This is a genomic window from Kitasatospora sp. NPDC004614, assembly GCF_042873675.1.
Taxonomy (GTDB): domain Bacteria; phylum Actinomycetota; class Actinomycetes; order Streptomycetales; family Streptomycetaceae; genus Kitasatospora.
In genome coordinates, this window is sequence record NZ_JBIALR010000001.1 from 841,245 (window position 1) to 898,346 (window position 57,102).

Below are 57,102 nucleotides of genomic sequence, written 5' to 3' on the forward strand. Positions count from 1 at the left end.
CACTCGCCGAAGCGCTGCGCCTGTGGCGCGGGGAGCCCCTGGCCGGGCTCTCCGGCGGATGGGCGGCGCAGGTCCGGGCGAGCTGGCACCAGCGGCGGCTGGACGCGGCGGTGCGGTGGGCGCAGGCGGAGCTCCGGTGCGGTCGTCCCGCCGCGGTCGTCTCCGCGGTGCCCGACCTCGCCGCCGAATATCCGCTGGCCGAGCCCCCTGGAGCACGTACTGATCCAGGCCCTGCACGCGACCGGCCGGGGCGCGGAGGCCCTGCACCGCTACGGCCTCGTCCGGCGGCGCCTGGCCGAGGAACTGGGCGCCGACCCCGGCAAGGAACTCCGAACCCTCTACCGAACCGTCCTGATCGGAGACCCGACGCCCCTCCCACGGCGGACCGAAACCTCGCCTCGGGGCGACGTCGGCCTGGTCGCCACGGCCGAGGCGCCGACGCCGGCGATCCCCCGACGCGCCCTGCTGGCCGTTCTTGCCGGGGCCACCGTTTCCGCGCTGGCCCTCCGGCGCACCGGCTGCGACCGGAACGCGATCGCCGCCCCGCCACCGTCATCGGTCGAACGCGCACGTCAACTCTTCGCCAGCGCCGAGGAGTTCGACCAGCAGGACCGGACACCGGACGCGCGGGCCACCGTCCTGGACGCTGCCCGGCTGTGGGGCGAACTCATCGCACTCGACCCGGACCGCAACGCGCCGCCGCTCGCCCCCGCCGCGCTGCAGGCCCTGACCAGGGCGGGCGTGGACTTCACCGTCCCCCGCCCCACCCTCCTCGACTGGCTCGCCGATCCCACCCGCACGCCCTACCCGGCGATCTCCCAGGTGATCCTGCTCCGCGGATGGCGGTTCGCCGCACCGGTCTCCCTCGACGCCGTCGTCCGCGCCTACGAGCACACCCCCGGGACCACCTCGCCCCGCGCCGTCACCGAGGTGCACACCGACACCCTGAAGGCGGCCGTCCTGGACCACGCCAGAACGCGCCACGGCACGCAGGCCACCGACTTCGGTCAACTCCTCAAGGCGTGAACGCTGTTAAGGCGCCATCAGGAGTGCCGCCGAGCGGGCGACGCGGCGGGCGGCCGGCGCGGGGGCCAGGGCGGCGGTGGCGGCGAACTGGGCGAGGACGGAACCGTGGGTGAGGGCGGTGGCGGTGGCGGCGTGCCAGAGCAGGGGGGCGGCCACGGCGACGGTGGTCAGGGCCGGGGCGCAGTACCAGAGCACGAAGGGAAGTGCCCCGTACCAGTCCGCGGACAGCGACATCAGGTCGTAGCGGAGCGGTCCGCGGTAGGCGCCCAGCAGCGCCGCGCCGACGGCGGTCGGGGCGCCTGCGGTGAAGAGCAGCAGGACGGCCGACAGGACGACGGGCGGGGCCTGGATCACGGCGGCGGTGACGGTTGCGGCGGCCGCGCCCAGGACGGCGAGCAGGACGGTCGGCACCACCAGGTGGGAGAGCGCGATCCGGGCGGGGGTGAACGGGAGCAGGCCGGTGCGGGCCGGCCGGTCGGTCTCCTCCCGGGCGGGCTCCACCAGCGTCGCGGCCGCCAGGTAGGGGCCGAGGCTGAGCAGGCAGCCCAGCCAGGCGGCGGTCACGGGGGAGGGGTGGGAGGGCGCGGCCCACAGCCGGGTCGCGTTCAGCAGGAGCACGGTGCCGGCGGCCCACGCGGCCGCGGCGGCCAGGCGCCAGGGGCGGCGCAGCAGGGCGGTGGCGTCCCGCCAGGGCAGGATCAGCAGCCGGGTCCGGGGCATCGGCAGCCGCAGGCGGCCCGGACCGGTCCGCCGGGCGCGGGCGGCGGCCTGGGCGACCAGCGCGATCTGGCGGAAGTCGAGCAGCAGCAGACCTGTGCGGGCCCGGCCGAGGGCGTGCGAGCGGAGCGCGAGGTCGGTGGTCGGCAGGGTGGCGAGGGAGCGGTCGGCGGCGGCCAGGGCGAGGGCGGTGGCCGCTGCCAGGGTGACGACCGCGAGCAGGTGCGTCGGTCGGAAGCCGCCGAGTGCCCAGCCCGCCCAGCCCCACGGGCCGGAGGCTGCCAGCAGGCCGGTGGTCAGCTGGTGGCGTCCGGCGGCGAGCGCGCCGAGCTGCGCCAGGCCGGCCAGGGCGAGGGCCACTGAGCCGGCCCGCACCGTCCGGGCCCACGCCGGTGAGCCCTCGGCCAGGACGCCGACGGCCGCGGCGCACCAGGCCAGCAGCAGGCCGACGCCCATGGCGAGGCCGATCCCGAGCGGGTTCGGCCGCCCGCCCGACGCGGCGACCGCGCCGCCCAGCGCACCCAGGACAGCGCCGGCCGCCCCGGCGGCGGCCAGTGCGGCCGACAGCTGCGGGCGCAGCAGCCAGCGGCGGTCCACCGGCAGGGGAAGCAGCCAGCCGAGTTCCGGGGCCGGCAGCACGATCGGGCCGAGCCACAGCGAGAGCCGCAGCAGCCCGGCCGTGCCGAGTGTGCTGAGGCCGACCAGCAGTGCCGGGAGCCGTTCGTCGCCGGGTGCGAGCAACGATCCGGCCAGGCCGGAGAGGGTGTTGACCGAGCCGGTCAGGACGGCGAGCAGCAGTAAAGCGGTGATCAGCGCGGTCCAGACCCGCTGGGTGCGGCCACCAAGGGCGCGACGCCGGGCCCGGGTGCGGCGCAGCTCCTCGACGGCGGCCCGGGCCGCGCTGCCGGAGGCCGGTGCCGGATGCGGGGCCCGGCGGGTGGTCAGCGCCACGGGGTGGCTCCCCTTTGGAGGACTTCGGCGGTCGGGCCGTGGTCGACGACGCGTCCGCCGTCCAGCACCATCACCTGGTCGGCGACCCGGTCGAGCAGCTCCTGGTCGTGGACGGCCAGGACGATCGCCGTGCCGTCGGCCCGGCTCTGCCGCAGCGTGTCGGCCAGCCGGTCCCGGGCGCCGGTGTCCAGCCGCTGCTCCGGCTCGTCCAGCAGCAGCAGACGGGCCGGACGGACCAGGACGGCGGCCAGCAGCAGCAGTTGCCGCTGGCCGGCGGAGAGGGTGTCGGGGAAGGCGTCGGCCCGGTGGTGCAGGCCCAGGACGTCCAGTACCCGTGCGCAGCGGGCGGCGGTGTCGCCGACCTCGTGCGCGGTGGCGACCATCCGGACGTGCTCGGCGACCGTGAGGTCGGGGAAGCAGGCGGCGTCGTCCAGGAAGACGCCGACCTGCTGCCGGAAGCCGCGTTCGTGCTCCCGCACCGGGCGGCCGTCCAGCAGGACGGAGCCGCGGTCGAGGCGGCACCGCCCGGCGAGCGCCTTGAGCAGGGTGGACTTCCCGGACCCGTTGACGCCGACCAGCCCGAGGCAGCCGCCCGGCGGCACGGCCAGCGACGCTACCGCGAGCAACTGGCGGCCGCCCGCGCTGACGTGGAGGTCCTCGGCGGTCAGGAGCGGAGGCGCCGCAGCGGTTCCTGGCTGGTCCGGCGGCCTTCGACGGCGGTCCCTCCCCATGCGTGTCCCCCCGGGCGCGTTGGTGGTGGTCAGACCCGCTCAGCGTAGGCCGCGCGGTTTCGGCCTCAGCGGGAACCCCCTTGAGCGGGAGCGGGGTTCAGCGTCTCGAGGACCGAGACGACCAGGGCCCGCAGGAAGTCCGGGTCGAACGGTCCGTAGGTGCGCAGGCCGTCGTCCGTGCGGGGCGACATCAGGTGGCCGAGGCGCGGGTGGATGCTCAGCCGCGAGCGCAGGCCGTGCCGGAGCGCCGCGCGGTGCAGCAGGTGGGCCTGCCGGGGCGGGGTGGTCCAGTCCTCGGCGCCGACGTGGACGGCGATCCGGCCGGTGAGCGTGGCCAGGCGCCGGTACGGGGCGGGCTGGGCGAACCAGTCGCGCCAGAACGAGGCGGGCGCCGAGTCGTCGCCGCCCGTCAGCGCGGCGTCCTCCCAGGCGTCGTACTCCAACGCCAGCTCGGCGCGCAGCAGTTCGAGCTCGGCGTGCGGCCCGAAGCGGTCGACCAGGTCGAACGGTTCCCACCAGCCGCTGCGCCCGGCGGTGTCGGCGAGGGCGGCGGCGAGGTCGACGGTGCCGTCGGCGGCGGTGAAGCCGCCGGCCAGCCACTCCAGCCGCCGGTCGAGGCCCATCCAGCGCTGGGACACCGGGCGGGCCTCGGCGATCGGCGCGACCAGCGCCAAGTAGCTGTCGCCGCCCAGGCGTTCGGCGGCGGCCAGTGCGACCTCGGTGCCCATGGAGACGCCCAGCAGCAGTACTCGCTCGTTGTCCACCGCGGGGTGGGCGCGCAGCTGCTCGACCGCCCGGACGGCGTCGTCGACCAGCCCGGTGAAGGTGAACCGGGCCGAGCCGGCGCCCCCGTTGCGGTCCTCCGTCAGGAACCGGGTGTCGTACGAGACGGCCCCGATCCCGGCCGCGACCAGCGCCGTCCCCAGGTCGGCGAACAACCGGACCGGGCCGTTCCCGGAGGCCTCGGCGGGAAGGTACCCCTCCTGGTCCCAAGCCCCGAACGGGTGCAGCATCACCACTGCCGGCGCCGGCCGTTCGGCGGGCAGCCGAAGTATCGCGGTGCGGTTCTGTCCGAGCGGGATTCGATGGGTGGAAGTGTCGATCACGCCCGGCACTGTCCCAGACCCGCGCCGGGTCGCATAACCCCCGCACGGCACCTCACATCTCGGCGGGCCGTCCGGTCGTAGAGGAGGAAACCGCCGATACGTTCCGAGAAGAGGACGAGATGACCACCAGCAGCGAAGCCGAGATCAGGGCACTCCTGGAGCGCCGTCACACCGCTCATCAGGCGAAGGACCTCGACCTGCTGATGTCCTTCTACACGCCGGGCATCGTCTACTACGACGCCGTCGCCCCGCTGCGGTTCATCGGCACCGAGGAGGTGCGCCGCAACTTCGCGCGGTGGTTCGACGGGTACGAAGGTCCGATCAGCCTGCAGACGCACGATCTGATCGTCAGGGTGGACGGGGACCTCGCGTTCGCGTTCATGCTCCACCTCGACTCGGGGCAGCGGAAGGACACCGGCCTCCAGGCGGCGGTCTGGGTGCGGGAGACGGTCTGTCTGCTGCGGACGGAGGGCGGTTGGAAGATCATCCACGAGCACGTCTCCATCCCGTTCGACCTGACGACGTTCCGGCCGTGGCTGCCCGCCGAGAAGGACGACCGGCCGGTGTGACGCTCCGTTACCGTCGCGTCGGCGAGCCGGGCTCCGGGGGCGGTCGTACATTGAGCGGATGATCGTCGACAACGGGACGGGGCCGGCGCGGCCGGTGCGGTACGGGTGGGGGCCGTCCGGGCACTGGCTGGCCGCGCGGGGGCGGTGGGAGGAGCTGCTGAAACGTTTCCGGCTGGCCAGGGCGCTCGGTGACGCGCTGGCGGGGCCGCTCGGGCACCTGGTGGCGTACGGGGCGCCCGCGGCTCTCGCGGCGCGGCTGTTCGACCCCGACGGCGGGCCGGGTGCGGCGGCGACGGTCGGTGACCACGACGCCGGGCCGCTGTGGGAGGTGCTGGCGACCCGCCACCCCTGGCCGGTGCTGGCCGCGCTGCCGCTGCCGCCCGCGATCCGTCACCTGGCCGCGCACACCCGGGCCCTGCTCGGCGAGGAGACGGGGGCGACGTACCGGCTGCGCCCGTGGGAGGACTGCGGGTGGGAGCGCGACACCCGGGTCCGCGAGTACCTGCCCGGCGGTGGCGCGCGGCGCGCCCTGCACCTGGCGCCGCCCACCCGGGAAGGGCTCGGCGTCCTCGAACTCCCGTCCCCCGGCGCCCGGTTGACCGGACTCCCGGCGACCGCGCTACTCGCCGGACTGTCCGGCTGGACCACCGCCGTGTGCGTGCGCGGCCGCGCCACCGACGCCGCCGCGCAGCTCGCCGCCGGGCCGGACGTCACCGGCGGCCAGCTGCCGTTCGCCGCGCTGTACCCGGCGCTGGTCCATCTCGCGTCCGCCCGCCCCGACCTCGGCGCGGCCCAAGGACGGCTCGCCGTCCGGGAGTTGCTCACCGCCATGAGCGGCCCGGGCGCGGCCGGCGTCGACGCGCTGGTCGCCCGGCTGCACTGCCTGGCCTGGACCGAACCGGGCGACGACCTCCGGCACCTGCACCTCGCCCTGGAGGACCCCGCCACCGGCCTCGCCTGGGCCCTCTCCGGCACCACCCCCGACCCGGCCTGACGCGCCCCCGCATACGCAGACGCCCCCGCCGGCCTCGCCTGGGCCCTCTCCGGCACCACCCCCGACCCCGCCTGAGGACGCGGCATACGACAGACGCCCCCACCGGCGTCCCGGGAAGACCCGGAACCCCGGCGGGGGCGACGTGCGATGCAGCAGGAAGGTCAGGCGGCCGGCTCAGTCACCGGGGCCTGCGCCTGGGCGGGCAGGTCGGCGGTCTCGGGCGTGCCCGCGCTCTCGTCGTAGGGGAGCGCGCCGGTGAAGACGGCGTTCATCCGCTCGCGGTCGAGCTCGCCGGTCCAGTGTCCGATCAGGACGGTCGCGGCGGCGTTGCCCGCGAAGTTGGTGAGGGCGCGGGCCTCGGACATGAAGCGGTCGATGCCGACGATCAGGCCGACGCCGTCGACCAGCGCGGGCTTGTGCGACTGGAGACCGCCGGCCAGGGTGGCCAGGCCGGCGCCGGTGACGCCCGCCGCGCCCTTGGAGGCGATGATCATGAACAGCAGCAGGGAGAGCTGCTCGCCGATCGACATCGGCTTGTCCATCGCCTCGGAGATGAAGATCGAGGCCATGGTCAGGTAGATCGCGGTGCCGTCCAGGTTGAAGCTGTAGCCGGTCGGCACGGTGATGCCGACGACCGGGCGGCTCACGCCGAGGTGCTCCATCTTGGAGATCAGCCGGGGCAGCGCGCTCTCGGAGGACGAGGTGGACAGGATGAGCAGGAACTCCCGGCCCAGGTAGCGCAGCAGGCTGAAGATGTTCACGCCGGCGGCCAGCCGGAGCAGCAGGCCGAGGACCACGACCACGAACAGCACGCAGGTCACGTAGAAGCCGATCATGATCACGGCGAGGCTCTTCAGTGCGGCCGTGCCGGTCGCGCCGACCACCGCCGCCATCGCGCCGAACGCGCCGATCGGGGCGACCCACATGATCATCGACATCACGCGGAACACCAGCTTCTGCAGGTGCTCGACGCCGCGCAGGATCGGCGCGCCCGCCTTGCCCATGCCCTGCAGCGCGAAGCCGACCAGCAGCGCGACCAGCAGGGTCTGCAGGACCTGGCCCTGGGTCAGCGAGGACACCAGGGTGGTGGGGATGATCCCGAGCAGGAAGTCGGTGGTGGACGAGGCGCCCACCGCGGCCTGCGCGTGGCCGGACTTCGCCAGCGCCGCCGTCAGGTGCAGCCCGCTGCCCGGCTCCAGCAGGTTGCCGACCAGCAGGCCGATGCCGAGCGCCACGGTGGACGTCAGCAGGAAGTAGCCGAGCGCCAGGCCGCCGACCCTGCCGACCTTCGCCGCCTTGGTGACCGATCCCACACCCAGCACGATGGTGCAGAAGATGACCGGGGAGATCATCATCTTGATCAGGTTGACGAAGCCGGTGCCGATCGGCTTCAGCTCCACCGCGAACTTCGGCGCCGCCAGACCCACCACGATCGCCGCGACCACCGCCGCGATCACCGCCAGGTACAGGTAGTGCGTCCGGTCGGATTTTCTGGTCGGCTTCCCGTTCGTGGTGGGGGTCATCCGCTCGGCTCCTTCGCCGTAGGCTCGTTCTCGTCGCGCCACCGGGGGGAGCGAACGCGACCGGCCCGTTGGGTGGCGGGCCGCGCCTGACTATTCGCTCCGTCGTGAGGGACGTCACGATTACGGTCATAGAGTTCACGGGTAACCCCCGCGGATGTCGTGACGGGCCCGTGACCGGGCACACTGGTCGGCATGCACCCGTCCAGCCCGACCGTCCGTGCCGCACGCGCCGCCCGCCCCCGCCGGCGCCGCAGCCTGGCCGGACGGCTGTTCGCGGTCCAGGTGGTCATCGTCGGGGCCGTGGTCGCCGGCGGCGCCGTGCTCGCCTACCTGTTCACCGCCGGACGCGCCGAGGACACCGCCCGCCACGAGGCCACCGCCGTCGCCCAGTCCGTCGCCGACGCCCCCACCGTCCGCGCCGCCGCCGTCGGCCCCGACCCCAGCGCCGTCCTCCAGCCGTACGCCCAGCAGGTCCGCGCCGACACCTACGTGGACTTCGTCACGGTCATGGACCCGCAGGGCATCCGCTGGACCCACCCCGACCCGGCGCAGATCGGCCGCCCCTTCCTCGGCCACATCGACCAGGCCCAGCAGGGCCGCCTCCAGCAGGAGACCTACACCGGCACCCTCGGCCCGTCCGTCCGGGTGGTCGCCCCCGTCTTCGACGACCAGCACCACGTGGTCGCCCTGGTCAGCGCCGGCATCACCGTCGACAACATCTCCGCCCGGCTGCGCACCCCCCTGCTCGCCCTCGGTGGCGTCGCCGGCGCCGCCCTCGCGCTCGGCGCCACAGCAAGCTATCTGGTCGCCGTCCGGCTGCGCCGCCACACCCACGGCATGGACGCCGAGGAACTCGCCCACCTGTACGACTACCACCAGGCGACGCTGCACTCGGTGCGCGAAGGCCTGGTGCTGCTCGACCGCGACCACCACGTCCTGCTGTGCAACGACGCCGCCCGCGAACTGCTCCAACTCGGCGACGAAGTAGGTGAGTTGACGATGCGTCAGCTCGGCCTCCCGGGTTCGCTGACGCGGGCCCTGGAGTCCGCCGAACCGGTGCGCGACGAGGTGCACCTGACCGCCGAACGCGTCCTGCTGGTCAACATCTCGCCGATCGGCCCCGGACTCGGCAGTGTGGTCACCCTCCGCGACCACACTGAACTCCAAGGACTCACCGGCGAGTTGGACACCGTCAAGGGCATCGCCGCGGCGCTCGACGCACAGGCCCACGAAGCCGCCAACCGGCTGCACGCCGTGGTCTCGCTGATCGAACTCGGCCGCCACCGCGAGGCCGTGGAGTTCGCCACCGCCGAACTCGCCCTCGCCCAACGGCTCACCGACCAGGTGGTCGGCGCCGTCGGCGAACCCGTGCTCGCCGCACTGCTGTTGGGAAAGGCCGCGCAGGCCGCCGAACGCGGCGTCGAACTCCACCTCACCGCGGACAGCCGGATCGACGACGGCGTACTGCCCGACCGGCTCACCCCGCGCGACCTGGTCACGCTGCTCGGCAACCTGATCGACAACGCGGTCGACGCCGCCATCGAGAACGCCGCCCACGCCGCCCCCGAAGTCCGCGTCACCGCCCGCACCGAGGACGGCCACCTGCTGCTCCGGGTCGCCGACACCGGCACCGGCGTCGACCCCGCCGCCGCCGACGAGGTCTTCCGGCGCGGCTGGACCACCAAGCAGCACGGCCGCGGACTCGGCCTCGCCCTGGTCGCCCAGACCGCCCGCCGCAACGGCGGCGACGTCGAGCTCGGCACGGCCGCCACGCACGGCACGGCCGCCACGCACGGCGAGGCTGCCACGCTCGGCGAGGCTGCCACGCTCGGCGAGGCTGCCACGCTCGGCGAGGCTGCCACGCACGGCGACGCTGCCACGCACGGCGACGGCGCGGACGCCCGACTCGGCGAGCCGTGCGGCGGCGCGGTGCTCACCGTCCGGCTCCCGCTCCAGCGTTCGGCGGTGGACGCGTGAGCGGCGGCGGACGTGCGACCGGGGATCCCGCGCACCGGCCGATCCGGGTGCTGGTGGTCGAGGACGACCTGGTCGCCGCCGACGCGCACGCCCGGTACGTCGCCCGCACCCCCGGCTTCACCGTCACCGCCACCGCGCACTCCCGCGCCGAAGCCGTCCGCGCCCTCGACCGCGCCCGGGAGGCCGACGCGCCCGTCGACCTGATCCTGCTCGACCTCTACCTCCCCGACGGCCACGGCCTCCACCTGTGCGCCGCGCTGCGCGCCGCCGGGCACACCGCCGACATCATCGCCGTCACCTCCGCCCGCGACCTCGCCACCGTCCGGCAGGCCGTCACCGCCGGCGTCGTCCAGTACCTGCTGAAACCGTTCGGCGCCGCCGCCCTCGGCGACCGCCTTGGCCAGTACGCCCGCTACCGGGCGAGCCTCGGCCGCGACGGCGAGGCGCTCGGGCAGGACGAGGTCGACCGGGCGCTCGCCCTGCTGCGCGGCACCGACCGCACCAGCCTCCCCAAGGGCCTGACCGCCGCCACCCTGGAGACCGTCGCGGCCGCGCTGCGCACCGCCCCCGACGGCCTGTCCGCCGGCGCCGCCGCGGAGGCCACCGGCGTCTCCCGGATCACCGCCCGCCGCTACCTCGAGCACCTGGTCACCACCGGCCACGCCACCCGCGAGCCGCGCTACGGGCAGGTCGGCCGACCCGAACTCGGCTACCGCTGGAAGAGCGAATAGCCGTACGTGTGCGCCGAGTTCAGGCGCGCTCGGCGAGGACCAGGAAGCGGTCCGGTTCGTCGGTGTAGGACAGCGGGTGCCAGCCGGCGGCGGTGAGCAGCGGGAAGAGGTTCTCGCGGGCCCGCAGGTCGTCCGGGGTGACGGCGCGGCCGTGGCGGGCGGCGAGGGCGGCGCGGCCGACGGGGTGGTAGAGGGCGAGTCGGCCGCCCGGGCGGGTGACCCGGGCGAGTTCGCGCAGGCCGGTCGCCGGGCCGGGCAGGTGGGAGATCAGGCCGGCGCCGAAGACCAGGTCGGCCACGGCGTCGGGGAGCGGGAGCCGGGTGCAGTCGGCCTGCAGCAGCGCGGCGTCGGCGCGGTGCGCGGCGGCCTGCGCCAGCATCTCCGGCGTGAGGTCGACGCCGAGGACGGTGCCCGACGGTCCGACGGCGGCGCGCAGCAGCGGCAGCGCGCGTCCGGTGCCGCAGCCCGCGTCGATGACGAACTGGCCGTCCGCCAGGCCGGTTTCGGCGATCGTGGCGGCGTAGCGCGGACTGTCGTCCGGGAACTTGCTGTCCCAGCGGGCGGCGCGCTCGGCGAAGAAGGCGCGGGTGTCGGCGAGTTCGCGGGCGTGGGACCGGCGCTGGGGCTGGTCGCGGGCGTCCGGCTGCGGAGTCTCCATGGCGGCAGGGTACTTGGGTGGTGGCCGTGACTTCGGCGTGGTCGTGCTCGTTGACATGGCAGGTGCGGAAAGTGGTGCGTGCTCACTCGAACGGGTGATCAGTCGGCCCTGGGCGCTGTTCGACGGAGGCTCAGAGGTAAAGTTAGGCTTACCTAACCATCCAAGGGAGCTCCGCTGTGACCCTCACCGTCGGCACCCCCGCCGCGCCCGCCGGCGACGCGATCCTGCGCCGCCAGCGCATCCGCGAGTCGGCCGCCCGCACCTACGCCCGGTCCTTCCCGATCGTCCCGGTGCGCGCGAACGGCATGACCGTGGAGGGCGCCGACGGCCGCCGCTACCTGGACTGCCTCTCCGGCGCGGGCACCCTCGCCCTCGGTCACAACCACCCCGTGGTGCTCGAAGCGATCCGCCGCACGCTGGACAGCGGCGCCCCGCTCCACCTGCTCGACCTCGCCACCGCCGAGAAGGACGACTTCACCACCGCGCTGTTCGAGAGCCTCCCCGAGAAGTTCGCCGCCAAGGCCCGGATCCACTTCTGCGGCCCCGCCGGCACCGACGCCGTCGAGGCCGCCCTCAAGCTGATGCAGACCGCCACCGGCCGCCGCGGCGCGCTCGCCTTCACCGGCGCCTACCACGGCATGACCGCCGGCGCCCTCGCCGTCACCGGCAACACCGCCGTCAAATCCCCACTGCCCAGCGCCGGTGAGGTCACCCGGCTGCCCTACCCGTACGCCTACCGCTGCCCGTTCGGCATCGGCGGCGAGCGCGGCGCCCAGCTGGCCTCGGCCTACACCGAACGGCTGCTCGACGACCCGTCGGGCGGCGTGCTCCCGGCCGCCGCGATGATCCTCGAACCCGTCCAGGGCGAGGGCGGCGTCGTCCCCGCCCCCGACGGCTGGCTGCGCGAGATGCGCCGGATCACCGCCGAACGCGGCATCCCGCTGATCGTCGACGAGGTGCAGACGGGCGTCGGCCGCACCGGACGGATGTGGGCGGTCGAGCACAGCGGCATCGAGCCGGACGCGATGGTGCTGTCGAAGGCGATCGGCGGCAGCCTCCCGCTCGCGGTCGTCGTCTACCGCGAGGAGTACGACAGTTGGCGGCCCGGCGCGCACACCGGCACCTTCCGCGGCAACACCCTCGCGATGGCGGCCGGCGCCGCGACACTCCGGTACGTCGCCGCGAACGGGCTGGTCGCCCGCGCCGAGACGGTCGGCGCCCGGATCGCCGCCCGTCTCGACGGCGCCCGTGACCGCCTCCCGGTGATCGGCGACGTGCGCGGCCGCGGCCTGATGCTCGGCGTCGAACTCATCGACCCCGCAGGGGAGTCGGACAGCTGTGGCGCCCGCCCCGCGAACCCCGGCCTCGCCGTCCGGGTGCGCGAAGCCTGCCTCGCCCGCGGCCTGATCGTCGAACTCGGCGGCCGCCACGACGCCGTCCTGCGGCTGCTCCCGCCGCTCACCATCACCGACGAGCAGGCCGACGCCGTCCTCGAACGGCTCTGCGACGCCATCGAGTTCGCGATGCGGGAGCCTGCGGGGGCCGTGCATGGGTAGGTGATTGATCGTCAAGGTGTTACTGGTCGAACGGTTGAAAGTGGAAGAGAAGAAGTGAGTGGGTTAACCGAACTCTCCGGCGGTGTGGCCGGGCCCGAGGCGCTGCGGCCGCTGCTCGCACAGGTGTTGGCGGCACTCACCGCGGGGGCGGTGCGGCGAGGCGGGCCGGTGGTGGCGGGCGAGCCGATGGCGGTCGGGGAGGTGGTGCGGGAGGCCCTGGCCCGGGCCCACGGACCAGGCGCGCTCGGGCAGTTGGTGGAACTGCTGGCACACGGCGCGGCCGACCCGGCGGACCCGGCGTGCGCAGCGCACCTGCACTGCCCGCCGCTGGCCGTCGCGGTGGCCGCCGACCTCGCGGTGAGCGCCCTCAACCCGTCCCAGGACTCCTGGGACCAGGCGCCCGCCGCCACCACGCTGGAGAGCGAACTCCTCGCCGAACTCGCCCAGTTGGTCGCCTTCCGGCCCGACCGCGCGGCCGGCGTGCTGACCACCGGCGGCACCGAGTCCAACCTGATGGGCCTGATGCTGGCCCGCGACCAACGACTCGGCCCCGACGTCGAGTTGAACGGCATCCCGCGCGGCGTCCGGCCCCGGATCCTGGCCTCCGAAGTCGCCCACTTCTCCGTCCAGCGCGCCGCCGCACTGCTCGGACTCGGCGAACGCGCCGTCCGCGCCATCCCCGTCGACCGCCAACTCCGCATGGAACCCGACGCGTTGGCCGACGCGTTTGCCGAAGCCGGCTGGGAGGGCGCCACCCCGATCGCCGTGGTCGCCACCGCCGGCACCACCGACACCGGAGCCATCGACCCCCTGCACGACATCGCCGACCTCGCCGCCCGGCACGGCACCTGGCTGCACGTGGACGCCGCGTACGGCGGCGGCGCACTGTTCTCCGACCGGCTCGCCCCGCTGCTCGACGGCATCGACCGCGCCGACTCGGTCTCCCTCGACTGGCACAAACTCGGCTGGCAACCCGCCGCCGCCGGCGTCTTCCTGGTCCGCGACGCCCGCACCTACGCCTCGTTGGCCCGCCGCGCCGTCTACCTCAACCCCGCCGACGACGAGGACGCCGGTTACCCCAGCCTGCTGGGCCAGTCGCTGCGCACCACCCGCCGGCCCGACGCCTTCAAGCTTGCCGTCACGCTACGGACGCTGGGCCGCGACGGGCTCGGCGCACTGGTCGACCGCTGCCACGACCTGGCCCTGCGGGCAGCCGAACTCGTCCGCGCCAACCCCGAGTTGGAGCTGCACTGCGACCCGATCCTGACCACCGTGGTGTTCCGGTACGCGGCCGCGGACAGCGACCACGTCAACGCGGAACTGCGCCGCCACCTGCTGCGCACCGGCCGGGCCGTCGTCGGCCGCACCGAACTCCCGGGCACCGGCCCGGGCCGGGTACGGCTCAAGCTGACCCTGCTCAACCCGCACACCACCGAACGGGAGCTCGATTCGCTGCTGGCGGCCGTGGTCGACAGCGGACGGGCGGTGCAGAAGCGGTAGGGCGGTGCAGGAGCGGTAGGGCGGGTCAGAAACCCTTCAGCAGGATCTCCCGGAGCGACTCCCACTGCTCCGGATCCGCCGCCACCAGCAGGCCGTTGGTACCACCGGGCGGCTCGGGCAGGTACGGGGAGCCGTCGAAACGGGCGGAGCGGCCGCCGGCCTCGGTGATCAGCAGCGAACCGGGGGCGTGGTCCCAGGGGAGGGTGCGCCAGTACAGGATGAAGTCACGCTCACCGGTGGCGACCAGCGGATACTCGATGCCGGCGGCTCTGCGCCCGGGATCGAGCGGGCCGAGCGCGCGGGCGTTGTCGAGCAGGCGGTGGCTGGTGGGCGGAGCGAAGTAACGCGTCTTCAGGATGCCCGTCCACGCCTCCGGCGCGGCGGTTACCTTCTCCCGCACCAGCCGCTCCCCGTTCCGCCAGGCCCCCGCGCCGAGTTCGGCGGTGTACGCGGTGCCGGAGCAGGGCTGCCAGATCCAGGACGCGACGGCCTGTCCACTCCGCACCAGCGAGGCCATCACCGCGAACGCGGGTTCCCCGGCGACGAAGTTCTTGGTCCCGTCCACCGGATCCACCAGCCACACGGCCGGCTCGTCCAACAACGCCCGCGCAAGCGCCGGATCGGCCGCCACCGCCTCCTCCCCGACCACCGGGACGGGCAGCAGCTCACGCAACCGCCGAGTGATGATCCGCTCGGCGTCCCGGTCCGCGACAGTGACGAGATCGCCCGGAGCCTTCTCCATCACCTCACCCTCGGCCAGCGCCCGGAACCGAGGCTCGACCGCCTCCGCCGACGCCTCCACGAGGATCTCGGTGACCTTCTCCATCAACACGCCGCGCTCCCTTCACCGCCCTCCACTCTCCCATGCCCGGGTGTGGCGGGTGATGCGCAGGTGGCTGGTGTGGCAGCAGAGGTGCCTGGCGGCGGGCGGGGTGGGGGTGGTGGTTGGGTGTTCCGGGGTGTGGCGGGTGGTGTGCGGGCGGCTGGTGTGACAGCAGAGGTGCCTGGCGGCGGGTGGGGTGGGGGTGGTGGTTGGGTGTTCCGGGGTGTGGCGGATGGTGTGCAGGTATCGGAGACCTCGCCGCCGTCACCGAGGTCATCGCCGCCTACCGGCACCGCCTCGCCCTGCGCACCAGCCCCGAGGCCATGGCCGCACTCACCGCGCCGATCGGCGGCCAGCAGTGGACTCCGGCCGCCGACGCGTTCGCGCGACTGCGTGCCGTCGGCGGCGACCGGTGACGGAGCAGCCCGAACAGCGGCCGGCCCCGTTGCACGTTTTCCTCTCCGACACCGCCGCGCAGACCCTCGGCCGACTGCGCCCCGGCGAGCTGGATGTGGTTGAGAAGTTGATCGAGCGCCTGGCGGTTCACCCCCGGCTCGGCATTCCGGTGCCCGGCGGAACCGACCCCGAGGTCGACGACTACACCGCCCGCACCGACCCGGCCGCCGAACCGGTGACCGCATCAGCGTCGTCTACCGCGTGCACGATTCGATGCGCGCCGTGTTCGTGACCTAGATCATCGCCGGGCCCTGACCCGCGCAGGCCTGCGGCGCCGGGGGCGGGGGCGTCGGTGGCCGGGTGGGTGGGATCAGGTCTCGTTCAGGCGGTCGTATTCGGCGCGGACGCGGCGGTCCATGGCGAGGGCGAACTGGGCGTCGTTGACGGCTCGGGCCAGGGGGCGGATGCGGTGGATGCGTTCGGTGAGGCGGGTGGCTTCGGCGGGGGTGAGGTCCTGGACATGGGTGAGGGCGCCGAGGAGGCGGTCGCGGATTAGGGTGACGAAGGTGTCGGCCATCGCGTCGGCGTATTCGCTGGCGTGGCGGCTGACCTCCAGGACGGCGGCCAGCGGGACGCCCTCGTCGACCAGGGCGACGGTGGCGTCCATCAGACGGCGGGAGATGTGGGTGATGCCGTCGGGGTCGACGGTGATGAAGCCCTGGGCGAGGGATTCGGCGGTGTTCGCCTCGGTCAGCTGGTCGCCGAACGCGGCGCGCAGCTCGTCCCAGCCCAGGTGGACGGGGGTCTCGTCGGACCAGGGGGCGACCAGCGCGGCCTGAAGGCCGATCAGTTCGGCGACGTCTCGGCCGTCCTCGCCGGCGCCGATCAGTTCGGCGATGCCGCCGAGCGCGTGGCCGCGGTCGAGGAGTTCGGCGATCAGGCGGAGCCGGGCGAGGTGGTGGGGGCCGTACCAGGCGATCCGGCCGGCTTTGCGGGGCGGGGGGAGCAGGCGGCGTTCGCGGTAGAAGCGGACGGTGCGCACGCTGATGCCGGCCGCCTCGGCGAGGTCGGCGATGCGGTACTCGCGCGGGGGTTCGCGATCCTGCTGGGTCTCCGCCACGCCGGTCAGCATAGGGCCGGGCCGGGAGGGGCGGATAGCCGCGCAATCGTCCGCGTCGGCGCTATTCCACTCGGTGTCAACAAGGGCTACTCTGCCAAACGCGCCAGTGATTACTGGCAGCATCCAGGGCTCCATCCCCTCAGCACGCAGCGGCAGTTCAGCACCGCACCGCACCGCACCGCACCCACCGCACCGCACCGCACCCGGCCCGTGCCGTCCCCCACCCTTGCCAGGAGGACCCGCCCATGGCACCCCGCACCAAGAAGCCGCCCGTCCCCGACCCCGTCGAGCCCCAGGCCGTGCCGCACGTGCGGGTCGCCGTCGTCGGCTCCGGCTTCGGCGGCCTCGGCGCCGGCGTCCGGCTGCGCCGCGCCGGGATCACCGACTTCGTGATCCTGGAACGCGCGGACTCGGTCGGCGGCACCTGGCGCGACAACTCGTACCCGGGCTGCGCCTGCGACGTGCCCTCCCACCTGTACTCGTTCTCGTTCGCGCCGAACCCGGAGTGGCCCCGGGTGTTCTCCGGGCAGCCCGACATCCGCGCCTACCTGGAGAAGGTCGCCGACACCTTCGGCCTGCGCCCGCACCTGCGGTTCGGCGCCGAGGTGACCGAACTGCGCTGGGAGGAGGGCCGCACCCGGTGGCGGGTCACCACCCGGGCCGGCAGCTGGACCGCCGACGCCGTGGTCTCCGCCGCCGGCCCGCTGGCCGACCCGCAGATCCCGGACCTGCCCGGCCTGGACAGCTTCCCCGGCAAGGTCTTCCACTCCTCCCGCTGGGACCACGACTACGACCTGGCGGGCAAGCGCGTCGCCGTGGTCGGCACCGGCGCGTCCGCCGCGCAGATCATCCCGTCCATCCAGCCCACCGTCCGCAGCCTGACGGTCTTCCAGCGCACCCCCGCCTGGGTTCTGCCGCGCGCCGACCGCGAAGTGACGGGCGTGGAGAAGTGGTTGCACAGCAAGCTCCCGCCCAGCGGACTTCTGCGCCGGTCCGCCCTGTTCGTGATTCGCGAGCTCCAGGTGGACGCCTTCGTGCGCCGCCCCCAACTGCTCAAGGTCGTCCAGCGGGTGGCGCTGCACCACATGCACAAGGCGGTCGCGGACCCGGCGCTGCGCGCCAAGCTCACGCCGGACTACCGGATCGGCTGCAAGCGCATCCTGCTCAGCAACACCTACTATCCGGCGCTCGCCGCCCACAACACCGAGGTGGTCGCCTCCGGCCTGCGCGAGCTCCGCGGCAGCACACTGGTCGCCGCCGACGGAACCGAACACGAGGTCGACGCGGTGGTGTTCGGCACCGGATTCCACGTCACCGACCTGCCGATCGCGGAGCGGGTGTACGGCATCGGAGGCATGCCGCTGGCCGAAGCGTGGAAGGACGGTATGGAGGCGCTGCGCGGCTCCACCGTGCGGGGCTTCCCGAACCTGTTCTTCCTGATCGGCCCGAACACCGGGCTCGGCAACAACTCGATGATCCTGATGATCGAGTCCCAACTCAACTACCTGATCGACGCGCTGACCACGCTGGACTCCCTCGGCGCCACCGCCATGCAGCCCACCGAACGGGCCCAGCGGCAGTGGAACCTGGAACTCCAGCACCGGATGAGCCGCACCGTGTGGACCACCGGCGGGTGCCGCAGCTGGTACCTCGAGGAGGACGGCAAGAACACCGTCCTGTGGCCGGCCTCCACCAGCGCCTTCCGCCGTGCCACCCGGCACGTCGACCTCGCCGAGTACGAACTCCTCAAGCGCACCGCCCCGTTGGGCGACGCGCTCGACACCGAGGCGGTGCCCGTATGAGCCCCCGTATCCCTGCCGACTGCGTGCTGCCCGACCCGGCGGCCGTCCACACCGTCCGCTCCGCCGACGGCGCCGAACTCAACGTCGAGGAGTACGGGCCCGAGGGCGCGCCCCTGCTGGTGCTCGCCCACGGCTGGACGTGCGCCACCACGTTCTGGGCGCCTGTGATCAACCGGCTGGTCAGCGACTTCCGGGTCATCGCCTACGACCAGCGCGGCCACGGCCGCAGCCCCGCGCCGGCCGGCGCCGCCGGGTACGGCACCGGCAAGCTCGCCGACGACCTCGAAGCGGTGCTGACCGCGACCGTCCCCGCCGGGCGGCGCGCGGTGGTGGCCGGCCACAGCATGGGCGGTATGACCATCATGGCGGCCGGCGGACGCCCCGAGGTGGCCGCCCGCACCGCCGCCAACGTGCTGGTCAACACCGGCGCCGGCGAACTCGTCGACGAGCAGACGGTGTTGCCGCTCTTCGTGCGCGGACGGGCGCTGCGGCGCCTGCTGAGCCGGCCGGTGCTCCAGTCCCGGCTGTCGCTCGGGCCGATCAACGGCATCAGCCGGGCCGTCCTCAAGTACGCCACCATGGGCCCCGCCACGCCCCCCGACCGGGTCGAGGCCTGCGCGCAGGTGGTGCACGCCTGCCCGCCCAAGGTGCGCCACCGCTGGTCGATCGTGCTGGACGTGCTGGATGTGCACGCCGAACTGGCCCGGATCACCGCGCCCACCGCCGTCATCACCAGCAGCAACGACAAGCTGACCCCGCCGGTCCACTCGCGCCGGATTGCCGCCGCCCTGGCCGACCCGCGCGGCCTGCTGGAGCTGGACGGCGCCGGCCACATGAGCCCGCTGGAGCGGCCCGCCGAGGTCGCCGACGAGATCCGCCGGGTCGCCGCGCTGGTCGCCGACGAGCTGTTGGCGGGCGTCGTTGCGTTCGCCGGTGCCGAAAGCACGACCGATGCCGCGGGTGCCGCCGCCTCGGACCACCCGTCCCCGACCGTCACCGTGGAGAAGACCGCATGACCCCGCCGCTGTCCTCGCAGGTCGTCGTCATCACCGGAGCCGCCCGCGGCCTGGGCGCGCTGATGGCCCGCAAGCTCGCCGACCGGGGCGCCAAGGTCGCGCTGGTCGGCCTGGAGCCCGCCGAGCTCAAGGCCGTCGCCGCCCAGTGCGGCGAGCACGCCTCCGCCTGGGAGGCCGACGTCACCGACCTGGACGCGCTGACCGAGGTGGCGAACCGGATCAAGGACCGGTACGGACGGATCGACACCGTCGTCGCCAACGCCGGCATAGCACTCGGCGGGCCCACGCAGGACAGCGACCACCGGGCCTGGAGCCGGGTGATCGAGGTCAACCTGCTCGGCTCCGTCGCCACCGCCCGGGCCTTCCTGCCCGCGCTGGTCGAGAGCCGCGGCTACCTGCTGCAGATCGCCTCGCTCGCCGCGCTCACCCCCGCCCCGCTGATGTCCGCCTACTGCGCCTCCAAGGCCGGCGTCGAGTCCTTCGCCCACGCGCTGCGCGCCGAGGTCGCCTACCAGGGCGTCAAGGTCGGTGTCGGCTACCTGAGTTGGACCGACACCGACATGGTGCGCGGCGCCGACCAGGACGAGGTGCTGCGGCAGATGCGAGCCAAGCTGCCCTGGCCGGCCAACAAGACGTACCCGATCGGCCCCGCCGTGGACCGGCTGGTGGCCGGCATCGGCCGCCGCTCCGCGCACGTCTACGCGCAGGCGTGGCTGCGGGGCATGCAGCCGGTGCGCTGGATGATGCCGACCCTGATCGCCGCCGTCGGCTCCCGCGACGTCGCCCGGCTCGCGCCGCAGCTGAAGGCCACCGCCGGCACCCGGCTGCGCCCGGTCGGCGCGGGCGGACAGGCCGACCAGGACGCCCGGGCCGAGTGACGATCACCGAATGACGGGCGGACGATCGGCGTTGGAGAGAGGCCGATCGTCCGCCCGTCATGTTCAGACAGTCACACCGGGCGTGGTCAGGTGCCGTGCACCGACAGCTCGTACAGCGAGTACCCCCACTGGGTGGCCCGCGCCGTGCCGTGGAAGCGCACGTACCGGGCCGCCGTCGGCGCGAACGCGGCGGTGTCCAGCCCGCCGTCGCCCGCCGTGGTCGACCAGACGGTGCGCCAGGTGCTGCCGTCCGTGGACACCTCGATCCGGTAGCCGGTGGCGTAGGCGCGCTCCCAGTCCAGCGTCACCCGGTCCACGGTGTGCACCGCGCCGAGGTCCACGCTCAGCCACTGGTCGTCGCTCCAGTCGCTGGCCCAGCGGGTCGAGTGGTCGCCGTCCAGCGCCCGGCCGGGCTGGTAGGAGGTGAACGGGTTCCACTCCGCGGAGCTCGCCGTGGCACTCGCCGTGCCGGTCGCCAACTCCCGCCCGGCGGAGTGGTGTTCGGTGGCGCGCCAGGTGGTCAGGTAGGACTGCGCGCCCTTCATCAGGTCGTTCACCACCCCCTGTCCGCCACTGAGCCGGATCTGCTCGATCCAGTCCGGCAGCAGACCGGCGTGCGCCACGCCGTCGGTGTTGATGTCCCAGGTCCGGGAGCCCGTCACCTGGCGGTCCAGCACCGAGCCGCCGTCCGCGCTGCGGAACGGGTACGTCACCGCGTTGGGCGCGCCCGTACCGACCGGGCCCGGCCAGCCGCCGACACCGTTCAGGTCACTGCCGTAGCCGTAACCGACCCCGTAGGTGTCGCGCAGCGCCTTGGTGCGGTTCGCCTCGGCCACGAAGCCGTTCGCGTCGTGCGGGTACTGGGCGGCGAACCCGCCCAGCTTGTACAGGCGTTCGGTCCAGCCGAGGTCCATCCAGCTGTGGCTGGAGAGCACCCCTGGGTAGGACTGCGACTCCAGGATCTCCAGCGAGCTCTTCGCCGCCTTGACGCTCATGTGGTCGAGTTCCAGCATCATGTGGCGCTTCATCATGCCGTGCACCGCGTAGTCGCCGAGCTCGGTCAGCCCACGGGTGTTGCACTGCGCGGACGCCGAGTACGTGGGCAGGTTCACCCCGGCCGGCAGCATCCCCTGGGCCTGCGCGGTGGGCAGCCCGATCGGATTGTCCTGCTGCGGGCCGGTGCACTGCTCGGTGGTCCAGAACGTGCCGGTCGACAGGAACTGCCCGGCGTTCACGGCCACCCCGGTGGTGCCCTCGTCGAACCGCACCCCGCACAGCGCGTTGTCGAACTTGTGGCACAGGAACATGCTGCGCACCCCGAGCGCGTACAGCTCGTCCAGCCCGCGGTCGATCGCGGCCCGGTCGCACTGCGGCACGTCCAGGATCTGCTTGCAGCCGAACGGCTCCGAGGTCTCCACCCCGAGCACCACCGCCAACTTGCCCTGCTCGATCACGGACCGGGCCTGGTCGGAGTCGGTGACGATGCGGAACCAGCCCTTGCCGGGCCCGCCGTACATCGTGTCGATGTACGCCTGGAGTTCGTACGACTTACGCGCCTCGGTGCGGATGGCGTCCATCTCGTCGCAGCCGCGGTCCTTGTACGGGTAGATCGAGCACAGCAGCCCGTTGGTCACCAGGTCGTTGACCAGCACCCGCTCGCCACCGCGCCAGGCCCGCTCGACCCAGGCGTAGTAGTCCTGCTGGTGGCTGAGCGAATTGTGGGCCGGCCAGTCGGCGAAGGTCGGCCAGCCGACCGGGTCGTGGTGGCCGTTCGCGCCGCCCGTGACGTTCTCGAACAGGGCGAGCGAACCGTCCGGATAGTGCTCCGGGCAGTCCTTCAGGGCGTCCGCGACCCCCTGCGGGGAGAACGCGGCACCGCAGATCACCCGGCCGCCGAACCCCTCAGCGGACATCAGGTGGTTGTGCGCGTCGACGAAGCCGCGGACGCTGCCGTCGGCGGCCGTGCCGCGGAACGGCTCGCCCGTGACGTTGATCTGCGAGTCCGGCGCGGGCCGGGCGGTGGGATTCCACCACCCGTCGGCGGCACGGGCGTTGGAGCCCGGCACGGCACCACTGGCGAGTACGGCCGCGAGCAGGAGCAGCGGCAGCAGACGGGCGAGGACGTTCCTGGTGCGATGGTTCCCGATCATGGTCACCTCGGGTCGGGGAGGCGGCGGTCGTGAGACGGCGCGGGTTTTTCCCGAGAATCGCGAGTTGTTGACACTCCGTCAATACCTTTGACGTTATTACTGACCGGTCAGTACGCGATGGGGGTTGGGTGATTTGTCGACAGATCGCCAGGTTTGCGGGTGCGGGACACGGTGCGGGACATGTCGCGGGCCCGCCCCGTGGGGAGGGGGCGGGCCCGAGGAGGGGGCGAAGGCGTGCCGGCGCCGTCAGGACCACCGGGGTCGGGGACGGGCCGGGCACGCGACTTCTATCCAGAACGGGTGAAGCTGAACAAGCATCAGTTCTCCAGAGCGAGGTGGACGCCGCGTGGGACGGCGGCGATGCCCGAAACCGTAGGTTGATATGACTTATGCCGCGACGGGGCGCGCCGCCGACACCCTGGACGTCGCCCGAAGGGCCGACGGGGCCGCGCCCGCAAGATCCACGACGGATCCGGCTACCGACCGGTACGGTCGAGCCCATGACCACAGCCCTCATCACCGGCGCGACCGCCGGCATCGGTGCCGCCTTCGCCCGCCGCCTCGCCGCCGACGGACGCGACCTGGTACTGGTCGCCCGCGACACCGAACGCCTGCGGCAGTCCGCCGACGAACTCACCTCCCGCTACGGCGTCCAGGTCGAGACGATCGCCGCCGACCTCGCCACCGACACCGGCATCGGCTCGGTCGAGGACCGGCTGCGCGACGACGCCCGCCCCATCGACCTGCTGATCAACAACGCCGGCTTCGGCAACCGCGGCGCGTACCTGGACGTCCCCGTCCAGGACGAACTCGACATGCTCAAGGTCCACATCGAGGCCGTCCTGCGCACCACCACCGCCGCCGTCCCCGGCATGCGCGAACGCGGCTTCGGCGGCATCGTCAACCTCGCCTCGGTCGCGGCGTTCGTCCCCCGCGGCACCTACGGCGCGACCAAGGCGTGGGTGGTCAACTTCACCCTCGGCATCGCCCGCGACCTGGCCGGCAGCGGAGTGCGCCTCCAGGCGCTCTGCCCCGGCTTCACCCGCACCGAATTCCACCAGCGGGCCGGCATGGGCACCTCCTCCATCCCCGCCTGGGGCTGGCTCACCGCGGACCGCGTCGTCGACGAATCCCTCCGCGACCTCGCCCGCAACCGCCCGCTCTGCGTTCCCGGCAAGCGGTACAAGGCGGCGGTGACGGCGGCCCGGATACTGCCGCTGGGCGGGCTCGGGAAGCTTTCGACCACGGCGGGGCGGGACTACCGCAAGCCCTGACGGGTGCGAGGACAGGGGCGCGGGGAACTGCGCGACAAGCGCAAAGCCCGTCCGCAAGGTCGCGATGCAGGGCAATGACTTGCACTTGATCGCGACCTTGCGGGCGTGCGCTCCCTTCCCGCGCAGTTCCCCGCGCCCCTGGTGGTGCTCTCCCTGCTTGTGCCTCCTTTCCTGGGAATGCCCAGAAGGTTAGGTTTGCTAATGGTGAGTAAGGCTCGTTAAGGTGAGCCCCGCCGCCCTGTCCGCCGACCAGCTGGAGGTCTCCGTGCGACTGAACCGGATCGACTGGACGCCGCCCGAAGGGGAGGAGCGGCAGCCTGCGCAGGTGAAGAGGATCTTGCGGTTGTTCCGGCCGTATGCCGGGCGGCTGGCCGGGGTCGGGTTGTTGGTGGCGGCGTCGGCGGTGGTGTCCGTGGTGACGCCGTTCCTGTTGCGGGCGGTGCTGGACGTCGCGATTCCGGAGCGGCGCACGGGTCTGCTGACCCTTCTCGCGTTGGGGATGATCGCGGCGGCCGTGATCACCAGCGTGCTCAACGTGCTGCAGACGCTGATCTCCACCACGGTGGGGCAGCGCGTCATGCACGACCTGCGGACCTCGGTCTACCGGCATCTGCAGCGGATGTCGCTGGCGTTCTTCACCCGGACCCGCACCGGTGAGGTGCAGTCGCGGATCGCCAATGACATCGGCGGGATGCAGGCCACCGTCACCGGCACGGCCACCTCGCTGGTGTCGAACCTGACGGCGGTGATCGCCAGCGTGGTCGCGATGGTGGCGCTGGACTGGCGGCTGACCATTGTTTCCCTGCTGCTGCTCCCGGTGTTCGTGTGGATCAGCCGCCGGGTCGGCCGGGAGCGGAAGCGGATCACGGGGGAGCGGCAGCGGCAGCTCGCCAAGCTCTCGTCCGCGGTGCAGGAGTCACTGTCCGTCAGTGGCATCCTGCTGGGCCGCACGATGGGTCGTTCCGCCTCGCTGACCAGCGAATTCGCCGATCAGTCGGACGAGTTGGCGGCGCTGGAGGTGCGCTCCAGTATGGCCGGCCGGTGGCGGATGTCGACGATAGGGATCGTGATGGCCGCGATGCCCGCGATGATCTACTGGGCGGCGGGCCTGGCCACCGCGACCGGTGCGCCGATCGTCTCGCTGGGCACCCTGGTGGCGTTCGTGTCGTTGCAGCAGGGCCTGTTCCGGCCGACCGTCAGCCTGCTGTCCACCGGCGTGGACGTGCAGACCTCGCTGGCGCTGTTCCAGCGGATCTTCGAGTACCTCGACCTGCCGGTGGAGATCGACGAGCCCGAGCACCCCGTCCAGCTGGAGCGGATCCGCGGCGACGTGCGGTTCGAGGACGTCGAGTTCCACTACCAGGCCGGGCAGGACCGGCCCACGCTGGACGCCATCGACCTGACCATTCCGGCGGGCGGCTCGCTGGCGGTGGTCGGCGAGACCGGTTCCGGCAAGTCCACGCTGTCCTACCTGGTGCCGCGGCTGTACGACGTCAGCTCCGGGCGGGTGCTGATCGACGGGGTGGACGTGCGCGAGTTGTCGTTCGAGACGCTGGCCCGGGCGGTCGGTGTGGTCTCCCAGGAGACGTACCTGTTCCACGCGTCGATCGCCGACAACCTGCGGTTCGCCAAGCCCGACGCCACCGACGACGAACTCGTCGCCGCCGCGAAGGCCGCCCAGATCCACGACATGATCGCCGAACTGCCGGACGGCTACGACACCTTGGTGGGCGAGCGCGGCTACCGCTTCTCCGGCGGCGAGAAGCAGCGCCTGGCCATCGCCCGCACCGTGCTGCGCAACCCGCCGGTACTGATCCTGGACGAGGCGACCAGCGCGCTGGACAACCAGACCGAGCTGGCTGTCCAGCTGGCCCTGGACGACCTCGCCGAGGGCCGCACCACGATCACCATCGCGCACCGGCTGTCCACCGTCCAGGGCGCCGACCAGATCGCCGTCCTCGACCACGGCACGCTCGCCGAACTCGGCACCCACGAGCAGCTGCTGGCCCGCGACGGCCGCTACGCCGCCCTGCTCAACCGGGACGCCGTACCGGTGGCCGCCGCCTGACGGCCCGCCGGGGCCTACGCGGCCTTCGGGGACTCGTTGTACTGCTCGGCCAGCTCCTGGCCGGAGAGGGCGTGGATGGCGGCCATCACCTCGTCGGTGACCTGCCGGCGGGCCTTCGCGGAGCGGGCCTGGCCGTGCAGGTCGTCGAAGCGCAGCGGCTCGCCGAACCGGACGGTGATCTTGCGCAGGCGCGGGATGCGCTTGCCGACCGGGAGGATGTGCTCCGAGCCCTCCAGGGCGACCGGGACGACCGGCACGCCGGCGGTCAGGGCCAGCCAGGCGACGCCGGTCTTGCCGCGGTACAGGCGGCCGTCCAGCGAGCGGGTGCCCTCGGGGTAGATGCCGAACGCCCGGCCGGAGTTGAGGATCTCCAGGCCCTCCTCCAGCGAGGCGGTGGCGGCCCGGACGCTGCCGCGCTCCACCGGGACGGCGTTGATCACGTGGGTGAAGAAGTACCGGGAGATCGCGCCCTTGACCCCGGTGCCGGTGAAGTACTCGGCCTTCGCCAGGAAGAACACCTGACGCGGCGCGGCCAGCGGGATCACCACGCTGTCCACGAACGACAGGTGATTGCTCGCCAGGATCACCCCGCCCTTGCGCGGCACGTTCTCCAGGCCTTCGATGGTCGGCCGGTAGAGGGCACGTGCGAGCGGCTTGAGCACGAGCTTGGTGACGAGGTCGATCAACGGGCCCTCCCTGGCCGAAGGTCGGACCGCCCGGGGCCCAAGGCGGTACCCGCCGAGGGGCGAGGCACGCGGCTCGGACGGAGGTCGGACCACTGGGTTCGAACCGCAGACTACGACATCGCACCGGCCGCCCGTCCACCGCACGGCGGCATCACGCCACTGCGATCCTCGTCACGCCCACCTGGTGGGAAAGCACCCTCTCACCTGGTGAGACGGCCCCACCAGGTGAGACGGTCCTGGCTACTTGCGGACCGGGAAGATCCGGCTGACCACCCGTTCGGCGGCCCGGCCGTCGTCCCACGGGCAGAACCGCTCCCGGAAGCGCTGCCGGGCGGTCGGCTCCGGGTCGCCCGCGAGCAGCGCGTCGGTCAGCGCGTCCTGCTCGGTGGCGACCGCGCCCGGGGGCTCCTTCATCAGGTCGAAGTAGACGCCCCGGACCTGCTGGTACTCCTCCCAGTCGGGGGCGTACACGGCGATCGGCCGGTCCAGCACCGCGTAGTCGAACATCATCGACGAGTAGTCGGTGACCAGGGTGTCGGCCGCCAGGTACAGGTCCTCCACCGAGGGGTGGTCGGAGACGTCCAGCAGCCGGGCCGAGCCAGGGAGGGAGGTCAGGTCGCCCGCGCCGCCGTCGTGGAAGTAGTGGGTGCGCACCAGTACCGTCCAGCCGGAGCCGAGCCGTTCGGCCAGCGCGGGCAGGTCCAGCAGCGGCAGGTAGCCGCCCCGGGACTCGCGGTGGGTCGGCGCGTACAGCACGGTGCGCTGCCCGGGGGCGATGCCCAGGTCGCGGCGGACCTTCGCGCACTCCTCGGTGGTGGCGTGAACCAGGCGGTCGTTGCGCGGGTAGCCGGTGTCGAGGACCTGGTAGGTGCCGGGGAACGCCCGGGCGAAGTGCTCGCTGGTGTGCGGGTTCGGCGACACCAGGTAGTCCCAGCGCGACACCGCCTCGCGCAGCCGGTCGAAGTCCATGCCGTCCGCCGCGACCGGATGGTCCCGCAGGTCCATCCCCATGGCCTTCAGCGGCGTGCCGTGCTGGGTCTGCACGTGCACCGTGCCGGTCCGCTTCGCCATCGTGTGCGGGAAGTTGACGTTGTTGACGAAGTACTTGGCGGTGGCCATCGCCTTCAGGTACGCCGGGGTGTTGACGATGACGTACGGCACGCCCTCGGGCATCGTCGCGGCCCGCGCCGCGTTCTCCACCACCCACACGCCGCGCACCTGCGGGGCCAGCTCGCGGGCCTTCTCGTAGATCGCCGCCGGGTTGCAGGCGTACCCGCGGTGCCAGTACGCCGCGTACACGGCCAGGTGCTCGTCTATCGGGAGCCGCCGGAACGCGTTGTACGCGGTGAACCGGGCGCTGCTGCGCATCGCCTTCTTCACCCCGGGCGCGACCGCCCTGGTGCCGCGCTTGACGGCGCCAGGCAGCCGGCCGCCGCGGCGCAGCTCGGCGTAGGCGCGCCGGGAGCCGCGGGCGGCCAGCCGGTACTGGATGCCGCGGACGCCGGACGGGAAGCGGTAACCGGCCGGGCGGTGCTTGGCGAAGTGGCCGGTGATCCGGGCGAAGAACTCGGCGCGCAGCTCGACCGGGACCAGCCCGGGGCTGTCGTAGATGGTCAGGGCCTGCTTGACGGTGCGGTCGAAGACCAGGGTGCGCAGCTTGTTCGCCCGCTCGTCGCGGTCCAGGAAGGCGAAGATCGCGTCGTACTGGGCGAAGGCGTCGGCGTGCTTGGGCGAGGCGGTGGCGGTGATGGCGCCCGGGCGGCCGCGCCGGTAGCGGTAGCAGGGGCGGTCGAGGTAGACCAGCCGGTCGGCGGCCAGCAGCAGCGGGTAGGTGACGGAGATGTCCTCGTAGTACCCGCGGCCGAAGTGCACGTCCAGGTCGAGCAGGTACTGCCGGCGCATCACCTTGTTCCACACCGCGAGCACCGAGTTGAACAGCGCCGGGTGCTCGGCGGCGGTGCAGCCGGAGACCAGCGGGGAGCCGGCCAGCACGTGCCGCCAGGGGTTCGGTTCCTCGCCGCCGTCGTGGTAGACGTGCGTGAAGTCGGTGAGCAGCACGTCGGCGGGCACGTCGCGGGTGGTCTCGGCGCGCAGTTCGGCGAGGATCGCGTCGATGGTGCCCTCGGGCAGCCAGTCGTCGCTGTCGACGAACCAGACGTAGGTGCCGGTGGCCTCGGCGAGGCCGGCCGTGCGGGCGCCGCCCAGGCCCTGGTTCTCCGCGAGGTGCAGGACCCGCATCCGGGGGTCGGTGGCGGCGTGCGCGTCCAGCAGGGCACCGCTGCGGTCGGGGGAGCGGTCGTCCACCGCGATCAGTTCGACCTCGCCGGGGGCGGCGCCGTCGGCCCGGAGCGAGTCCAGGCACTGCGGCAGGAAGCGTTCGACGCCGTGGACGGGCAGAACGATGCTGAGCAGGGGTGGCACGTGCGTTCACTCCGCGAAGGGATTGGGTGGCTCCGGCAGATCGCCCGGTCCCCGCCCACTCTACCGAGCGCCTACGGGCGCACCTCGGGCGCGGCTGAAACGCGACCGCCGGTGCCGCGCGTAATCGGTGGCGGCACCGGCAGTCTGGTTGGCGGTCCGACCGACCCTCAACGGTCGACCGCCGGTCCGTGCACCACGCCGGAGTCGGGCCGCCGCAGCGTCGAGACGGCCGTAGGTGACTCACTGTGGTGCCGGAAGCCTGTCATGTGATGAGCAGGTGATTCGTTCATACTCGAACTCATCCGACCGGGTTTGGGTGGCTCAGGCCCTTGATCCCGTGTCCATACAGATACTGCTTGGAGGTTCCGGCGGCGTCAATCCCTCGTATGTGTTCAGTTTCTGAACACCTCGGGCCGCCGCGACGTCTGACGCCCGGTCATGCTTGGATGGTGCACCATCAACCGATGCGCAGTCGTGACCGGGCGCACCGCACTTCGGTGAACGTCAGTTCCGTTCGCGCGATACGGTGGCAGAACACCAGGACGGTTGCATGAAGACCGCCGTAGCCGGATAGTCTTCGCCTCACGGCCCTGGCGCCTCGTAGGGGTGGGAAACAGATGGAACAGATTCAAGTGCGGACGCGGCCCCGGGTGCCCGCGATCCAGTGCGGCATGGGTACGACCGGCCGCCGGATCGAACGGCACCTCGCGGTGCTCGGCGCCCCCGCGCTCTCGACGGTGGACACGGCGGAAGCTCTCGGTCTGATAAGAGAACTGACGCCGCGTGGACCCAGCGTCCCCGTCGCCGTGCCCCGCCGCTCGGTGCGGGTCTCGCTGATGGCCCCGCTGCGCCGGCTCAAGCGGAGCATGTTCGGCAGCCGCGGCTGACCGCACCGACGTGAGGACGGGCGGCCCGCCGCTCGTCGCCACGAACCCGACGGACCGTGAGTCCGTCGGGCTTTCGGCGTTCCCGCGGGCGGTCGGGGCAGCCCTGGCGCGCGGTTGCGAAAGGCTGGCGCGCCCTGGCGGGCGACCTTGCGGTGGGGTGGCGTTCGGCGGCCGCCCCTTCGGGACCGGCCGCAAGATCGGCCAGGATGGCCCCATGTCCGACACCTTCCACACCACCACGCTCGAGATCACCACCGGCCGCAGAGAGGTCGCCCTCGACATCACCGACCGCTGCCACGACTTCCTGCGGGACGTCGCCGGCGGACGCGACGGCCTGCTGAACGTCTTCGTCCCGCACGCCACCGCGGGCATCGCCGTCATCGAGACCGGCTCCGGCAGCGACGACGACCTGCTCACCACCCTGCGCGAACTCCTGCCCGCCGACGACCGCTGGCGCCACCGCCACGGCACCCCCGGCCACGGCCGCGACCACGTGCTGCCCGGGCTGGTCGCCCCGCACGCCACCCTGCCGGTGGTGGGCGGCCGGCTCGCCCTCGGCATCTGGCAGTCGGTCGTGCTGATCGACACCAACGGGGACAACCCCGACCGCACCCTGCGGCTGTCCTTCCTCGGTTGACCGGGCGGCCGGCCCGCCGCTAGAAGGTGATCGACACCCCCTGGACGCGGTGGTTGTCGTTGAGCCCGCCGGTGGCGCCCGTGAAGCCGACCAGGACGCCGGCCGGAACGGTCACCGTGGTGTCGATCGCCGCCCGGCCGTCCACGGTGACCTGGACGCGGCCGCCGGTGACCTGCACGTCCACGGTGTGGGTGCCGGTGCGCAGATCGCCGATGTTGGTCGCGGTGGCGGCGTAGACGAGCGCGTCGCCCTGGCCGCCGGTGGCCAGGGCGACGAAGTTGGCCGAGGGGTCGTTGGCGTTCTTGGACGTGTCCAGGGTGACGGCGAGGCCGTGCAGTCCGGAGTAGCCGAGCCCGCCGCCGCCACCGCCGAGCGCGTGCGGTGTCTCGTGGGCCGCGTCGAGCAGGACGAAGGCCAGGCCGTCCGCCCCCGAGCCGCCGCCGATGACGGCCGTGAAGTGGGCGCGCAGGTTCGCGGGGGGCACGGCCATGTCGCACAGCGCGGATCCGGTCTGGTTGTTGATGGCCTCGGTGAGCACGATGTCGGTGCCGGAGAGCACGGCCGTGCCGTTGAACGTCCAGTCGTCCGCGCTCGGCGGGGCGACGCTGCCGCTGGTGACTCCGGTGCCGGTGAAGGAGACGGTCTGCATGCCCTGGCCGTCGTCGCCGGTGAGCAGGAAGTGACCGGAGGCCTGGCCGGCGGTGGTGGGGGTGAAGACCACCGTCTGGGTGACCTGCTGGTCGGGGCCGAGCTGCTGGCCCTCGGCGATCGGGTTGGGAGCGGAGAACGGCGCGGTTGGCGGCGCGGCCTTGGTCACGTTCAGCGTCACGTTGCCGGTGTTCTTGATGTCGAAGGTCCTGCTGAGCGAACCGCCGACCGGGACCTGGCCGAAGTCGACCGAAGTCGGCTTGATCGTCAGCTGCGGGGCGCCGACGACGGCCGTACCGGTGAGCGGGACAGTGACCGAGAGCCCGTCCGAGCCGGTGACGGTGAACTGCGAGCTGTCGCCGCCGGCCGGGCTCGGGACGGCCGGCGCGTAGGTGGCGGACACGGCGAGCGAGGTGCCCGGGGCGAGGCTGAAGCCGACCGGGGGCAGGCCGGCGACCGTGAACGGGGGCGATGACGACGTGGTGCCGCCGATCGTCTCGGGCGTGGTGCCGGTGTTGGTGACGATCACGCTGAGCGTCATCGAGGACTGGGTGGCCAGCTGGCCGAAGTCCAGCGACGGCGGTGACGCGGCGAAACCGGGCTGGGTGCCGGTGCCGTGCAGGTCGAGGCCCACCGTGCCGGCGACGCCGTTCGTCGTCACGGCGAAGGAGAGCGTCCCCGTCGCCCCACCGGGACCGGTCGGCGCGAAGCCGACCGGGACGGCCAGGGTGCCCCCGGTGTTCAGGGTGACCGGGAGGGCCGGGGGCTTGGCACTGAAGGGCGCGGCCGTGGTGATCGCCGTGACGGTCACGCCGCGCGCCGCGGTGACCGTCGTGGTGGCGTTGCCGGTGGCGCCCACCGCGACCTGCCCGAAGTCGACCGGAGTACCCGTCAGGGCGGCCTGGGACGGGCTGCCGAAGGCGATCAGCCGGCCGTCGCGGGTACCGACGTAGACCCGGCCCGAGCCGACGCCGACCTTGGCGAACTTCACGGCCGTCCCGATCGGCGCCGACCAGCGCAGCATCAGGACGCCGTTGACCGGCACCGCGTCGTACGCGCGCAGTTGCGCGTTGCTGCCGTCGGAACCCTTGGGGTCGGGGCAGACGACCCAGACCAGCGCCGAACCGGAGGTCATGCCGTCGGACGTCACGCTCGGCGAGCCCGGGTAGTGGCCGATCTCGGCGCTGCTGGTGCCCGCATTGGCCAGGACGGGCGTGCCGGTGCCGTCGACGCCGTACTTGAGCGCGCGGAGATGGCCGTCGTTCTCGGGGACGTACACGAAGCCGCCGTCACCGCCCCAGACCGCCAGGTGGCCCCAGACGCCGCGGAACGGCCCGGCCACGGACAGCGCCCCGTCCGAGCCGCCGGGCCCCTGGCCACGACCGCCCAGATCGTCCCGGTCGAGGAGGAAGACCCGGCCGTCCTTTCCGATCTGGACCAGCAGCTTCGGGTGGGCCGTGGTGCCGAACGGCGGCGAGGGCAGGGCCACCGGGCCGCCGGAGCCGAAGTCCTGGTCGTGCAGGTCCAGTTGGTCCGCGTTGCCGGGGCTGAAGAAGTCCACCGGGGTGAGCTGCCCGTTGCTGGACACGTGGATCACCGACTCGGCGAGGTGGCCGGGCGGCTGGTTGCCCGGGCCGGGCGCGGGCGAGATGCCGTTGCCGGTGGAGAAGAAGATCCGGCCGGGACCGTCCGAGACCAGGCCGCCGCCGCCCATCCAGACCCCGGACCTCGGCGTCTTGCCGCCCGTGTTCTGCGCGCACCACATGCGCAGCGCACCGGTCGCCGTCTTCACCCCGACCAGGTAGCCGAAGTACGTGTCCGCGTCGCAGTGCGCGCCGAACCCGGCGAACACCTCGCCGTCGAGCAGCAGCAGGCCGGTCCGCTGCTGCGCCGTGAACGGGTCGAACACGACGCCCGCGTTGTTCGGCGGGGAGCCCTGGATCTTCACCGGCCAGTTCGGCGGCTCGTTGCCGGTCGCCACGTCCAGGCTGTGCAGGAACCACTGCACGCTCTTGCCGTGCGGGTCGCCGTCGACGTTGACCTTGGCGGTGAGGTAGACCCGCCCCGACGAGGGGTCGAACACCGGGGTGGAGGTCACGCCGATGTTGGGGACCAGGTCGCCGCAGCCGATCGCGGCGGCCGGCCAGGTGGGGCCGAGGGACTTGGACCAGAGAATCGCGCCGGTGACGGCGTGGATGCCGTAGACCTTGTTGTTCTCGGTCGCCACCACCACGGTGGACCCGATGACCAGCGGCTGGGTGTAGACCTGCCCGTCCACGGCCGTCGAGAACAGCTGGCCGAAGTCGGCGGCACTCACCTGGCTGGGCGCCAGCTGCGGCTGGGCCGAGTCCCAGCCGGTCCGCATCGGATTGAACGAGACGGTCGGATCCTGGGCGATCACATTCGGCGTCATGGTGCGCTTCCTTCTCCGTTTCGAGCGAGTGCTGGGGCGGTGTGACGGTCGGCGCGGTTCACAGCCGCAGCTCCAGGCCGTCAGCGGCGACTTCCACGCCCTCGGCGGCGAGTTCCTTGTGCTGGTCCGAGTCCGGGTCGGTCAGCGGGTTGGTGTTGTTGAGGTGCGTGTAGAGGCGCCGCGCGCCAGGGTGCGGGCGCAGCCGCCGCAAGGTGCCGTCCGGCCCGGCGATCGGCAGGTGGCCGAAGGCGCGGGCGGTGCGGCGCTCGCCGGCGACGTGCTGCAGCTCCTCGTCGCTCCAGAACGTGCCGTCCAGGAGCAGGCAGTCGGCGCCGGCCAGGAACGCGTCGAAGCCGTCCGGCCAGTCGGCGAGCGAGGGCGCGTAGACCGCGCAGGCTCCGGTCCGGGTGTCCGTGAAGCGGTAGGCGACGGCCCACGGGCCGGGCGCGTCGACGTGGGCGGCGTAGCGGGGCCGCTTGTCGCTCACCGGGAAGGCGGCGACCGTCAGCCCGCCGTCCTCGCTGCCGCCGAGCCGGAGCTGCCGGTCGAGCGGGTGCCAGCGGGAGGTGCCGTAGCGGGCCAGCAGGCCGCGCAGCGGGAAGACCTCGCCGAGGCTGTGCCAGACCGGTGGCGGGGCGTGGATGTCCAGCTCGGCGCCCTCGCGCAGAGCGAGCAGGCCGGCGGTGTGGTCGAGTTCGCCGTCGGTCAGCAGGACCCCGCGCAGCGGCGTGCCGCGGGTGCCGTCCGGCGGGGCCAGCTCGGGTGCGGCGAGCAGCTGGACGCGGAGGTCGGGCGAGGCGTTCACCAGGTACCAGGCGTCGTCGGAGGCGCTGACGGCGAGGCATTCCTGCGTCCGCCAGGCTCCCGGGCCGGCCGCGCGGGCCCGGGCGCAGGTCGGGCAGGCGCAGTTCCACTGCGGCAGGCCGCCGCCGGCGGCGGTGCCGAGTACGCGTAGCCGCATGGCTTCCCTCCTTCGCGGTTCAGGCGCCGCGTGGCACCAGCGGTGGGGTGGGGTCCGGCTCGCTGCCTCGGACCAGCCCGGTGACCAGCGCGTGGTGCGGCGAGAGCCGGCAGACCGGGTCGGTGGCGGCCGCGTCCCCCGTCAGCTGGAAGGCCTGGCAGCGGCAACCGCCGTGGTCGAGCTCCTTGCGTTCGCAGCTGCGACAGGGTTCGGGCATCCAGTCCGTGCCGCGGAAGCGGGTGAACGCCGGCGAGTCGAACCAGATGTCCGCCAGCGGGCGGTCGCGCACACTCAGCACGCCGAGCCCCGGGATCTGCGCGGCGGCCGGGCAGGGCAGCACGTCACCGTTCGGCGCGACGGTGAGCTGACGGCCGGCCCAGCCGTTCATGCAGGGCTTGGGCCAGCTCTCGTGGTAGTCCGACACGACATAGACGATCTGCATGCGGTGTGCCAGGCGCTCGCGGGCCGCCGTCACCGCGGCCTCGGCCGCCGCCAGTTGGGCAGCGGTCGGCAGCAGCGCCGCGCGGTTGCGCAGCGCCCAGCCGTAGAACTGGGTGTTCGCCAGCTCCAGGCGGTCCGCGCCGAGCTCCGACGCCAGGTCGATCAGAGCGGGGATCCGGTCGACATTGCGCCGGTGCAGCACGACATTGACCGTCAGGGCCAGGCCGGCGGCCCCGACCAGAGCGGCGGCGGCCAGCTTGCGCGCGTGCACGGGCCGGCCCGCCAGCTCGTCCGCCGGAGCCGCCGTCGCGTCCTGGAAGCTGAGCTGCACATGATCGAGGCCCGCGGCGGCCAGCTCGGTCAGCCGGGCCCGGGAGAGTGCCTGCCCACCGGTGATCAGGCTGGTGTACAGGCCCAGCCCGCGGGCGTGCGCCACCAGCGCGGGCAGGTCGCGCCGGAGCAGCGGCTCGCCACCCGACAGGTGCACCTGGAGCACGCCCAGGGCCCGCGCCTCGGCGAGGACCCGCCGCCACTCGGCCGGGCTCAGCTCGTCGGCGTACGCGTCGAGCGCGACCGGGTTGGAGCAGTAGGCGCAGCGCAGCGGGCAGCGGTAGGTCAGTTCGGCGAGCAGGCCGTACGGGCGGGCGGCGGGTCGGTCAGTGTTCTGACGTTCGGGCTTCTCGGGAAGGGGCTCGGGTGTCTCGGGAGGGGGCTCGGGCGTTGCGGGAAGGGCCGGGCCGGCTGCGAGCAGGTGCTGGTCGGCCAGCGAGGCGAGGAAGGACCGCACCTCGGCTGGTCGCACCCCGGCGTACTCCCGTTCCAGTGCGGCGAGGATCGCCGTCGTGCCGGTGGCGCCGTCGCAGCGTGCGAGCACGGCGGCGGCCGTCTCGCCGAGCACCAGCACGCCGTCCGGATGCAGCAGTACCGGCACGGACCGCACCCGGTCGTGGCCGAGCCGGACGCCCCGGCGCAGGCGCCAGGGGCCCTCCGCCGCCGTGGTCACCCGTCAGCCCGCCGCGGTCGCGTGCTCGATGGCGTCGAGCATCGACCAGAGGACGTCGCACTTGAAGGAGAGCGCGGCCAGCGCCGCGTCCTGCTGCTCACGGCTCGTGCAGTACTCGGTGACCAGGCCCAGTGCGTGGGCCGAGTCGGCGTCGGCCACGGCCGGACGCTGCTCGAAGTACCGGAGGCCGGCGGGCTCCACCCATCCGTAGTGGGTGCGCAGGGCGGTGAGCCGCTCGCGCATCAGGCCCGGCGAGAACAGTTCGGTGAGCGAGGCGGCGACGGCCTCGATCCACGGGCGGGTGCGCGCGAAGTTCACGTAGGCGTCCGTGGCGAAGCGCACGCCCGGCAGGACATGACGCTCGTCCAGCACCTCGTCCCGGCTGAGCCCGGCGGCCTCGGCGAGGGCGAGCCAGTCGACGTTTCCGCCCTGGCCGGGCGCGGTGCCGTCCTGGTCCGCGAGGCGCTTGACCCAGCGGCGGCGGACCTCCGGGACGGGGCAGTTGGCGATCACCGCCGCGTCCTTCTGGGGCAGCCACTTCTGGTAGTACCAGCGGTTGGCGATCCAGGATCGCAACTCCGCCTCGCTCAGCCCGCCTTGGTGCAGCCTGAGATGGAACGGGTGGTTGTGCCAGTACCTCTCGGAGTGCGCGTGCAGGGCCGCGGTGAACTCCGGGACGGTGCGCGGTGTCCGGTCGTCCGTCATGGCTGCCCGCTACCGTCGGCCCGCGTAGGCCGTGACCTCGGGCGCGAGCTCGATGCTCTGCGCGGTCGGTGGCGACCAGGACCGCCGCAGGTCTGCGCGGGGCGGTGGCTCGGACGGTGCCGCGGGTGCGGGGCCGGCCGGGTCGGCGGGCGGGGGAGCGGTGGTGGTGGCGGCGTTCGACTGGTTCGTCATGGAGCACCCCGGAGGTGATCACGAGGGGATGTACACGGTCGGTTTCCAGGATCGATCCGCACCCGCCTCCGCGCAATCGGTCCGCGGGGCGGGGCCCGCTGGCAGGGGACGTACCCTGGGCGCATGGCAGAGCAGCAGTCGGAGAGTGCCGGGCAGGTCTGCGAGGTGTCCGCCGACCCGGAGCAGGCGCGCCGCGGGTTGCTGGCCGGCGGGCCCGGTGAGCGTGCCACGTGCGTGCTGTGCGGTGAGGAGACCGAGTACCCGGCCGAGACGCCAGGATCCACGCTGTGTCCGGTCTGCACCTGGCAGCAGGCCCAGCGGGCCGCGTGCTCCGGCTGATGATCCATCAGACAATCGGTCCATGACCGTTTTCGCGCCGAGCGCCGGGCCCGTCGGCGGCCTGCTGGAACGTCCGCACGCCACGCTCGCCTTCGAGGTGGCCGGGCCGGCGGACGGCCCGCTCGCCGTGCACGCGCACGGCTCGCTCTCCAGCCGGGCCCACGAGAGGCGCGCCGGCCTGTTCGACTGGACGCCGCTCACCGCGACGCACCGGCTGGCCCGGTACGACGCGCGCGGCCACGGGTACTCGACGGGGCGCGCCGTCGCCGAGGACTTCGGCTACCCCGCGCTCGCCCAGGACCTGCTCGCGCTCTGCGACCACCTCTCGCCGGACGCACCCGTCACCGGGCTCGGGGCGTCCATGGGCACCGCGACCGTCCTGTGGGCCGCGCTCGCCCGCCCCGAACGGTTCGACCGCCTGGTGCTGGCCATCCCCGCCGTCGCCTGGGCGGCCCGCGACCCGCGACGGGCCGGACTGCGAGCCGCCGCCGCCCTGGTGGAACGGCGCGGCACGGGCACGCTCGGAGCAGCCGCGAAGATCGGCGGGCCGCCCGCGGTGCTCGCCGAAGTCCCGCAGTACGCCACCGAGTTCGACGCCGCCGAGCACCTCGTCCCGTCCGTCCTCCGCGCCGCCGCCGAAGCCGACCTGCCCACCCCCGACCGCCTCCGCGACCTCCCCCACCCCACCCTGATCCTCACCTGGCCCACCGACCCCATCCACCCGACCGCCACCGCGACCGCCCTCGCCGCCCACCTCCCCGACGCCCGCCTCCACACGGCCACGACCTTGGCGGACATCAGGAGTTGGGGCCGAGTGGCGGCGGACTTCCTGGCAGGCGGCGAGCCTTCGTAGCGGCAGGTGTTCGGCTACTGGATGAGCGGGTCGGCGGCACCGGCGCAACGCGTCAGGTGTCGTCGCGGGTGGTGTGGTGGGTGGTGGAGCCGTGGCGGTGTTTGCGGATGAGGAGTTGGGCGGGGATGCGGGTGCGGAGGTCGGCCACGTGGCTGACGATGCCTACGGCGCGGTCGCGTTCGCGGAGGGAGTCGAGGACGTCCATGACTTCTTCGAGGGTGTTTTCGTCGAGGGTGCCGAAGCCCTCGTCGATGAAGAGAGTGTCGAGGGGCATGCCGCCGGCCTCGTCGGTGACGACGTCGGCGAGGCCGAGGGCGAGGGCGAGGGAGGCGAAGAAGGATTCGCCGCCGGAGAGGGTGGCGGTGTCGCGTTCGCGGCCGGTCCAGGCGTCGACGACGTGGAGGGAGAGGCCGGAGCGCTTGTTGCCGGAGACCAGGCCGTCGCTGTGGACCAGGGTGTAGCGGCCGCCGGACATTTTGAGGAGGCGCTGGCTGGCGGCGGCGGCGACCTGTTCGAGGCGGGCGGCCAGGACGTAGGACTCCAGGCGCATGCGCAGGGAGTTCTCGGCGGGGGCGCCCGCGAGCAGGGCGGCGAGGCGGCTGATCCGGGCGTAGGCGTCGAGGACGGGGGCGAAGGCGTCGGCGAGGGCGGTCAGGTCGGCGGTGATCCGGGCCAGGGCGGTGACCCGGGCGGTGGCGGTGCCGTGTGCGGTGTCGGCGGTGCGCAGGACGGCCGTGGCGTGTTCCTCGGCGGCGTGTGCGGATGCGGCGTCCGCGGGCGGGAGTTCGGCGGCCGCGCGCAGGTCGGGGTCGGCGAGGCGGGCTGCGGCCTGTTCCAGGGCGGCGTCCAGTTGCTCGAACCGCCGTTGCAGGGCGTCGCGTTGGTGGGCGGGGAGTTCGGCGGCGGCGAGTGCGGGCAGGTCGGTGAAGCCCGCGTCGGCGGCCGCCTGTTCGAGGGCGTCGGTGGCCTCGGCGAGGCGGCGGGTGGTTTCGGTGGTGGTGCGGGCGGCGTCGAGGACGGCGGTGACGGCGGCGGCGAGGGCGTCCACCGCGGTGGCGCGGGCCGCGACGGACGGGGCGTCGCCGCGGGCGGCGGCGATCCGGCCGGCCAGCGCGTCGAGTGCGGCCGTGACGGCGCCGAGCCGGTCGGCGAGGACGGCTCCGCGCTCGCCCGCCTGGCGCAGCCGCTCGTGGCGGGCCTTGCGCTCGTGCTCGAGTCGTTCGACCTGCTGGCCCAGGGGGACCAGTCGTTCCGCGGTGTGCAGTGCGGTGCGGCGAGAAGAGTTCAACTCTTCGAGGGTGAGGGAGAGTTCGGCGACCGAGCGGCCGCCGGAAGCGGTTTCGGCGGCCGCGGTGTCGGCCTGCAGGGTGCTCAACCGGCGCTTGGCGGCGTCGAGTTCGCCCTCCGCCGCGTGCTGGGCGGCGCGGGCGCGCTGCTCGTCGGCGGCGGTGACCTGGTCGGCTGAGGGGCGGGCCGGGTTCGGGTGTTCCGGCGAGCCGCACACCCGGCAGGGTTCGCCGGCGGCCAGCTGGGCGGCCAACTCGGCGGCCATGCCCGCGAGTCGGCGTTCCTGGAGGTCCAGGGTGCGGGACCGGGCGTCCAGCGCGGCGCCCGTCAGGGCGTGCACCTCCGCCTCGGTGGCGGTGAGTGAGGAAAGGAGTCGGTGGTGGCGGTGAGCAGCGCCCTGACGGAGCGTCAGATCGGCGTGCTGGGCGTCGAGTTGGGCGAGCAGGGTGTGGGCGTCGCGGGCCGCGTCGAGGTCGGCGTTCAGCTGCTTCAGCTGGTCGTCGAAGCCGGACAGCCAGTCCTGCGACTCCTCCGCCAGGTCGTCCGCCTTTTTCTGCTCGGCGGCCAACTCGCCGCGCTCGACCAGTAGTTGGGCGTGTCGCTGCTCGTCGGCGCGGGCCCCGGACAGGCGGGCCGCCTCGGTGTGCAGGGCGCGTTCGGCGGCGGCGAGCGGGAGGTCGCCGAGCAGCTGGGCGGCCCAGGGGGCGGCGGACCGGGTGTTGAGTGTGGCGGTGTGCGTGGACTCGGTGGCGGTGGCGGCGGTGTGGGCGGCCAGCGCGCTGCGGTGCAGGGAGCGCAGGGGGGCCAGGGTCTCGGCGGCCAGCGCGAGCCGCAGGCGGGACCGGTCGGCGGCCGACTCCTGGGCGGTGGCGGTGAGTTGGAGATGCTTGTCGAGCGCGGAGTGGTAGTTGTGCTGGCGGTCCGCCAAGGTGCGCTGGGCGTCCAGGTGCGCGCGGGCCCGGGTGCGGGCGGACTCGGCGGCCTCCAGCGCGAGCGCCGTCGCGGTGACGCGTTCGGCGGCCGTGCCGCGCAGCATCGCCGCCCAGGCCAGCACGTCCGAGGCGGAGGCGTTCTCGTCGGGCCGGTGCGCGGCGGCGTCCTCCGCGAGCGGACCGGCGGCCTCCTCGGCGCGGGCCGCCAGGTCGCGCAGCCTCTGCCGGCCGGCCTGCACCTCGTGCTCCTGGCGCAGGCGGCGCTCCGCCGCCCAGCGTTCCAACTGCTCGAACCGGCTGGTGTCGAACAACTTGCCCAGCAACTCGGCGCGCTGCTTGGAGTCCGCGCGCAGGAACCGCGCGAAGTCGCCCTGCGGCAGCAGTACCACCTGGCAGAACTGGTCCCGGTTCATGCCGAGCAGCCGGGTCAGCTCCTCGCCGGCCTCCTGGTGCGACTTGCTGACCGCGACCCAGCCGGGCTCGCCCTCGCCGGCGTCCGCGGCCCACTCGCGCAGCAGCGTCTGCGCCTTGTCCTGCGTGAAGCCCGCACCGCGCTTCTTCGGGCGGAGCTGCTCCGGGCTGCGGGTGATCTCCAGCCGGCGCCCGCCGAGCGTCGCCTCCAGCACCACCTCGGTGCGGCGCCCCTGGTCGGCGTGGTCGCTGCGCACGCCGTTGCTCTTGCGCGAGCCCGGCAGTTCGCCGTACAGCGCGTAGCAGACCGCGTCCAGCACACTGCTCTTGCCCGCGCCGGTCGCCCCGCGCAGCAGGAACAGGCCGGACGCGGTGAGCCGGTCGAAGTCGATCCGCTCCGTGGACGCGAACGGGCCGAACGCGGTGACGGTGAGCTGGTGCAGCCTCATCGGGCGCTCCCCTTCGAGAGGTTCATCGGCCGTTCTCCTCGGCCCGGCCGGCGGCCGTGCGGCGCACCGACTCCAGGCCCTCCAGCAGCCAGGACTGCTCGGTGTCGTCCAACTCCCGCCCCGGGCGGACATGGGCGACGAAACCCTCCACCACCTCCTGGTCGCTGCGCCCGCTGACCCGCTGCGCGTACGACTGCGCCGCGGCCTGCTCGCCTCCCTCGGGATCGAACAGCAACTGCAGGGTGTGCGGGAAGCGGACCCGCAGCCGCTCCATCGGATCGACCGGGCGCACCGGGTCGGTCAGGGTGGCCTGCACCCAGGCGTCGCGGGCCCAGTCGTGCTCGTCGGCGGTGAGCAGATCGTCCAGGCGGCCGCGCAGTTGGGCCAGCGGCCGGGGCTGCGGGCAGAAGATCCGGGTGGCTTCGACGGCGCCCTCGGCGTCCAGGTCGACCAGCCACATCGACTTGCGGTGGTTCGTCTCGGAGAACGAATAGGCGAGCGGGGAGCCCGAGTAGCGCAGGTGCGGAGCGAGGGTCTGGCTGCCGTGCAGGTGCCCGAGGGCCACGTAGTGCACGCCGTCGAACACCCCGGACGGCACCGACTGCACGCCGCCCACCGCGATGTCGCGCTCACTGTCGCTCGGCTCGCCGCCCGTCACGAACGCGTGGGCCAGCACCACGGCCCGGGTGCCCGCAGGGCGCGCGGCGAGGTCGGCCCGGACGGCGTCCATCGCCGCCGCCAGCACCTGCTCGTGCCCGCCCTTCGCCAGCCCCAGCCGCTCCCGCACCAACGCCGGTTCCAGGTACGGCAGCCCGTACACCGCCACCGGCCCGTGCTCGTCGTCCAGCAGCACCGGCTCGGCGAGCGCGCCCGGATCGGTGCGCAGGTGTATGCCAGCCCGCTCGATCAGGCGGGACGCGACACCGAGACGGCGCGCGGAATCGTGGTTGCCGCTGATGAAGACGGTCGGGATGTTCCGTTCGGCCAGCCGCCACAGCACGTCGTCGAACAGCGCGACGGCCTCCAGACCCGGCAGCGCGCGGTCGTACACGTCACCCGCCACCAGCACCGCGTCCACCCGCTCGGCGACGGCGGTGGCCACCAGGTGGTCGAGGAACGCGCGCTGCGCCTCGTGCAGGTTCTCGCGGTGGAAGGAACGGCCAAGGTGCCAGTCCGAGGTGTGCAGCAGCCTCACGTCGAAGCTCCCCGCAGCATGTCTGTCACTCCTCGTCGCTTTCATCTGGTCGGGCCGGTACCGAGTATCACAGGTACGGGTGACAGGCCGGGAGCGGAGAGGCGGCGGAGGCCGATGGGACAGGTGGGACGGTGACCCGACCGGCGGCCGGGGCTGTTCATCGGTCGGGTGTTCGGGGAAGATCATCAGGTGGCGAGGGTGGCCGCCCGGAGTGCGGAGGGAGTGGCATGGGCATCGAGTACAGCCCGGAGATCTCCGAACTGCTCGGGCGGGTCCGGCGCCGACCGAATGCCGGGTGGCCCTGGCACGCGGGGATCGCGGTACCGGAGGGGCTGCCGGTGAAGCAGTCCTGGGGCTGGCTGTTCGCCCCCGACGGCCGGGTGCTCACGCTGGTCAACCCGCGGGACGGGATCGTCAGCCTCCCCGGTGGCTCGCTGGAGACGGAGGACGCCGGCGACCCGGGCGCCGCGCTGGCCCGCGAGGCGGGGGAGGAGGCTCAGGCCCGGATCGGCCCGCCGCTGTACCTCGGCTACCTGTACGACCGGGTCGGCTCGGCGAACGGCGGCCACGAGTGCGCGCGTGTGCGGATGGCCGCGGCGCTGCACGGCGCGGGCCCGTCCGCACCCGATCCGGCGTCCGGCCGCCACTACCGACGGCTGCTCGTCGCCCCCGGGCTGGCGGTCGAACTCCTCGGCTGGGGAACCCCCGGCCTGTACCAGGCCCGGGCGGCGGTGGCGGCGGCGGTCGCGGTGCTGGGGGTTCCGGCGTCGGCGAACGAGACGATCGAGGAACTGCCGCTCGAGGGCTGCCGGTTGCGCTGAGCCGGGTGCTCGATGTTTCAGCGTTGACAGTCATCAATTGATTGATGACTGTCGGGCGGCGCAAGTCGGGTGCTCCGCGCTCCGGGCCCGTCACACCTTGGGCGGCCGCTGCGGTTGAGGTAATGACGACAACGGCCCTGGTCGCCTTGCGAATGGTCTTGTACATGATTACCGCCCGGTAGGGCGTGCCCGTCGCACAGGTCGGCGGCGAACGCGGACAAGACCGGTCGCCGGGGCGGGCGAAAGGCGATTGTCGGCTGTGATCCGCCTCACGCTGTCGGGGTATTCCCGTCGTATGGCGCGGTTTGCCGAGGTGTGGAACGGAATTTGCGCGCGTATATGTCGGAACCCGGCGCGCGGGCCGCGCGACCGGGGGAGACGTGTGGCGTGGATCACGTCCTGGCGCGGTTGAAGCCGCGCCAAGGGGGGGATCGCGCGCGGGAGTTCGGGTGCGCGTGGCGGTGGCCCGCGCGAAGCGGAGAGCTCGGGGCGGGCTCCGCCCGCGGTCGCTCTCGGGTGGTTCGAATTCCTCCTCCGGGGCGGGTCTGCTGTTCAATTCGGAGGTGGTTCTCGCGGGAAGACCGGCGATTTCCGGGACCGTCGGCGCCCGGGTTTTTGGCGGCGGAATTTCTTCGGAAATCCGGTGGGCATTTGTGATTTCCGTGGCGGGCGGGTGGGTGGATTTCGACGGGCGGGTGACTTCGGACCGTGACGAAGCTGCTCGGGGGTGTCGACACGGGGCGTGATCGTCGCGATCGGTGGAGTCGGACGGGTGGGTGACGAACCGTCGGGGCTCACGCTTGTCGCTCGACCGGGTGCCAGGTCCGGTCGCGGCGCGCTGCTCGGCGGTGGCGGGCGGGGCGAGCAGGGAAGTGTTGCGCGCCGGCCTGCGCCTCGCTGCTGATGGCCCGGACCTGGCGTCCGGAAATCGCCGTCCAGTGTCCGGAGTTCGGCGTCGGGTGCGTTCAAGTGGCGGCGCGTGTCGGCACGTTGACCCGGAAGTCGGGCACGGAGTGTCACGCCGTCGTCGCGCTCGGAGATGGGGCGGGAGTTGACGGTGCGTCAGGTGAAAAATTGGGTGATCGGGCGTTCGGGAGGGGGCTGGAGGGAATTTCCGCAGCCCAGGTCAGGGGTGGGTCTCCGCGCGTAGCGATTTTCAGGTGTCCGTTGGATGAGTGTTCGTCAAATTCTTTGGCATGACCGCTTCCCCACGAGGCTACTGGCTGGTATCCAATGTGTGGCCTGCATCACTCATTGGAGGAAAGATGACTCGCGTTCGTGCCGTAACCGTCGCTCTCACCGCGGCAGCCCTGTCCATCGCCACTCTTGCCGCCGCCACCCAGGCGAGCGCCGCCGGCGTCAACTACGTGGCGCTCGGCGACTCTTACTCGGCGGGTGTCGGCTCGGGCAGCTACACCAGCGAGAGCGGCAGCTGCAGCCGCAGCACCAACGCCTACCCGCAGCTGTGGAAGAACGCCCACGCCCCGACGTCGTTCAAGTTCGTCGCCTGCTCGGGTGCGACCACCAACGACGTGCTTGCCAACCAGATCAGCTCGCTGAGCTCGACGACCACCCTGGTCTCGATCACCATCGGCGGCAACGACGCGGGCTTCGCGTCGACCATGCAGACCTGTGTGCTGAGCAGCGAGGCCTCGTGTCTGAGCGCCGTGAACACGGCGAAGAGCTACGCCACCAACACGCTGCCGGGCAAGCTCTCCAACCTGTACTCGCAGATCAAGGCGAAGGCGCCCAACGCGCATGTGGTGGTGCTGGGTTACCCGCACCTGTACCAGGTGCCGGGCAACTGCATCGTCGGCATCTCGGACACCAAGCGGACCGCGATCAACGGCGCGGCGGACACCCTGGACTCGGTGATCTCCAAGCAGGTTGCGGCGGCCGGGTTCACCTTCAAGGACGTCCGGACGATCTTCTCGACCCACGAGATCTGCGGTTCGTCCTCGCAGTGGCTGAACAGCACCACGCTGCCGGTCAGCGACAGCTACCACCCGAACTCCTCGGGCCAGGCGTACGGCTACCTGCCGAGCTTCTCCGCGGGCGTCTGATCCCCGGAGCAGTCGCTTGTCCGTGAGGGACGCGTGAGCCGGTGTCCGGGCCCATGGGAGGGGCCCGGGCACCGGTGTTCGTGAACCGCCACGGACTGACAATACGTCAGCCTTATCCGCGCGGCGGCGAGGGTCAGTGAAGGTAGTCGGTCAGCGCGGCGGGCTTCAGGCCGGCCGCGGCGGCCGCGTCCAGGGCGCGCTGGAGGTCGCTCGCCAGGGTGTCGGTGAAGTGCAGGATGATCACGTCGCCGGGCTGGAGCGGGCCGCCGTGGTAGACGTTCGAGGCGCCGGAGGTGAAGTCGGCGGTGGCGGTCAGCAGGTACTTGATGCCGCAGTTCGCGGCGGCCTGCTGGGAGTTGGCGTCGAAGGCGAAGTACGGCGGGCGGAGGATCGTCGGCGTGGTGCCGTAGCGGGCGGTGACCGCGTCGCGGGCGTCGCAGATCTCGGCCTGCTGCTCGGCGAGCGACAGCGTCGTCAGGTCGCGGTGTGAGACGGTGTGGTCCTGGATGGAGGAGCCGGGCGCGGCGGTGATCCGGCTGAAGTAGTCCTGCTCGAAGCCCTCCGGCATGGGCAGCGGGAACGCGGTGACCGGGAGCTTGCGGTCGGCGATCAGCTGCGCGGCCTCGGGGGTGCGGAACCAGCCGTCGTCGATGGTCAGGAAGACCACCTTGTCCGAGGTCGGCGCGTTCCAGGTGGCGTACGCGGGCGCGGGGATGTCGCCGGTGACGCTGACGTCGTCCACCGCGATCGGGCCCTGGCCGTACCAGCCGTGCACGTACAGCTGCACGGAGGTGGTGGCGGCGCCGGTGGTGAAGGTGGTGGACAGCTGCTGCCAGCCGGTGCCGGTGGACGCCGTCCAGGCCGGCGGGACGTCGTGGCCGGTGCCGGTGGCGCCGATGAAGGCGTACGAGCCGTGCACCCAAGCCCGGTAGGTGTAGCTGGTGTTGGGGCGCACCGCGAGGGTCTGGGTGCACTGGCCGGTGGAGTCGGCGGAGGCCGGGGTGATGGCCAGCGCGGAGCCGCCGGTGTGGGCCGCGGTGGTGGCGGCGCCCTCGCCGGCCGTGCAGTGCCAGCCGGGGATGGAGCCCCAGTCGGCGAGCGGGAGGGTGGGGATCTCGAATCCAGGGTTGGTGGCCAGGTTGACCGCGGGGGCGTCGGCAGCCGTGTTCGTCGGGGCGCCGGCGTGCGCGGCCGGGGCATCGGCGTGTGCGGCCGGGGCGGTGGCGAGGGCGGCCAGCACGGTGGCGGCGGCAGCCGTCGCGAGACGGCGGCGTGCGGAACTGAGCACGGATCAACTCCAGTGTGGGGGAGGAGAGAAGACGTGACTCCCGGAGGGGCGGGGGTCGGTCGCGGCCCTGCCGCACCGGGCCAGGTGCACACAATGGACTGGACCAATCCCGGCGGTCAAGGGGACTGTCGGAGATCGGTCAACCGCCGTACCGTGCGTTGAGGTTGCCTTAATGGCGGAGCGTCAGAGGCCGGAACGGGCCGGCCGTTCAGCCGGCGTACAGCTCGTCGATGTCCTGCGCGTAGCGGTCCGCCACCGCTGCTCGGCGGATCTTCAGCGAGGGCGTCAACAGGCCGTCGTCCAGGGTGAATTCGTGCGGCAGCAAGCGGAAGGCCCGGATCGACTCGGCGCGCGAGACGGTGGTGTTGGCGGCGGCCACGGCCCGCTGCACCTCCTGGTGCAGCTCGTGGTCGGTGAGCACCCCGTGAATGTCCAGCTGCGGGCGGCCGCGGGACTTGAGCCAGTGCGCGAGGGCCACCGGGTCGAGGGTGATCAGCGCGGCCAGGTACGGCCGGTTGTCGCCCACCACCAGGCACTGGGCGACCAGCGGATGGGCCCGCACCCGCTCCTCCAGGATCGCGGGGGCGAGGTTCTTGCCGCTGGAGGTGACGATCACCTCCTTCTTGCGGCCGGTCAAGGTCAGGTAGCCGTCCTCGTCCAGCGAACCGAGGTCGCCGGTGGCCAACCAGTCGCCGTGCAGCGCCTCTTGCGTACAGCGCGGATGGTTGAGGTAGCCGGAGAACACGCCGGCGCCGCGCACCCACACCTCGCCGTCCTCGGCTATCGCCACCGCCGCGCCCGGCACCGGGCGGCCGACGGTGCCGAATCTGGGCCGGTCCGGGGGATTGGCGGTGATCGCGGCGGTCGTCTCGGTCAGGCCGTAGCCCTCGTACACCGTCATGCCCGCGCCCGCGAAGAACAGCGCCAACTCCCGCCTCAGCATGGACCCGCCGGAGATCACCGAGCGCACCCGGCCGCCGAGCACGGCCCTCACCCGCTGGTACACCAGGCGCTCGTACACGGCGTGCCGCAGCCGCAGCGCGGGGGACGGGCCGGGGCCCTTGCGGTGCGCCCGGCGCTCCCAGGCCGTCGCCCACTCGATCGCCACCTGCTCGGCCTGCAGGAAGGTCTCCAGCCGGCCCGACGCCTCGGCGGCCTCCCGGGCCCGGCGGTGGATCTTCTCGAAGATGTACGGCACCGCGTGCAGGAAGGTCGGCCGGAACGCCGCCAGGGCCGGCAGCAGACTGTCCGCCGCCAGCTTGGCGTGGTGGCCGATCCGGATGCCGCCGCGGATCGCCGCGACCTGGGTGAGCCGGCCGTACACGTGCGCCAGCGGCAGGAACAGCAAGGTGGCGGGCTGGTCGCCGCCGGTGTCGGAGAACACCTCGGCCCAGCCGTCCAGCACCGCGTCCGCCACCGCCGCGAAGTTGCCGTGGGTCAGCAGACAGCCCTTCGGACGGCCGGTGGTGCCCGAGGTGTAGATGACACTGGCCAGCGAATCCGGCGTCACCCCGACCCGTCTACGGTGCACCAGGGCGTTCGGCACTTCCTGCCCGTCGGCCATCAACTGCTCGACGCAGCCCCGGTCGAGCTGCCAGATGCCGGTCAGCGCCGGCAGCGCGTCGCAGACCGCGCCGACCGTCATCGCCTGGTCCTCGTCCTCGACCACGCAGGCCACCGCCGAGGTCTCGGCCAGGATCCAGCGCACCTGCTCGGGCGCCGCCGTCGGGTACACCGGCACCGGGATCGCCCCGACCGACCAGAGCGCGTAGTCGAACAGCGTCCACTCGTAGCGGGTGGAGGACATCACCGCGACCCGGTCGCCGTAGCGCACCCCGCGGGTGAGCAGACCCCGGGCGAGGGCCAGCACCTCGTCGCGGAACTGAACGGCCGTCACCGGCCGCCAGGCGCCGTCCGCCCAGCGGGACAACTGCACCAGCCGCGGTTCGCGCTCGGCCCGGTCGAACACCGAGTCGGCCAGCCCGCCGGTCACCGCCGAGCTGCCGAGCGCGGGGCTGCTGATCTCTCGCACGGTACCCCCGTTCCGCCGATCCCCGCCCCGGATCGCACAGGCGGAGGGCGGCACCGGCGAAGCTACCCGATCGACGCGGTGCTGCCCAGAGTCACCGCCCGACGACACCCCGCACCGGGCACAGTGCCGCAGGTGGGGGCACTGAAGGACGCTGGTGAGGAAATTAAAGGACGATACGGACACCACACGATCACGATGCAAATTCACCCTACGAACGGACGGTCAGTAAGTAGTAGGCTCGCGGCTCTCGTACCCCTCCGTACCTCTTCATGCTCATTCCTGCCCCCGGCCGCTCGTGCCCGGCGACCACACCGACCGAGGACCACCAGAGGACCCACATGCGCCTGCGCCGCAGCTCGATCCGCGCGAGGATCATCGCGCTGCTCCTGGTGCCCATCGTGGCGCTCGGCGGCCTGTGGGCCTACTCCACACTGATCACCACCAGCGGCGTGTGGAACCAACTCGACCTCAGCGACACCTACACGGCCTTCGGCGGCCCCGCCGACCAGTACGTCGACGACCTGCGCATCGAACGCACCGCCGCCGTGCTGCGCCTCGCCGACCCCGCCAACAAGGCCTACACCGACTCCTACCTGAAGTCCCAGACCGTCACCGACCGGGACCTGCAACTGCTGCGCTACCAGGCGGGCAGCCGCGACGCCGGCAAGCTCGACGGCGACCAGCGCGCCCGCCTCCACGACCTCCTCGCGTCCGCCGACGAACTCGCCGCCGTCCGCAGCCAGATCGGCCAGCACCAATCCAGCTGGGACGGCGCGCTCAAGGACTACAGCGCCCTGATCGGACCGGTCTTCGCCTTCCGGTCCTCCTTCGTCGCCAAGGAGAGCGGCGCACTGCCCCGCCAGGGCACCCTGCTGGTCGAACTCACCCGGGCCACCGACTACCTGGCCCAGGAGACCGCCGCGATGCGCGCCCTGCGGGCCGGAACCGCCACCGCCGCCACCGACATCCGCAAGCAGCAGATCGCGCTGGACGCCATGCACGCCCAGCAGACCCTGTTCCGGGTCTACGTCGCCGAACTCGACCAGCAGGACCAGCACGACTACATCGAACTGCGCAACAGCGAGGCCTGGCACGCCCTCACCCTCGCCGAAACCGGCTTCGACAACGCCACCGACCGGGCCGCCGAAGTCCGCGGCGGCCCCGTCGACAACTGGGGCGACAACGCCGACCGGGTCCTCAACGACATCGCCACCATGAACGCCCGCCTGGCCTCCAAGATCGGCGACCAGGCCCACGCCTACGCCGTCAACTCCCTGCTGCGCGGCGGCGTCGCAGGCCTGGTCGGCCTGCTCGCCGTGGTGATCTCCATCGCCGTCTCCTACCGCATCGGCCGCCGCCTGGTGCGCGAACTCGTCGGCCTGCGCAACGCCGCCGCCGACCTGTCCGCCAACCGACTGCCCTCCGTGATGCACCGGCTGCGCCTCGGCGAAGAGGTCGACGTGGTCGCCGAAGTCCCCCAACTCGACTTCGGCACCGGAGAGATCGGCCAGGTCGGCCGCGCCTTCAACGAGGTGCAGCGGGTCGCCGTCGAGGCCGCCGTCGAACAGGCCCAGCTGCGCCGCGGCGTCTCCGCCGTCTTCGTCAACCTGGCCCGCCGCTCCCAGGTGCTGCTGCACCGTCAGCTCACCCTGCTCGACACCATGGAGCGCCGCACCGAGAACCCGCGCGAACTCGAAGACCTGTTCCGGCTCGACCACCTCACCACCCGCATGCGCCGGCACGCCGAAGGCCTGATCATCCTCTCCGGCGGCTCGCCCGGCCGCGCCTGGCGCAAGCCGGTCCGGATGGTCGACGTGGTGCGCGCCGCCGTCGGCGAGGTCGAGGACTACGCCCGGGTCATCGTCCGGCCGTTCCCCGGCACCGGACTGCTCGGCTCCGCCGTCGCCGACGTCACCCACCTGATCGCCGAACTCGTCGAGAACGCCACGGTGTTCTCCCCGCCGCAGACCCAGGTCACCGTCCAGGGCGAGGTGGTCGCGCACGGCTTCTGCCTGGAGATCGACGACCGCGGCCTCGGCCTGAACGAGCAGCACCTCGGTGAGATCAACCAGCGCCTCGCCGTGGAGCAGGAGTTCGACCTCGCCGACACCGACCGGCTGGGCCTGTTCGTGGTCTCCCGGCTGGCCCGCCGGCACGGCATCCGGGTCCACCTGCGGCCCTCCCCGTACGGCGGCACCTCCGCCGTGGTGCTGATCCCGCGCGAACTCCTCGCCGACGCCGCCGAGATGGCCCCCGACGGGGCCCGCCCCGCCGCCGACGACACCACCCACCGCCGGGCCGCCGGCACCGCCGAACCCGGCCGCGCGCACGCCGCGCCCGCGCATGCCGCGCCCGCGAAGGTGCTCGGCGGGCCGCGCCCGTCCGCCGCCGACCCGTCCGCGAAGCCCGGCGGGCTGCCGCGACGGCGAACTCCCGGACAGGAAGCGGCCGTTGAGGGCGCATCCGGGACGGGGCGGCACCGGCGGACGGAGGACGCCGAGCCCGCCGCGCCTGTTGCGCCTGTTGCGGTGCCCGCGGCTGCTGAGGTGTCCGAGGCCGCCGGGGTGTCCGGTGCGCCCGTCACGCCGCTCACGCCGGTGGCCGGGGGGCTGCTGCCACGCCGGGTCCGGCAGGCCAGCCTCGCGCCCCAACTCCGGGCCGGCACAAGCCCCGAGACCCCCGAGTCGGCCCGCGAGCGCAGCCCCGAGGAGGCCCGCTCCGCGTTCGCCTCGTTCCAGCGCGGCTTCGCCCGCGGCCGCGGCGACCGGCTGCAGCCCGCCTCGCTGACCGTCGTCCGTTCCGAGCCCGACCCGGCCGCGCCCGGCGACCGCCCCGGCGCGCGGGTCGCGCCGGCCGCGCCGCAGCCCGGCCGCCCGCCCCGGCTGCGGGTCGCGCTCCCCTCCGCGCCGGTGCCTCCCGCGCTGCCGGCCGCCCCCGTCCGCTCCGTCCCCCCGGCGCACCAGCCGCCGGACGCACCGCCCGCACCAGCAGAAGGAACCGAATCATGACCGCAACAACACCGCCGTCCGGGAGCCTCGACTGGCTCCTCAACGACCTGGTCGGCCGCGTCGCGACCCTTCGGCACGCGGTAATCCTGTCCAGCGACGGCCTGGCCACCGGCGTCTCCAGCGGCCTCGGCCGGGAGGACGCCGAGCACCTGGCGGCCGTCGCCGCCGGCTTCCACAGCCTCGCCAAGGGCGCCGGCCGGCACTTCCAGGTCGGCGGCGTCCGGCAGACCATGGTCGAACTGGACGAGGCCTTCCTGTTCATCACCGCCGCCGGCGACGGCAGTTGCCTGGCCGTGCTCAGCGATGCCGAATCCGATGTGGGCCAAATCGCCTACGAGATGGCACTGTTGGTGAAGCGCGTCGGGGAGCACCTGGCCGCCGAGCCGAGGAGTTGACTGGTTAGATGAGCGAGCCCGAGCCGACCGAGCCGACCGAGGCCACCGCCCCGGCCGGCCCCGGTGGTGAGAGCGCGGACGAGGCGTCGGCCGACGACACGCCGATCGACCTGTTCGTGCCCCGCACGCCGGTGGACAACCGCTGGTTCGACGACGACGCCGGACCGATGGTCCGGCTGTTCTCGATGACCAGAGGACGCGCCCGGCCGGTCGACGACGGCCTGTTCGACCTGATCTCGCTGGTCACCGCCGCCGGGGAGTACCTCGCCCCCGGCGGCGTCCCGGCCGACCTCCCGATCGGACCCGAGCACCACGCCATCCTCCAGCTCTGCTGCGAAGAGCCCCTCAGCGTCGCCGAGTTGGGCTCCTACACCGATCTGCCGGTCAGCGTGGTCCGGGTCCTGCTCGGCGACCTCCACGACGCCGACCTGATCAGCGTCACCCGACCCTTCCAGCTCGCCCAGCAACCGGACGAGCGACTGCTGCGAGACGTGATCAATGGCCTCCGTGCACTCTGACGCCCCTGACGCGGCGTCAACTTCCGCTACCCGCAAGGCTCCTTGGGCCGCCAACGCGGTCAAGATCCTGATCGCCGGCGGCTTCGGCGCGGGCAAGACCACCCTGGTCGGCGCGGTCAGCGAGATCCGGCCGCTGCGCACCGAGGAGACGCTCAGCGAGCGCGGCCGCCCGGTCGACGACACCGCCGGCGTCGAGGACAAGCGGACCACCACCGTCGCCATGGACTTCGGCCGCATCGACCTCAAGCCCGGCCTCGCCCTCTACCTGTTCGGCACCCCCGGCCAGGACCGCTTCTGGTTCGTCTGGGACGAACTCGCGCGCGGCACCCTCGGCGCGGTCGTGCTCGCCGACACCCGGCGGCTCGCCGACTCCTTCCCCTCCGTCGACTACTTCGAGCAGCGCGACATCCCGTTCGTGGTCGCCGTCAACTGCTTCGAGGGCACCGAGGTGTACGCGCCCGAGGACGTCCGCGCCGCGCTCGACCTGCCGGAGAGCGTGCCGGTGCTGCTGTGCGACGCGCGGCGGCGCGAGGACGGCAAGGAGTTGCTGATCCGGCTGGTGCAGCACGCCGCTGAGCGGGTCGGAGTGCGACTGTAGTACTGGTCGCATTTATGCAGGTCAGGGCGTTGGCGTCCGGATGGTGGATGGTTTCTGTCTTGGCGTGCGGACCGGTCGGTGCAGTGGGTTGCCTTCCGGGCACGTGGCGTGGAAGTCTCGTACTCGTGCCCGCCGTTCGTCGCGGGTTCTCGACAACGCACCGGGGGAGGAGCAGGACCATGACCGAAGCGGTCCGCGTCTCCGCCCTCCCCGTGCTGACCGTCCGCCGGTACATCGACCACGGTCTGATCTACAGCGCCTGCTGTCGCTGACGCACCGTCATCACCCTTTGCCTGTAGGTGTGGTGGCGGTTCTGTGCGTTTTTCGCCGACCCGTCGTGCTCCGGAGAGCCGCCCTGTGAATCCTCGCGTACATCTCGAACCGTTCTGGCCCTCGCGCCAGGCCCACCACTTCGACCAGACCTGTCGGCGCGTACCCCGCGTCTCCCGCCCGCCACGCTGACCGATCCGTCAGCCCCGGCGCGCCGGAAGCGCAGACGACGACCACCCACCGACCGTCACGCGCGAAAGAGCCCTCGAATGTCCTACGCCGCCACCGCGACCCCGCACCTGCGAGCGGTCCGCACCCTGCCGAACCACAACCACTCCCTGCCGAACCAGCCCCTCGACGCCGAGTACCGGCGGGTCGCCGCCCCGGCCGCGATGACCCGGCCCGCGCCCGCCATCGCCCCCGAGAGCCTGCTGGCCGGCCTCCAGGACGGCGCCGCCGTCGTCGCCGCGCTGCCCCAATCCGTGCTGCCGCAGGGCCTGTTGGCGCAGCTCGGGGCCGGCGCGAACAGCCCGCTGGTCGGGTACCTGGTGCTGGTGCCCGCCGAGAAGGTCGCTCCCGCGCCCGCTCCTGTGGTGGCTGCCGCCCCGGTCCGGCCCTTCACCCGCCCCGCCGAGAGTGGCATCTCCGTCGACCTCGACCGCCGCAACGCGTACGTCGACGGCGCCCTGCTCGACCTCACCTACCTCGAGTTCGAGCTGCTCGCCCACCTCACCGAGCACCCGCACCGGGTCCACACCCGCGACCAACTCGTGCACACCGTCTGGGGATACGGCCACGTCGGCGACGGCCGCACCGTCGACGTCCACGTCGCCCGCCTCCGCCGCAAGCTCGGCGCCGCCTACCGCGACACCATCGTCACGGTCCGCCGGGTCGGCTACAAGTACGCGCCGGTGGCCTGACGGGCCGAGACGCAACGGAACGACGGCTTGCACCGCATGGTGCGGGCCGTCGTTGCGTTGTGGGCGGTTGGGCGGTTGGGCGCGAGGTTTCGGGGCGGATGGATGTCACCCTCGGAGTTGGATTGCGTGCGTATAGTGACGATTTGGCTGGTCAAAGCGTCATCAACGCCGTATCCCTGGAGGATTCGTGGCAAACTTCCGCAATCGTCTGGCCCTGCTCGGCTCGGCCACGGCGCTCGCCGCCGGCACCGTCGTTCCCGCGCAGTTCGTTGCGGCCCAACCCGCTGCTGCGGCGGACCGTCAGTGGGTCGCCCTGGGCGACTCGTACACCGCCGGGTTCATCCGGGCCGCGGGTGAGGTCTTCGAGATCCCGCGCGACGGCTGCGAGCGCACCGACCAGTCCTATCCTCAACTCATCGAGCGCGACTTCGGTTCGCTCTTCGACCTGACCAACGTCAGCTGCACCGCCGCGACCATCGAGAACGTCACCGACGAGGCACAGGAGCCGATCGGCCGTCACTTCCCGCCGTTCTCCGAGGACCCGGACTACCCGTTCCCCGCCGTGCCGCCCCAGTCCGCGGCGGTGGGACCGGACACCGATGTGATCACCGTCGGCGTGGGCGGCAACACCCTCGGGTTCGCCGATTTCCTGGTCAAGTGCCCGGAGTTGGGCCAGGGGGCCGGTGGCGCCGGCACCCCCTGCAAGGACGAGTTGGGCGCGAGCGTCCCGGACCGGCTGAACAAGGTGAGCCGGGAGTACCACCGGATGCTCGCCGTGCTCCACGAGCGGGCCCCGCACGCGAAGATCCTGGCCGTCGGCTTCCCCACCATCTTCCCCAAGGACGCCGCCAAGTGCCGCTACAACGACCCGACGCAGTTCGGCACCATCACCCAGGGCGACCTGGACTGGCTGCGGCAGGACGTCCTGGAGCCCCTCAACAGGATCATCGAGAAGTCGACCGGCACGCAGGAGGCCGCCGACTTCGTCGACCTGTACGAGTCCTCGGCGGAGCACAGTGTCTGCGACGCGAGTAAGTGGGTGGAGGGGTTCATCACGCCGCCCGACCAGCTGTCCTTCGTGCACCCCAACGCGCGCGGCCACCGCAACGTCGCCGACCTGGTCGAGGCGGCGATGCTGGACATCCTCGGCTGAGCCGGGGCGGCGACGTCCTTACGTTGAACTGGCCTTTCAGCAGCAGTCGGAGGCCAGTTCGCGTGTGCGCGGGGGCTGGTGGTGCTGACGCGGGGTTGGTCCGGCGGCCTAGAATGCCGGGGTCCGCGCGCGTGCGGCCCGGGGCCGTTGAGATCACCGATGACGAGGGGGCCGTATGACCCGCCCGACCACCGGAATGCTGCACCACGTCGAGATCTGGGTGCCCGACCTCGACCGTGCCGTCGATTGCTTCGGCTGGCTGCTGGACGCCTTGGGCTGGACGCCGTTCCAGAGTTGGGGTGACGGCCGCAGTTGGCGGCTCGGGACGACGTACCTGGTCTTCGAACGGTCCCGGGCGCTCACCGCGGACCAGCACGACCGGTGCCGGCCCGGGCTGAACCACCTGGCGTTCCACGTGCAGGGCCGGGGTGCGGTGGACGCTTTGGTCACCGAGGCTGCGCAGCACGGCTGGAGTCTGATGTTCCCCGACCGTCACCCGCACGCCGGCGGCGAACAGACCTACGCCGCCTATCTGGAGAATGCCGACGGGTTCGAGGTCGAGCTCGTCGCGATCGAGGCAGAACAGCTCGATCTCGCCGCTGCCAGCTGGGCGCACCTCTGCAGCGGTCCCGACCACGACCCGGGTGGTGGGGTGGACATCCCCGAGGCGTTGCGCGGGCTGGCGGCCGCGACTGACCTCGCGCAGGCCCGCAGATGGGCCGACCGCCTGTACGACCTGGTCTACCACTCGCATTCCGGTGGGTACTTGCTGCCGGCCGAGGCCGTGGTGCCGCACCTGATCCGGCTCGGCTCCTCCGGGCCGGCCGTGGTGCGGGCGATGGCTCTGGGGTTCCTGGTGGACCTCGGCGGTGGCGGGTGGTCGGGGGCGGAGAGCTGCCCGGGCAGCGAAGGTTTCGCGTCCCGCACCACCGCGGCCGTTCGGGCGGGACTGCCGACGTACTACGCGCAGGTGAAGTCACCCGACGCGATCGTGCGTGCGGCGGCGTTCGTCCTGATCACCGTCCTGGAGCACGAGGCCCTGATGTTCCTCAGGGGCGACGAGCGCATCGCGGTGCAGACCGGGCCGCCGATCACGTCCGCGCGTTATCGCGCCATGGTCGATCGGCTCCACGAGCACGACTGGGACCCGTCCGTCCGGCGGCACTTGGGGCTGGCGAAGATCGATCCGCTGTTCGGCCAGGGCGAGGAGCACGGGATCGAGTACCTGTACGACTCCGTCGGTTGGTGAACTCGTGGCAGGTTCGGACCAGGACTTGTCCGGTCGATCAACCGGTCCTCGTCGAAGCCCGGCGGCCGTCCGCCGCGTGAGCCTTTGCGCAGGCGGGTGGCCCGGCTAGTTGCTGGTGATGTCCGGAATCCCGGTGGGGGCAGGGACGGGTTCTAGGGTGAAGGCCTGGCCCGTGGGCGATGCGGCACAGGGGAGTTGGAGCACCGAGGCTCCCGGGGTGGCGATGCCTCCGGGGACGGTGACGCACGCGTCGGTGTGGGCGGGGCGGATCAGGTAGGCGCCGGAGCCGTCCGGCGACGGGCGCAGCCTGAACCGTTCGGCGGTGCCCCGGCGGCCGCAGTAGTCGTTCATCAGGCGGGCGCCCTCGGTGCGCAGTCCGGAGTCGACTCCCAGGCAGCCGTGGCCGAGAACGGGATGGAGCGAACGGATCATGTAGAGGCCCTCGCCCCCCGGCTCCAGGACGTAGGTGGGCACGGCACCGGCGCAGTCGACCTGCGTCACCCGCCCGCCGCTGTCCTGGACGGCCGACTCGCCCAGGCACAGGCCCGATCCCGTTGGCCGGATTCGGTACGCCCCGGCGGCGAGCGGGAGCGTCTCATGGGCGGCGCCTCCGGGGGGTGCGGTGGTGCCCGGGGAACGGACGGGGCCGTGTCGGAGTGCCAGAAAAAATCCCGCCAAAGCGCAGATCACGGCCAAGAGGGACCCGAGCAGGGCCGCACCCCGGGGCAGCCGCCGCGAGCCGGGCACCGGCGGAGGCGGTG

The 57,102-nt window shown here is 72.9% G+C and carries 46 protein-coding genes and 3 pseudogenes (1 of these 49 cut by a window edge); 29 read left to right on the forward strand and 20 right to left on the reverse strand.

The features are described 5' to 3' along the window. The 3 genes and pseudogenes from ACFYST_RS03620 to ACFYST_RS03630 all read left to right on the forward strand — a co-directional run. Positions 1 to 194 (forward strand): annotated as a pseudogene (locus ACFYST_RS03620) (BTAD domain-containing putative transcriptional regulator); its annotated part reaches 76 nt to the left of the window's first position; the annotation flags it as partial. A gap of 28 nt (positions 195 to 222) precedes the next feature. Beyond that, positions 223 to 342, forward strand: a pseudogene (locus ACFYST_RS03625) (BTAD domain-containing putative transcriptional regulator); the annotation flags it as partial. A gap of 399 nt (positions 343 to 741) precedes the next feature. Next, entirely contained in the window at positions 742 to 1,026 is a 285-nt protein-coding gene (locus ACFYST_RS03630) for a hypothetical protein (protein WP_387859580.1), read from the forward strand. Positions 1,027 to 1,032: 6 nt separating this feature from the next. On the opposite strand, the gene ACFYST_RS03635 is transcribed toward ACFYST_RS03630, so the two are convergent. The 3 genes from ACFYST_RS03635 to ACFYST_RS03645 form a co-directional block, all read right to left on the reverse strand. Then, entirely contained in the window at positions 1,033 to 2,694 is a 1,662-nt protein-coding gene (locus ACFYST_RS03635) for a DUF6297 family protein (RefSeq protein WP_387859582.1), read from the reverse strand. Next, positions 2,685 to 3,320: an ATP-binding cassette domain-containing protein gene (locus tag ACFYST_RS03640; protein WP_387859584.1), complete on the reverse strand. Its 636-nt coding sequence runs from the start codon at positions 3,318 to 3,320 to the stop codon at positions 2,685 to 2,687. Before ACFYST_RS03640 ends, ACFYST_RS03635 begins: the two co-directional genes overlap by 10 nt. 170 nt (positions 3,321 to 3,490) lie before the next feature. Continuing rightward, on the reverse strand, positions 3,491 to 4,531 hold the full coding sequence (locus ACFYST_RS03645; RefSeq protein ID WP_387859585.1) for an alpha/beta hydrolase family protein: 1,041 nt from the start codon (positions 4,529 to 4,531) through the stop codon (positions 3,491 to 3,493). A gap of 119 nt (positions 4,532 to 4,650) precedes the next feature. Here ACFYST_RS03645 and ACFYST_RS03650 point away from each other — a divergent pair, with 119 nt between their 5' ends. Together ACFYST_RS03650 and ACFYST_RS03655 are read left to right on the forward strand one after the other, a co-directional pair. Continuing rightward, the gene (locus tag ACFYST_RS03650) at positions 4,651 to 5,100 is read left to right on the forward strand and encodes a YybH family protein (RefSeq protein ID WP_387859587.1); all 450 of its coding nucleotides are present in this window, start codon (positions 4,651 to 4,653) and stop codon (positions 5,098 to 5,100) included. Between the two features lie 58 nt (positions 5,101 to 5,158). Beyond that, positions 5,159 to 6,094 (forward strand): hypothetical protein, encoded by a 936-nt coding sequence (locus ACFYST_RS03655; protein WP_387859588.1) that lies wholly within the window; start codon positions 5,159 to 5,161, stop codon positions 6,092 to 6,094. 161 nt (positions 6,095 to 6,255) lie between these two features. Here ACFYST_RS03655 and ACFYST_RS03660 read toward each other — a convergent pair whose 3' ends face one another. Then, on the reverse strand, positions 6,256 to 7,617 hold the full coding sequence (locus tag ACFYST_RS03660; RefSeq protein ID WP_387859590.1) for a cation:dicarboxylate symporter family transporter: 1,362 nt from the start codon (positions 7,615 to 7,617) through the stop codon (positions 6,256 to 6,258). Between the two features lie 192 nt (positions 7,618 to 7,809). On the opposite strand from ACFYST_RS03660, the gene ACFYST_RS03665 reads away from it, so the two are divergent. Next, a complete protein-coding gene (locus ACFYST_RS03665) occupies positions 7,810 to 9,594 on the forward strand; it encodes an ATP-binding protein (RefSeq protein WP_387859592.1) in 1,785 nt (594 codons plus the stop codon). Beyond that, the gene (locus tag ACFYST_RS03670) at positions 9,591 to 10,325 is read left to right on the forward strand and encodes a response regulator (protein WP_387859593.1); all 735 of its coding nucleotides are present in this window, start codon (positions 9,591 to 9,593) and stop codon (positions 10,323 to 10,325) included. The genes ACFYST_RS03665 and ACFYST_RS03670 overlap by 4 nt, the downstream gene beginning before the upstream one ends. 19 nt (positions 10,326 to 10,344) lie before the next feature. Here the strand turns inward: ACFYST_RS03670 and ACFYST_RS03675 are convergent, their stop codons facing one another. After that, a complete protein-coding gene (locus ACFYST_RS03675) occupies positions 10,345 to 10,983 on the reverse strand; it encodes a class I SAM-dependent methyltransferase (RefSeq protein WP_387859595.1) in 639 nt (212 codons plus the stop codon). Positions 10,984 to 11,159: 176 nt separating this feature from the next. On the opposite strand from ACFYST_RS03675, the gene ACFYST_RS03680 reads away from it, so the two are divergent. Both ACFYST_RS03680 and ACFYST_RS03685 read left to right on the forward strand, forming a co-directional pair. Next, positions 11,160 to 12,539, forward strand: coding sequence for a diaminobutyrate--2-oxoglutarate transaminase family protein (locus tag ACFYST_RS03680; protein ID WP_387859596.1), 1,380 nt, complete (start codon positions 11,160 to 11,162; stop codon positions 12,537 to 12,539). Between the two features lie 54 nt (positions 12,540 to 12,593). Then, the gene (locus ACFYST_RS03685; protein ID WP_387859597.1) at positions 12,594 to 14,039 is read left to right on the forward strand and encodes a pyridoxal phosphate-dependent decarboxylase family protein; all 1,446 of its coding nucleotides are present in this window, start codon (positions 12,594 to 12,596) and stop codon (positions 14,037 to 14,039) included. 25 nt (positions 14,040 to 14,064) lie between these two features. On the opposite strand, the gene ACFYST_RS03690 is transcribed toward ACFYST_RS03685, so the two are convergent. Next, positions 14,065 to 14,865: an inositol monophosphatase family protein gene (locus ACFYST_RS03690; protein ID WP_387860084.1), complete on the reverse strand. Its 801-nt coding sequence runs from the start codon at positions 14,863 to 14,865 to the stop codon at positions 14,065 to 14,067. 206 nt (positions 14,866 to 15,071) lie between these two features. Here ACFYST_RS03690 and ACFYST_RS03695 point away from each other — a divergent pair, with 206 nt between their 5' ends. Next, a complete protein-coding gene (locus tag ACFYST_RS03695) occupies positions 15,072 to 15,278 on the forward strand; it encodes a hypothetical protein (RefSeq protein ID WP_387634837.1) in 207 nt (68 codons plus the stop codon). After that, positions 15,275 to 15,550, forward strand: coding sequence for a hypothetical protein (locus ACFYST_RS03700; RefSeq protein WP_387634834.1), 276 nt, complete (start codon positions 15,275 to 15,277; stop codon positions 15,548 to 15,550). Before ACFYST_RS03695 ends, ACFYST_RS03700 begins: the two co-directional genes overlap by 4 nt. A gap of 78 nt (positions 15,551 to 15,628) precedes the next feature. Here the strand turns inward: ACFYST_RS03700 and ACFYST_RS03705 are convergent, their stop codons facing one another. After that, a complete protein-coding gene (locus ACFYST_RS03705; protein ID WP_387634832.1) occupies positions 15,629 to 16,378 on the reverse strand; it encodes a MerR family transcriptional regulator in 750 nt (249 codons plus the stop codon). A 245-nt stretch (positions 16,379 to 16,623) separates the two neighbouring features. On the opposite strand from ACFYST_RS03705, the gene ACFYST_RS03710 reads away from it, so the two are divergent. The 3 genes from ACFYST_RS03710 to ACFYST_RS03720 are packed head-to-tail and all read left to right on the forward strand — an operon-like array spanning position 16,624 to position 20,074. Continuing rightward, positions 16,624 to 18,180 carry a flavin-containing monooxygenase gene (locus ACFYST_RS03710; RefSeq protein WP_387859598.1) on the forward strand — a complete coding sequence of 519 codons (1,557 nt, stop codon included), beginning with the start codon at positions 16,624 to 16,626 and terminating at the stop codon, positions 18,178 to 18,180. Next, positions 18,177 to 19,196 carry an alpha/beta fold hydrolase gene (locus ACFYST_RS03715; RefSeq protein WP_387859599.1) on the forward strand — a complete coding sequence of 340 codons (1,020 nt, stop codon included), beginning with the start codon at positions 18,177 to 18,179 and terminating at the stop codon, positions 19,194 to 19,196. Before ACFYST_RS03710 ends, ACFYST_RS03715 begins: the two co-directional genes overlap by 4 nt. Beyond that, positions 19,193 to 20,074 (forward strand): SDR family oxidoreductase, encoded by an 882-nt coding sequence (locus ACFYST_RS03720; protein WP_387634823.1) that lies wholly within the window; start codon positions 19,193 to 19,195, stop codon positions 20,072 to 20,074. Before ACFYST_RS03715 ends, ACFYST_RS03720 begins: the two co-directional genes overlap by 4 nt. 86 nt (positions 20,075 to 20,160) lie before the next feature. On the opposite strand, the gene ACFYST_RS03725 is transcribed toward ACFYST_RS03720, so the two are convergent. Continuing rightward, entirely contained in the window at positions 20,161 to 22,224 is a 2,064-nt protein-coding gene (locus ACFYST_RS03725) for a discoidin domain-containing protein (RefSeq protein ID WP_387634820.1), read from the reverse strand. 500 nt (positions 22,225 to 22,724) lie between these two features. Between ACFYST_RS03725 and ACFYST_RS03730 the strand changes: the two genes are divergently transcribed. Together ACFYST_RS03730 and ACFYST_RS03735 are read left to right on the forward strand one after the other, a co-directional pair. Further along, positions 22,725 to 23,498, forward strand: coding sequence for an SDR family NAD(P)-dependent oxidoreductase (locus tag ACFYST_RS03730; protein ID WP_387859600.1), 774 nt, complete (start codon positions 22,725 to 22,727; stop codon positions 23,496 to 23,498). 265 nt (positions 23,499 to 23,763) lie between these two features. Next, positions 23,764 to 25,566 carry an ABC transporter ATP-binding protein gene (locus ACFYST_RS03735; RefSeq protein WP_387636812.1) on the forward strand — a complete coding sequence of 601 codons (1,803 nt, stop codon included), beginning with the start codon at positions 23,764 to 23,766 and terminating at the stop codon, positions 25,564 to 25,566. A gap of 14 nt (positions 25,567 to 25,580) precedes the next feature. Here the strand turns inward: ACFYST_RS03735 and ACFYST_RS03740 are convergent, their stop codons facing one another. Next, positions 25,581 to 26,252: a lysophospholipid acyltransferase family protein gene (locus ACFYST_RS03740; protein WP_387634814.1), complete on the reverse strand. Its 672-nt coding sequence runs from the start codon at positions 26,250 to 26,252 to the stop codon at positions 25,581 to 25,583. A 240-nt stretch (positions 26,253 to 26,492) separates the two neighbouring features. Next, positions 26,493 to 28,673, reverse strand: a complete 2,181-nt coding sequence (locus ACFYST_RS03745; RefSeq protein ID WP_387859601.1) for a CDP-glycerol glycerophosphotransferase family protein — start codon at positions 28,671 to 28,673, stop codon at positions 26,493 to 26,495. A gap of 617 nt (positions 28,674 to 29,290) precedes the next feature. On the opposite strand from ACFYST_RS03745, the gene ACFYST_RS03750 reads away from it, so the two are divergent. Together ACFYST_RS03750 and ACFYST_RS03755 are read left to right on the forward strand one after the other, a co-directional pair. Next, on the forward strand, positions 29,291 to 29,560 hold the full coding sequence (locus tag ACFYST_RS03750) for a hypothetical protein (RefSeq protein WP_387634808.1): 270 nt from the start codon (positions 29,291 to 29,293) through the stop codon (positions 29,558 to 29,560). 214 nt (positions 29,561 to 29,774) lie between these two features. After that, positions 29,775 to 30,197 (forward strand): secondary thiamine-phosphate synthase enzyme YjbQ, encoded by a 423-nt coding sequence (locus tag ACFYST_RS03755; RefSeq protein ID WP_387634806.1) that lies wholly within the window; start codon positions 29,775 to 29,777, stop codon positions 30,195 to 30,197. 19 nt (positions 30,198 to 30,216) lie between these two features. Here ACFYST_RS03755 and ACFYST_RS03760 read toward each other — a convergent pair whose 3' ends face one another. From ACFYST_RS03760 to ACFYST_RS03780, 5 genes are read right to left on the reverse strand one after another with little or no spacing between them, the layout of a single operon-like run. Beyond that, positions 30,217 to 33,258, reverse strand: a complete 3,042-nt coding sequence (locus ACFYST_RS03760; protein ID WP_387859603.1) for a choice-of-anchor D domain-containing protein — start codon at positions 33,256 to 33,258, stop codon at positions 30,217 to 30,219. A gap of 58 nt (positions 33,259 to 33,316) precedes the next feature. Further along, positions 33,317 to 34,219, reverse strand: coding sequence for a pyrroloquinoline quinone biosynthesis protein PqqB (pqqB, locus tag ACFYST_RS03765; RefSeq protein ID WP_387859604.1), 903 nt, complete (start codon positions 34,217 to 34,219; stop codon positions 33,317 to 33,319). A gap of 19 nt (positions 34,220 to 34,238) precedes the next feature. Beyond that, complete coding sequence (pqqE, locus tag ACFYST_RS03770; RefSeq protein WP_387859605.1) at positions 34,239 to 35,663, reverse strand: pyrroloquinoline quinone biosynthesis protein PqqE; 1,425 nt, start codon at positions 35,661 to 35,663, stop codon at positions 34,239 to 34,241. A 3-nt stretch (positions 35,664 to 35,666) separates the two neighbouring features. After that, a complete protein-coding gene (gene pqqC / locus ACFYST_RS03775) occupies positions 35,667 to 36,368 on the reverse strand; it encodes a pyrroloquinoline-quinone synthase PqqC (RefSeq protein ID WP_387634798.1) in 702 nt (233 codons plus the stop codon). A gap of 9 nt (positions 36,369 to 36,377) precedes the next feature. Beyond that, on the reverse strand, positions 36,378 to 36,560 hold the full coding sequence (locus tag ACFYST_RS03780) for a hypothetical protein (protein ID WP_387859607.1): 183 nt from the start codon (positions 36,558 to 36,560) through the stop codon (positions 36,378 to 36,380). Positions 36,561 to 36,683: 123 nt separating this feature from the next. Between ACFYST_RS03780 and ACFYST_RS03785 the strand changes: the two genes are divergently transcribed. After that, complete coding sequence (locus ACFYST_RS03785; protein WP_387634793.1) at positions 36,684 to 36,899, forward strand: hypothetical protein; 216 nt, start codon at positions 36,684 to 36,686, stop codon at positions 36,897 to 36,899. A gap of 22 nt (positions 36,900 to 36,921) precedes the next feature. Beyond that, positions 36,922 to 37,752, forward strand: coding sequence for an alpha/beta fold hydrolase (locus ACFYST_RS03790; protein WP_387859609.1), 831 nt, complete (start codon positions 36,922 to 36,924; stop codon positions 37,750 to 37,752). 52 nt (positions 37,753 to 37,804) lie between these two features. Here ACFYST_RS03790 and ACFYST_RS03795 read toward each other — a convergent pair whose 3' ends face one another. Both ACFYST_RS03795 and ACFYST_RS03800 read right to left on the reverse strand, forming a co-directional pair. Then, positions 37,805 to 40,831 carry an AAA family ATPase gene (locus tag ACFYST_RS03795; RefSeq protein ID WP_387859610.1) on the reverse strand — a complete coding sequence of 1,009 codons (3,027 nt, stop codon included), beginning with the start codon at positions 40,829 to 40,831 and terminating at the stop codon, positions 37,805 to 37,807. Between the two features lie 22 nt (positions 40,832 to 40,853). Continuing rightward, entirely contained in the window at positions 40,854 to 42,026 is a 1,173-nt protein-coding gene (locus ACFYST_RS03800; protein WP_387859612.1) for an exonuclease SbcCD subunit D, read from the reverse strand. A gap of 227 nt (positions 42,027 to 42,253) precedes the next feature. On the opposite strand from ACFYST_RS03800, the gene ACFYST_RS03805 reads away from it, so the two are divergent. Continuing rightward, complete coding sequence (locus ACFYST_RS03805) at positions 42,254 to 42,847, forward strand: hypothetical protein (protein WP_387859613.1); 594 nt, start codon at positions 42,254 to 42,256, stop codon at positions 42,845 to 42,847. A gap of 1,265 nt (positions 42,848 to 44,112) precedes the next feature. Continuing rightward, on the forward strand, positions 44,113 to 44,910 hold the full coding sequence (locus ACFYST_RS03810) for an SGNH/GDSL hydrolase family protein (protein WP_387634781.1): 798 nt from the start codon (positions 44,113 to 44,115) through the stop codon (positions 44,908 to 44,910). A gap of 133 nt (positions 44,911 to 45,043) precedes the next feature. On the opposite strand, the gene ACFYST_RS03815 is transcribed toward ACFYST_RS03810, so the two are convergent. Further along, on the reverse strand, positions 45,044 to 46,198 hold the full coding sequence (locus ACFYST_RS03815; RefSeq protein WP_387859615.1) for a polysaccharide deacetylase family protein: 1,155 nt from the start codon (positions 46,196 to 46,198) through the stop codon (positions 45,044 to 45,046). A gap of 208 nt (positions 46,199 to 46,406) precedes the next feature. Then, positions 46,407 to 48,230, reverse strand: a complete 1,824-nt coding sequence (locus ACFYST_RS03820) for an AMP-dependent synthetase/ligase (RefSeq protein WP_387859617.1) — start codon at positions 48,228 to 48,230, stop codon at positions 46,407 to 46,409. 338 nt (positions 48,231 to 48,568) lie between these two features. On the opposite strand from ACFYST_RS03820, the gene ACFYST_RS03825 reads away from it, so the two are divergent. The 7 genes and pseudogenes from ACFYST_RS03825 to ACFYST_RS03855 form a co-directional block, all read left to right on the forward strand. After that, positions 48,569 to 51,238: a nitrate- and nitrite sensing domain-containing protein gene (locus ACFYST_RS03825; protein ID WP_387859619.1), complete on the forward strand. Its 2,670-nt coding sequence runs from the start codon at positions 48,569 to 48,571 to the stop codon at positions 51,236 to 51,238. Further along, entirely contained in the window at positions 51,235 to 51,633 is a 399-nt protein-coding gene (locus ACFYST_RS03830; RefSeq protein ID WP_387634770.1) for a roadblock/LC7 domain-containing protein, read from the forward strand. The genes ACFYST_RS03825 and ACFYST_RS03830 overlap by 4 nt, the downstream gene beginning before the upstream one ends. An 8-nt stretch (positions 51,634 to 51,641) precedes the next feature. Next, entirely contained in the window at positions 51,642 to 52,151 is a 510-nt protein-coding gene (locus ACFYST_RS03835) for a DUF742 domain-containing protein (protein WP_387859621.1), read from the forward strand. Further along, positions 52,132 to 52,749 carry an ATP/GTP-binding protein gene (locus ACFYST_RS03840; RefSeq protein ID WP_387859622.1) on the forward strand — a complete coding sequence of 206 codons (618 nt, stop codon included), beginning with the start codon at positions 52,132 to 52,134 and terminating at the stop codon, positions 52,747 to 52,749. The genes ACFYST_RS03835 and ACFYST_RS03840 overlap by 20 nt, the downstream gene beginning before the upstream one ends. A gap of 539 nt (positions 52,750 to 53,288) precedes the next feature. Next, entirely contained in the window at positions 53,289 to 53,939 is a 651-nt protein-coding gene (locus ACFYST_RS03845) for a winged helix-turn-helix domain-containing protein (RefSeq protein WP_387859624.1), read from the forward strand. A gap of 187 nt (positions 53,940 to 54,126) precedes the next feature. Next, a complete protein-coding gene (locus ACFYST_RS03850; RefSeq protein ID WP_387859626.1) occupies positions 54,127 to 55,092 on the forward strand; it encodes an SGNH/GDSL hydrolase family protein in 966 nt (321 codons plus the stop codon). A 196-nt stretch (positions 55,093 to 55,288) separates the two neighbouring features. Further along, positions 55,289 to 55,669, forward strand: a pseudogene (locus ACFYST_RS03855) (VOC family protein); the annotation flags it as partial. Positions 55,670 to 56,446: 777 nt separating this feature from the next. Here ACFYST_RS03855 and ACFYST_RS03860 read toward each other — a convergent pair. After that, the gene (locus ACFYST_RS03860) at positions 56,447 to 56,842 is read right to left on the reverse strand and encodes an RICIN domain-containing protein (RefSeq protein ID WP_387860099.1); all 396 of its coding nucleotides are present in this window, start codon (positions 56,840 to 56,842) and stop codon (positions 56,447 to 56,449) included. Positions 56,843 to 57,102 lie beyond the last annotated feature (260 nt).

Excerpts from the sequence above, each read along its gene's own strand:
- ACFYST_RS03650 (WP_387859587.1), top strand. The coding sequence starts at position 4,651 with ATGACCACCAGCAGCGAAGCCGAGATCAGGGCACTCCTGGAGCGCCGT.
- ACFYST_RS03655 (WP_387859588.1), top strand. The coding sequence starts at position 5,159 with ATGATCGTCGACAACGGGACGGGGCCGGCGCGGCCGGTGCGGTACGGG.
- ACFYST_RS03660 (WP_387859590.1), bottom strand. The coding sequence starts at position 7,617 with ATGACCCCCACCACGAACGGGAAGCCGACCAGAAAATCCGACCGGACG.
- ACFYST_RS03665 (WP_387859592.1), top strand. The coding sequence starts at position 7,810 with ATGCACCCGTCCAGCCCGACCGTCCGTGCCGCACGCGCCGCCCGCCCC.
- ACFYST_RS03675 (WP_387859595.1), bottom strand. The coding sequence starts at position 10,983 with ATGGAGACTCCGCAGCCGGACGCCCGCGACCAGCCCCAGCGCCGGTCC.
- ACFYST_RS03690 (WP_387860084.1), bottom strand. The coding sequence starts at position 14,865 with ATGGAGAAGGTCACCGAGATCCTCGTGGAGGCGTCGGCGGAGGCGGTC.
- ACFYST_RS03710 (WP_387859598.1), top strand. The coding sequence starts at position 16,624 with ATGGCACCCCGCACCAAGAAGCCGCCCGTCCCCGACCCCGTCGAGCCC.
- ACFYST_RS03715 (WP_387859599.1), top strand. The coding sequence starts at position 18,177 with ATGAGCCCCCGTATCCCTGCCGACTGCGTGCTGCCCGACCCGGCGGCC.
- ACFYST_RS03720 (WP_387634823.1), top strand. The coding sequence starts at position 19,193 with ATGACCCCGCCGCTGTCCTCGCAGGTCGTCGTCATCACCGGAGCCGCC.
- ACFYST_RS03725 (WP_387634820.1), bottom strand. The coding sequence starts at position 22,224 with ATGATCGGGAACCATCGCACCAGGAACGTCCTCGCCCGTCTGCTGCCG.
- ACFYST_RS03730 (WP_387859600.1), top strand. The coding sequence starts at position 22,725 with ATGACCACAGCCCTCATCACCGGCGCGACCGCCGGCATCGGTGCCGCC.
- ACFYST_RS03750 (WP_387634808.1), top strand. The coding sequence starts at position 29,291 with ATGGAACAGATTCAAGTGCGGACGCGGCCCCGGGTGCCCGCGATCCAG.
- ACFYST_RS03755 (WP_387634806.1), top strand. The coding sequence starts at position 29,775 with ATGTCCGACACCTTCCACACCACCACGCTCGAGATCACCACCGGCCGC.
- ACFYST_RS03760 (WP_387859603.1), bottom strand. The coding sequence starts at position 33,258 with ATGACGCCGAATGTGATCGCCCAGGATCCGACCGTCTCGTTCAATCCG.
- pqqB (WP_387859604.1), bottom strand. The coding sequence starts at position 34,219 with ATGCGGCTACGCGTACTCGGCACCGCCGCCGGCGGCGGCCTGCCGCAG.
- pqqC (WP_387634798.1), bottom strand. The coding sequence starts at position 36,368 with ATGACGGACGACCGGACACCGCGCACCGTCCCGGAGTTCACCGCGGCC.
- ACFYST_RS03780 (WP_387859607.1), bottom strand. The coding sequence starts at position 36,560 with ATGACGAACCAGTCGAACGCCGCCACCACCACCGCTCCCCCGCCCGCC.
- ACFYST_RS03785 (WP_387634793.1), top strand. The coding sequence starts at position 36,684 with ATGGCAGAGCAGCAGTCGGAGAGTGCCGGGCAGGTCTGCGAGGTGTCC.
- ACFYST_RS03790 (WP_387859609.1), top strand. The coding sequence starts at position 36,922 with ATGACCGTTTTCGCGCCGAGCGCCGGGCCCGTCGGCGGCCTGCTGGAA.
- ACFYST_RS03795 (WP_387859610.1), bottom strand. The coding sequence starts at position 40,831 with ATGAGGCTGCACCAGCTCACCGTCACCGCGTTCGGCCCGTTCGCGTCC.
- ACFYST_RS03805 (WP_387859613.1), top strand. The coding sequence starts at position 42,254 with ATGGGCATCGAGTACAGCCCGGAGATCTCCGAACTGCTCGGGCGGGTC.
- ACFYST_RS03810 (WP_387634781.1), top strand. The coding sequence starts at position 44,113 with ATGACTCGCGTTCGTGCCGTAACCGTCGCTCTCACCGCGGCAGCCCTG.
- ACFYST_RS03825 (WP_387859619.1), top strand. The coding sequence starts at position 48,569 with ATGCGCCTGCGCCGCAGCTCGATCCGCGCGAGGATCATCGCGCTGCTC.
- ACFYST_RS03830 (WP_387634770.1), top strand. The coding sequence starts at position 51,235 with ATGACCGCAACAACACCGCCGTCCGGGAGCCTCGACTGGCTCCTCAAC.
- ACFYST_RS03835 (WP_387859621.1), top strand. The coding sequence starts at position 51,642 with ATGAGCGAGCCCGAGCCGACCGAGCCGACCGAGGCCACCGCCCCGGCC.
- ACFYST_RS03840 (WP_387859622.1), top strand. The coding sequence starts at position 52,132 with ATGGCCTCCGTGCACTCTGACGCCCCTGACGCGGCGTCAACTTCCGCT.
- ACFYST_RS03845 (WP_387859624.1), top strand. The coding sequence starts at position 53,289 with ATGTCCTACGCCGCCACCGCGACCCCGCACCTGCGAGCGGTCCGCACC.